Annotated in this window: 47 protein-coding genes (1 of these 47 running past the window's edge); 32 read left to right on the top strand and 15 right to left on the bottom strand. The window is 71.9% G+C overall.

Annotated elements, in window-relative coordinates; all coding sequences use genetic code 11:
- Positions 1–385, bottom strand: partial view of an ABC transporter ATP-binding protein gene (locus tag ABT381_RS06805; protein WP_351588782.1) — the 5' portion only. 1,517 nt of this gene lie to the left of the window's left edge; the window shows 385 of its 1,902 coding nt (coding positions 1–385); the start codon lies at positions 383–385; its stop codon lies beyond the left edge, outside the window.
- Between the two features lie 303 nt (positions 386–688).
- Between ABT381_RS06805 and ABT381_RS06800 the strand changes: the two genes are divergently transcribed.
- Complete coding sequence (locus ABT381_RS06800) at positions 689–1,069, top strand: MarR family winged helix-turn-helix transcriptional regulator (protein ID WP_351588826.1); 381 nt, start codon at positions 689–691, stop codon at positions 1,067–1,069.
- A 28-nt stretch (positions 1,070–1,097) separates the two neighbouring features.
- Entirely contained in the window at positions 1,098–4,040 is a 2,943-nt protein-coding gene (locus ABT381_RS06795) for an FAD-binding and (Fe-S)-binding domain-containing protein (RefSeq protein ID WP_351588779.1), read from the top strand.
- Between the two features lie 31 nt (positions 4,041–4,071).
- Here ABT381_RS06795 and ABT381_RS06790 read toward each other — a convergent pair whose 3' ends face one another.
- Positions 4,072–5,451, bottom strand: a complete 1,380-nt coding sequence (locus tag ABT381_RS06790; RefSeq protein ID WP_351588776.1) for an alpha-amylase — start codon at positions 5,449–5,451, stop codon at positions 4,072–4,074.
- A 277-nt stretch (positions 5,452–5,728) separates the two neighbouring features.
- On the opposite strand from ABT381_RS06790, the gene ABT381_RS06785 reads away from it, so the two are divergent.
- Positions 5,729–7,237 carry a Gfo/Idh/MocA family protein gene (locus ABT381_RS06785; protein ID WP_351588774.1) on the top strand — a complete coding sequence of 503 codons (1,509 nt, stop codon included), beginning with the start codon at positions 5,729–5,731 and terminating at the stop codon, positions 7,235–7,237.
- A 39-nt stretch (positions 7,238–7,276) separates the two neighbouring features.
- Here the strand turns inward: ABT381_RS06785 and ABT381_RS06780 are convergent, their stop codons facing one another.
- Both ABT381_RS06780 and ABT381_RS06775 read right to left on the bottom strand, forming a co-directional pair.
- A complete protein-coding gene (locus tag ABT381_RS06780) occupies positions 7,277–8,674 on the bottom strand; it encodes a cation:dicarboxylate symporter family transporter (RefSeq protein ID WP_351588771.1) in 1,398 nt (465 codons plus the stop codon).
- A gap of 269 nt (positions 8,675–8,943) precedes the next feature.
- Entirely contained in the window at positions 8,944–9,699 is a 756-nt protein-coding gene (locus tag ABT381_RS06775) for a L,D-transpeptidase family protein (RefSeq protein ID WP_351588769.1), read from the bottom strand.
- A gap of 339 nt (positions 9,700–10,038) precedes the next feature.
- Between ABT381_RS06775 and ABT381_RS06770 the strand changes: the two genes are divergently transcribed.
- Positions 10,039–12,126 (top strand): ABC transporter transmembrane domain-containing protein, encoded by a 2,088-nt coding sequence (locus tag ABT381_RS06770; RefSeq protein WP_351588766.1) that lies wholly within the window; start codon positions 10,039–10,041, stop codon positions 12,124–12,126.
- Positions 12,123–13,904, top strand: a complete 1,782-nt coding sequence (locus tag ABT381_RS06765) for an ABC transporter ATP-binding protein (RefSeq protein ID WP_351588763.1) — start codon at positions 12,123–12,125, stop codon at positions 13,902–13,904. Before ABT381_RS06770 ends, ABT381_RS06765 begins: the two co-directional genes overlap by 4 nt.
- 491 nt (positions 13,905–14,395) lie before the next feature.
- On the opposite strand, the gene ABT381_RS06760 is transcribed toward ABT381_RS06765, so the two are convergent.
- Positions 14,396–15,187 (bottom strand): metal-dependent hydrolase, encoded by a 792-nt coding sequence (locus tag ABT381_RS06760; protein WP_351588760.1) that lies wholly within the window; start codon positions 15,185–15,187, stop codon positions 14,396–14,398.
- 154 nt (positions 15,188–15,341) lie between these two features.
- On the opposite strand from ABT381_RS06760, the gene ABT381_RS06755 reads away from it, so the two are divergent.
- A complete protein-coding gene (locus tag ABT381_RS06755; protein WP_351588757.1) occupies positions 15,342–17,855 on the top strand; it encodes a DEAD/DEAH box helicase in 2,514 nt (837 codons plus the stop codon).
- A gap of 142 nt (positions 17,856–17,997) precedes the next feature.
- Positions 17,998–18,867 (top strand): acyl-CoA thioesterase, encoded by an 870-nt coding sequence (locus tag ABT381_RS06750; protein WP_351588754.1) that lies wholly within the window; start codon positions 17,998–18,000, stop codon positions 18,865–18,867.
- On the opposite strand, the gene ABT381_RS06745 is transcribed toward ABT381_RS06750, so the two are convergent.
- Both ABT381_RS06745 and ABT381_RS06740 read right to left on the bottom strand, forming a co-directional pair.
- Positions 18,798–20,168, bottom strand: a complete 1,371-nt coding sequence (locus ABT381_RS06745) for a DUF6397 family protein (protein WP_351588751.1) — start codon at positions 20,166–20,168, stop codon at positions 18,798–18,800. The two genes, ABT381_RS06750 and ABT381_RS06745, sit on opposite strands and share 70 nt — an antisense overlap.
- 79 nt (positions 20,169–20,247) lie before the next feature.
- Positions 20,248–20,655, bottom strand: a complete 408-nt coding sequence (locus ABT381_RS06740; RefSeq protein ID WP_351588748.1) for a roadblock/LC7 domain-containing protein — start codon at positions 20,653–20,655, stop codon at positions 20,248–20,250.
- Positions 20,656–20,818: 163 nt separating this feature from the next.
- Here ABT381_RS06740 and ABT381_RS06735 point away from each other — a divergent pair, with 163 nt between their 5' ends.
- A complete protein-coding gene (locus ABT381_RS06735) occupies positions 20,819–21,247 on the top strand; it encodes a PPOX class F420-dependent oxidoreductase (RefSeq protein ID WP_351588745.1) in 429 nt (142 codons plus the stop codon).
- Positions 21,248–21,276: 29 nt separating this feature from the next.
- Here the strand turns inward: ABT381_RS06735 and ABT381_RS06730 are convergent, their stop codons facing one another.
- The 3 genes from ABT381_RS06730 to ABT381_RS06720 all read right to left on the bottom strand — a co-directional run bounded on the left by ABT381_RS06730 (position 21,277) and on the right by ABT381_RS06720 (position 24,844).
- Positions 21,277–21,894, bottom strand: a complete 618-nt coding sequence (locus ABT381_RS06730; RefSeq protein ID WP_351588742.1) for a GTP-binding protein — start codon at positions 21,892–21,894, stop codon at positions 21,277–21,279.
- Positions 21,895–22,205: 311 nt separating this feature from the next.
- Positions 22,206–22,628: a roadblock/LC7 domain-containing protein gene (locus ABT381_RS06725; RefSeq protein WP_351588740.1), complete on the bottom strand. Its 423-nt coding sequence runs from the start codon at positions 22,626–22,628 to the stop codon at positions 22,206–22,208.
- The gene (locus tag ABT381_RS06720) at positions 22,628–24,844 is read right to left on the bottom strand and encodes a sensor histidine kinase (protein ID WP_351588737.1); all 2,217 of its coding nucleotides are present in this window, start codon (positions 24,842–24,844) and stop codon (positions 22,628–22,630) included. The genes ABT381_RS06725 and ABT381_RS06720 overlap by 1 nt, the downstream gene beginning before the upstream one ends.
- 293 nt (positions 24,845–25,137) lie before the next feature.
- Between ABT381_RS06720 and ABT381_RS06715 the strand changes: the two genes are divergently transcribed.
- Complete coding sequence (locus ABT381_RS06715) at positions 25,138–25,806, top strand: class I SAM-dependent methyltransferase (protein ID WP_351588734.1); 669 nt, start codon at positions 25,138–25,140, stop codon at positions 25,804–25,806.
- Between the two features lie 7 nt (positions 25,807–25,813).
- On the opposite strand, the gene ABT381_RS06710 is transcribed toward ABT381_RS06715, so the two are convergent.
- Positions 25,814–26,722 carry an oxygenase MpaB family protein gene (locus tag ABT381_RS06710; RefSeq protein ID WP_351588731.1) on the bottom strand — a complete coding sequence of 303 codons (909 nt, stop codon included), beginning with the start codon at positions 26,720–26,722 and terminating at the stop codon, positions 25,814–25,816.
- 96 nt (positions 26,723–26,818) lie between these two features.
- On the opposite strand from ABT381_RS06710, the gene ABT381_RS06705 reads away from it, so the two are divergent.
- Entirely contained in the window at positions 26,819–27,130 is a 312-nt protein-coding gene (locus ABT381_RS06705) for a hypothetical protein (RefSeq protein ID WP_351588728.1), read from the top strand.
- Between the two features lie 128 nt (positions 27,131–27,258).
- The gene (locus ABT381_RS06700) at positions 27,259–28,071 is read left to right on the top strand and encodes a hypothetical protein (RefSeq protein ID WP_351588725.1); all 813 of its coding nucleotides are present in this window, start codon (positions 27,259–27,261) and stop codon (positions 28,069–28,071) included.
- 104 nt (positions 28,072–28,175) lie between these two features.
- Here the strand turns inward: ABT381_RS06700 and ABT381_RS06695 are convergent, their stop codons facing one another.
- Positions 28,176–28,358, bottom strand: a complete 183-nt coding sequence (locus ABT381_RS06695) for a tail-anchor membrane protein (RefSeq protein ID WP_030612121.1) — start codon at positions 28,356–28,358, stop codon at positions 28,176–28,178.
- A 147-nt stretch (positions 28,359–28,505) separates the two neighbouring features.
- On the opposite strand from ABT381_RS06695, the gene ABT381_RS06690 reads away from it, so the two are divergent.
- The 3 genes from ABT381_RS06690 to ABT381_RS06680 all read left to right on the top strand — a co-directional run bounded on the left by ABT381_RS06690 (position 28,506) and on the right by ABT381_RS06680 (position 33,907).
- Positions 28,506–31,457: an SCO1167/SCO6262 family helicase gene (locus ABT381_RS06690; RefSeq protein ID WP_351588721.1), complete on the top strand. Its 2,952-nt coding sequence runs from the start codon at positions 28,506–28,508 to the stop codon at positions 31,455–31,457.
- On the top strand, positions 31,454–32,815 hold the full coding sequence (locus ABT381_RS06685; RefSeq protein WP_351588718.1) for an SWIM zinc finger family protein: 1,362 nt from the start codon (positions 31,454–31,456) through the stop codon (positions 32,813–32,815). The genes ABT381_RS06690 and ABT381_RS06685 overlap by 4 nt, the downstream gene beginning before the upstream one ends.
- Positions 32,816–32,938: 123 nt before the next feature.
- On the top strand, positions 32,939–33,907 hold the full coding sequence (locus ABT381_RS06680) for an aminoglycoside phosphotransferase family protein (protein WP_351588715.1): 969 nt from the start codon (positions 32,939–32,941) through the stop codon (positions 33,905–33,907).
- Here ABT381_RS06680 and ABT381_RS06675 read toward each other — a convergent pair.
- Positions 33,897–34,820, bottom strand: coding sequence for a LysR family transcriptional regulator (locus tag ABT381_RS06675; RefSeq protein WP_351588712.1), 924 nt, complete (start codon positions 34,818–34,820; stop codon positions 33,897–33,899). The two genes, ABT381_RS06680 and ABT381_RS06675, sit on opposite strands and share 11 nt — an antisense overlap.
- Between ABT381_RS06675 and ABT381_RS06670 the strand changes: the two genes are divergently transcribed.
- The 18 genes from ABT381_RS06670 (at position 34,795) to ABT381_RS06585 (ending at position 56,912) form a co-directional block, all read left to right on the top strand.
- The gene (locus tag ABT381_RS06670) at positions 34,795–35,178 is read left to right on the top strand and encodes a putative leader peptide (protein ID WP_351588709.1); all 384 of its coding nucleotides are present in this window, start codon (positions 34,795–34,797) and stop codon (positions 35,176–35,178) included. The two genes, ABT381_RS06675 and ABT381_RS06670, sit on opposite strands and share 26 nt — an antisense overlap.
- A 244-nt stretch (positions 35,179–35,422) precedes the next feature.
- Complete coding sequence (sfnG, locus tag ABT381_RS06665; RefSeq protein WP_351588706.1) at positions 35,423–36,562, top strand: dimethylsulfone monooxygenase SfnG; 1,140 nt, start codon at positions 35,423–35,425, stop codon at positions 36,560–36,562.
- Positions 36,559–37,797, top strand: a complete 1,239-nt coding sequence (locus ABT381_RS06660; RefSeq protein ID WP_351588703.1) for an acyl-CoA dehydrogenase family protein — start codon at positions 36,559–36,561, stop codon at positions 37,795–37,797. The genes sfnG and ABT381_RS06660 overlap by 4 nt, the downstream gene beginning before the upstream one ends.
- A gap of 110 nt (positions 37,798–37,907) precedes the next feature.
- The gene (gene ssuE, locus ABT381_RS06655) at positions 37,908–38,459 is read left to right on the top strand and encodes an NADPH-dependent FMN reductase (protein WP_351588700.1); all 552 of its coding nucleotides are present in this window, start codon (positions 37,908–37,910) and stop codon (positions 38,457–38,459) included.
- Positions 38,456–39,649, top strand: a complete 1,194-nt coding sequence (locus ABT381_RS06650; RefSeq protein WP_351588697.1) for an SfnB family sulfur acquisition oxidoreductase — start codon at positions 38,456–38,458, stop codon at positions 39,647–39,649. The genes ssuE and ABT381_RS06650 overlap by 4 nt, the downstream gene beginning before the upstream one ends.
- Before the next feature lie 69 nt (positions 39,650–39,718).
- Positions 39,719–42,661, top strand: a complete 2,943-nt coding sequence (locus tag ABT381_RS06645) for a glycoside hydrolase family 2 TIM barrel-domain containing protein (RefSeq protein WP_467754437.1) — start codon at positions 39,719–39,721, stop codon at positions 42,659–42,661.
- A 13-nt stretch (positions 42,662–42,674) separates the two neighbouring features.
- On the top strand, positions 42,675–43,595 hold the full coding sequence (gene mmuM / locus ABT381_RS06640) for a homocysteine S-methyltransferase (RefSeq protein ID WP_351588694.1): 921 nt from the start codon (positions 42,675–42,677) through the stop codon (positions 43,593–43,595).
- A gap of 186 nt (positions 43,596–43,781) precedes the next feature.
- Positions 43,782–44,579, top strand: coding sequence for a basic amino acid ABC transporter substrate-binding protein (locus tag ABT381_RS06635; RefSeq protein WP_351588691.1), 798 nt, complete (start codon positions 43,782–43,784; stop codon positions 44,577–44,579).
- A 34-nt stretch (positions 44,580–44,613) separates the two neighbouring features.
- Positions 44,614–45,399 (top strand): amino acid ABC transporter permease, encoded by a 786-nt coding sequence (locus tag ABT381_RS06630; RefSeq protein ID WP_351588688.1) that lies wholly within the window; start codon positions 44,614–44,616, stop codon positions 45,397–45,399.
- Positions 45,400–45,404: 5 nt separating this feature from the next.
- The gene (locus ABT381_RS06625) at positions 45,405–46,247 is read left to right on the top strand and encodes an amino acid ABC transporter ATP-binding protein (protein WP_351588685.1); all 843 of its coding nucleotides are present in this window, start codon (positions 45,405–45,407) and stop codon (positions 46,245–46,247) included.
- A 124-nt stretch (positions 46,248–46,371) separates the two neighbouring features.
- Positions 46,372–47,337, top strand: a complete 966-nt coding sequence (locus ABT381_RS06620) for an acetylxylan esterase (RefSeq protein ID WP_351588682.1) — start codon at positions 46,372–46,374, stop codon at positions 47,335–47,337.
- Positions 47,338–47,420: 83 nt separating this feature from the next.
- Positions 47,421–48,851 (top strand): xylulokinase, encoded by a 1,431-nt coding sequence (gene xylB, locus ABT381_RS06615; RefSeq protein WP_351588679.1) that lies wholly within the window; start codon positions 47,421–47,423, stop codon positions 48,849–48,851.
- 300 nt (positions 48,852–49,151) lie between these two features.
- Positions 49,152–50,585, top strand: coding sequence for a family 2B encapsulin nanocompartment shell protein (locus tag ABT381_RS06610; protein WP_351588676.1), 1,434 nt, complete (start codon positions 49,152–49,154; stop codon positions 50,583–50,585).
- A gap of 146 nt (positions 50,586–50,731) precedes the next feature.
- Complete coding sequence (locus ABT381_RS06605) at positions 50,732–52,147, top strand: family 2B encapsulin nanocompartment shell protein (protein ID WP_351588673.1); 1,416 nt, start codon at positions 50,732–50,734, stop codon at positions 52,145–52,147.
- Between the two features lie 101 nt (positions 52,148–52,248).
- Entirely contained in the window at positions 52,249–53,706 is a 1,458-nt protein-coding gene (locus tag ABT381_RS06600; protein WP_351588670.1) for an APC family permease, read from the top strand.
- The gene (locus ABT381_RS06595) at positions 53,703–54,713 is read left to right on the top strand and encodes an acetamidase/formamidase family protein (RefSeq protein WP_351588667.1); all 1,011 of its coding nucleotides are present in this window, start codon (positions 53,703–53,705) and stop codon (positions 54,711–54,713) included. The genes ABT381_RS06600 and ABT381_RS06595 overlap by 4 nt, the downstream gene beginning before the upstream one ends.
- Before the next feature lie 197 nt (positions 54,714–54,910).
- Entirely contained in the window at positions 54,911–55,522 is a 612-nt protein-coding gene (locus ABT381_RS06590; RefSeq protein WP_351588665.1) for an N-acetylmuramoyl-L-alanine amidase, read from the top strand.
- Positions 55,523–55,649: 127 nt separating this feature from the next.
- Entirely contained in the window at positions 55,650–56,912 is a 1,263-nt protein-coding gene (locus ABT381_RS06585) for a phosphodiester glycosidase family protein (RefSeq protein WP_351588662.1), read from the top strand.
- Positions 56,913–56,972: 60 nt separating this feature from the next.
- Here the strand turns inward: ABT381_RS06585 and ABT381_RS06580 are convergent, their stop codons facing one another.
- The gene (locus tag ABT381_RS06580) at positions 56,973–57,167 is read right to left on the bottom strand and encodes a hypothetical protein (RefSeq protein ID WP_351588659.1); all 195 of its coding nucleotides are present in this window, start codon (positions 57,165–57,167) and stop codon (positions 56,973–56,975) included.
- 168 nt (positions 57,168–57,335) lie between these two features.
- Positions 57,336–57,671: ATP-binding cassette domain-containing protein (locus ABT381_RS06575; protein ID WP_351588656.1), on the bottom strand; the 336-nt coding region annotated here is incomplete at its 5' end.

Raw genomic sequence — 57,671 nt, 5'->3', positions numbered from 1 at the left:
TGCGCGTACGGGTGAAGAACGCCAGCGGCATCCGCTGCAGCTTGGCGTAGACGCCGGTCCGCAGGTCGTGCATGACGCGCTGGCCCACGGTGGTGGAGATCAGCGTCTGCAGCACGCCGAAGACGCTGTTCATCACGGCGGTGGCGATCATGCCGAGGGCGAGCAGGCTCAGCAGTCCGGTGCGCCGCTCCGGGATCGCCACGTCGAGGACCGCGCGCAGCAGGAACGGCGAGGCGACGGAGACCAGCGAGGCGGCGGCCACCAGCAGGCCCACCAGGGCCAGCCGGCCGCGGTAGGGGCGGAAGAGGCGGAGGATCCGCCGCAGCTGGACGGGCTGCTGCTCCTCCTTGGGCGGCGGGGTCCAGTCAAGGGTGTCGGGACGCAATGAGCTCCTTCGAAGGGTCGAGGCCGACGGGCGGCTGCCGAGCGGCCGACGGGCAGCTTCAGGGGTTGCGGCGGCCCGTGCCGGGCCCGGCGACAGCCGAGCGTAGTCCATTGTTACCTATACTCACAATGAGCCATGTCCTGATAACCTCCCGGCATGTCCTCGCCCCAAACCGGCCCCGGTCCCGGCTCCCCCACCGGCTCCGGCACCGGCGCCCAAGCCGGCACGAGCACCGGCACGAGCACCGCGCGCTCCGCCCCCGACACCGACCTCGCCGAACAGCTGGTACGGCTGACCCGGCGGATGCACCGCGCGCAGAAGCGGCACCTCGAACCGCTCGCCCTCACCCCCGCGCAGTCCCGGCTGCTGCGCATCGTGGCGCACTGCGACACTCCGCCCCGGATGGCCGACCTGGCGGCGCGCCTGGACGTCGTGCCGCGCGCGATCACCACCCTCGTGGACGCGCTGGAGGCGGCGGACGCCGTACGCCGGGTACCGGACCCGGCCAACCGCCGCGTCGTACGCATCGAGCTGACCGAGACCGGCCGGACGACACTCGGGGCGCTGCGGAGCGCGCGCCGGGCCGCCGCGGAGGACATCCTGGCTCCATTGACCGCCGACCAGCGCGAGCTGCTCGGCGGGCTGCTGTCCACCCTGGTCGACGAGCCGGGGCGGCGCTGCTGAACCGATGGCCCGCTGACGAGGAGACGCCATGCCGTTGCTGGAGCCGGAGCCGACCGCACTGCGGCCCGCCACGACCGAGGGACCGGCCGTCGACCGGGTGGCCGACGCGCAGGCGTCCGGCACGCCCGAGCCACTGCGCGGCGACCTGATCGCCCTGCTCGGCCCGGAGAAGGTGCTGCACGGCCTCTCCGACCTGGTGAAGTACGCCTCGGACGCGAGTCCCTACCGCTTCGTCCCGCAGGTGGTCGTGCTCGCCGAGGACATCGACGACGTCTCGGCGGTCTTCTCCTACGCGCACGGCCACGGCCGCGAGGTCGTCCTGCGCGCCGCCGGCACCTCCCTCAACGGCCAGGCACAGGGCGAGGACATCCTCGTCGACGTGCGCCGCCACTGGGCAGGCATCGAGGTACTGGGCGACGGCGAGCGGGCCCGCATCGGCCCGGGGACGACCGTCGTCCGGGCCAACACCACGCTCGCCCGGCACGGCCGGCTGCTCGGCCCCGACCCGGCCAGCGCCATCGCCTGCACCGTCGGCGGCGTCGTCGCCAACAACGCCTCCGGCATGACGGCCGGCACCACCCGGAACTCCTACCGCACGCTGGCCTCCGCCACGGTCGTGCTGCCGTCAGGCACGGTCGTGGACACCGCCGACCCGGCCGCCGACGAGGAGCTGGCGCACGCGGAGCCGGCGCTCTGCGAAGGACTGCTGGCCCTGAAGGCGGAGATCGAGGCGGACCCCGAGCTGGTCGCCCGCATCCGCGCCAAGTACGAGCTCAAGAACACCAACGGCTACCGGCTCGACGCCTTCCTCGACGGCGCCACCCCCGTCGAGATCCTGCGCGGCCTGATCGTCGGGTCGCAGGGCACGCTCGGCTTCATCGCCGAGACGGTATTCGACACCCTGCCCCTGGACCGCTGCACCTCCACCGCATTGCTCTTCTTCCCCGATCTGCGGGCCGCGGCCGCCGCCGTCCCGCGGTTCAACGAAGCGGGCGCGCTCGCCGTGGAGCTGATGGACGGCAACACGCTGCGCGCCTCGGTCCGCGTCGCCGGAGTACCCGCCGACTGGGCGGCACTCCCCACGGAAACGACCGCGCTGCTCGTGGAGTTCCGCGCCCCGGACGAAGAACGTCGGGCAGCGTACGAAGAGGCCGCCCAACAGGTGCTGAGCGACCTCGAACTGGTCGCGCCGGTCGAATCCGTCACCAACGAATTCACCCGCGACCCCGGCACGATCGCGGGCTACTGGAAGGCCCGCAAGGCGTTCGTCACCGCGGTCGGCGGCTCCCGGCCCTCCGGTACGACGCTGCTCACCGAGGACTTCGCCGTACCGCCCGCACAGCTCGCGGACGCCTGTACGGCGCTGCTGGAGCTGCAGGCCCGGCACGGCTTCGACGCCGCCGTCGCCGGCCACGCCGCCCACGGCAACCTGCACTTCCTCCTCGCGTTCGACGCCGCGAAACCCGCGGACGTGGCGCGCTACGCGGCGTTCATGGACGACTTCTGCCGGATGACCGTGGAGCGCTTCGACGGCTCGCTCAAGGCCGAGCACGCCACCGGACGCAACATCGCGCCCTTCCTGGAGCTGGAGTGGGGACCGCGCGCGACGGACCTGATGTGGCGGATCAAGGACCTGTTCGACCCGCACGGCATCCTCGCCCCGCGCGTCGTCCTGGACCGCGATCCCAAGGCCCATCTCCGCGGTCTGAAGACCATCCCCGAGGTCGAGGCGGTCGCCGACCCCTGCATCGAGTGCGGTTTCTGCGAGCCGGTCTGCCCCAGCCGCGACCTCACCACCACGCCCCGCCAGCGCATCGTGCTGCGCCGCGAGATGATGCGCCAGCACCCCGACTCCCCGGTCACCGGCGCGCTCCTGGACGCGTACGGATACGACGCGGTCGACACCTGCGCGGGCGACTCGACCTGCAAACTGGCGTGCCCGGTCGGCATCGACACCGGCGCGATGATGAAGGACTTCCGGCACCGCCGGCACTCCCCGCGCGAGGAGAAGGCCGCCGCGCTCGCCGCCAAGCGCTTCAAGGCGGTCGAGGCGTCGGCGCGGCTCGCGGTCGCGGCGGCCGAGCGGATCGGCGACCGGCTCGGCGACCGGCTGCTGGAGACCGTGACGGACGCCGCCCGCAAGGCCGTACGGCCGGATCTCGTGCCGCGGTGGCTGCCCGAACTCCCGGGCGCGGCGGCGCGCCGGCTGCCGCCCACCCGTAAGCAGGACGCGGTCGCGGTCTACTACCCGGCGTGCGTCAACCGGATCTTCGGTGAACCGGACGGGTACGAAGGCCCCTCCCTCCCCGAGGCCGTCGTCGCCGTCTCCCGGCGGGCCGGCAAGCCGGTGTGGATCCCCGGGGACGTCGCGGGCACCTGCTGCGCCACGATCTGGCACTCCAAGGGCTACGACGAGGGCAACGCCGTAATGGCGAACCGGATCGTGGAGGCGGCCTGGGGCTGGACCGCCGGCGGCCGCCTGCCCCTGGTTGTCGACGCGTCCTCATGCACCCTCGGCATCGCCCACGAGGTCGTCCCGTACCTCACCGAGGACAACAAGCAGCTGCACGCCGAGCTGACCGTCGTGGACTCCGTCGTCTGGGCGGCCGAGGAGCTGCTGCCGCACCTGGAGGTGGTGCGGACCGTGGACTCCGCGGTGCTGCATCCCACTTGTTCGATGCGCCACCTGGGTGACGAGGCGCAGCTCCGTACGGTCGCCGAGGCGTGCGCCCAGGAGGTCGTGGTACCGGACGACGCGGGCTGCTGCGCCTTCGCCGGCGACCGCGGGATGCTGCACAAGGAGCTGACCGAGGCGGCGACAGCCCGGGAGGCGGCCGAGGTGACGTCCCGTCACTTCGACGCGCACCTGTCGGCGAACCGCATGTGCGAGGTGGGCATGGACCACGCGACGGAGGGCCGCGGCTACTACTCGGTGCTGCTGGAACTGGAACGCGCGACGCGGCCCGCCTGAGGGGCGGACCGCGCGCGGCGTACGGGAGGGGTCAGGCCTCGGCACCTACGTGCAGGGCCACCGCCCCCTTGGCGGGCACGGTCAGCTTGGCCTTGCCATCGTCGCCGACCGTGACGGTGTTGCCGTCACAGGAGTCCGGCGCGGCCTTTGCGACATTGCAGTACGTACCGGTGGGCAGTGACGTCGCGAAGGTCTCGGACAGCTCGCCGTCGCCTGCGTTGAGGGCGACGAAGCCCTTGTCGCCGCGGCCGAAGGCGATCGCGCTGGACCCGTTGTCCCACCAGTCGGTCAACTTGGCGTCGCCGACCGCGTTGCGGAACCCGACCAGGCCGGTGATCTCCCGCTTCGCGTGCATGTCCGTCCAGCCGTCGGCGCCGCTGGGCGGGCCCGCGTCCTTGTCGGACCACTCGTAGCCGGAGAAGACGTTGGGCGAGCCGTAGGGCGAGGCGAGCATGAAGACATTCGCGAGCGTGTACGCCGCGCCGTCCTTGTACGTGAGCGTCGAGCCGTTACGCTCGGTGTCCCAGTTGTCGACAAAGGTACGTGCCGACCCGCTGCTGAGCTTGCCGTCGGCGACGGACTTCAACTGGGCGATGCTGCCCCCTTGGAAGGCGCTCTTGAGGTGGCCCCCGTAACGGAACTCGTCGACGTCGCCGATCCCCGTGTACTCCTCCGGCTTGACCGCCTCGCCGCCCCCGTAGATGACTTCGGAGACCCAGAAACCCGGGTCGCTCATCTTTCCCTTGATCGCGGCCATGTCGTCGGCCGCCATGTGCTTCGCGGCGTCGACGCGGAAGCCGTCGGCGCCGAGCGAGCGCAGGTCGTCGAGGTACTTGGCGATGGTGGTGCGGACGGCGTCGCTGCCGGTGTCCAGGTCCGCCAGGCCCACCAGTTCACAGGTCTGCACGTTGTCGCGGTTGCCGTAGTCGGAGATGTCCTTGCGGCAGGCGTGGAAGTCCTGGTCCTGGAAGTACCCCGGGTAGTTGTACTTCGTGTACTGCGTGCCGCCGGTGCCCGTGCCGGACCCGGAGGACATGTGGTTGATGACGGCGTCGGCGATGACCTTGACGCCGGCCTTGTGGCAGGCGGCGGTCATGGCGGCGAAGGCGTCCCGGTCGCCGAGCCGGCCCGCGATCTTGTAACTCACCGGCTGGTACGACGTCCACCACTGGTCGCCCTTGATGTGCTCCGAGGCGGGCGAGACCTCGACGTAGCCGTAACCGGCCGGGCCGAGCTGGTCGGTGCAGGCCTTGGCGACGTCCGCGTACGGCCGCTCGAACAGCGTGGCGGTGACGGTCTTCTCGCCGGGCGGGGTGGCCTGGGACTGCCAGGGCGCGAGGGTCGCGAGGCCGGCGGCGACGAGCACGCCGGCCAGCGTGCCACCGATTATCCGGGATCGTTGGTGCAACATGCGGCTCCTTCTGCATACCGACGCGGTGGGGGACGCGTCCACGAAGGCAGCCACGCGCCGGGCCGCCGTGGGGGGATTCCGCGAGGGAGCCTGCCTTTACGAAGTGAACACGTCAAGGCGTTACGCAAGAATTTCCAGGAGCTTGCGCAAGAGAAGAGTCCAAGAACTCACCCCAGGAGTCCAAAGAGCCCTCTTGTGGCCCAGTGGTCTCAACCACCAGGGTCCTCTTCGAGCTTGGACGTATTCGCCGCGCACCATCCGCACCCCGGGAGGACCCATGCACGACGCACGACCTGAGCCTCACGACCGGCACAACGAGCACGACCAGCACGACGAGCACGGCGGCGCCGGCACGGCCGGCCACGGCGGCACGGCCGACGGGTCCGGCCCGAGCCGCCGTTCGGTGCTGTGGACCGCGGGCGCCGCGGGCACCGGGCTCGGACTCGCCGGAATGGCCGCGGGCACGGCGTCGGCGGCGACGCCTTCGGCGGCCGGCTCCGCAGTCGGCGCCGCCGACACCGCCGCGGCGCCGAAGCGGCGCGGCAAGACGATGATCGGCGTGCCCTTCGAGGGGCGCAGCACCGTACGCGTCGGCATCGTCGGCCTCGGCAATCGCGGCGGCTCCATGATCGACCTCTTCCTCGCCGTGCCGAACACCCGCGTCGTGGCGGTCTGCGACCCGGTCAAGGAGAAGACCGCCAAGGCCGCGAAGAAGGTCACCGACGCCGGTCAGCCGGCCCCCGCCGTCTACACCAAGGGCGACCACGACTTCGAGAACCTCTGCAAGCGCGGCGACATCGACTTCGTGTACGTCGCCACGCCCTGGGACTGGCACTTCGAGATGGCGAAGACGGCCATGCTCAACGGCAAGCATGTGGGCGTCGAGTGTCCGATAGCGCTCCGGCTGGAGGAGCTGTGGGAGCTCGTCGACCTCTCCGAGCAGACCCGTAAGCACTGTTTGCAGCTGGAGAACTGCTGCTACGGGCGGAACGAAATGCGGGTGCTGCGGATGGCGCACGCGGGCCTCTTCGGCGACCTGCTGCACGGCGCCGGCGCCTACAACCACGACCTGCGCGGCCTGATGTTCGACCCGGACTACTACGAGGGCCCGTGGCGGCGGCTGTGGCACACCCGGCTGCGCGGCGATCTGTACCCCAACCACGGGTTCGGGCCGGTCGCCAACTACATGGACGTCAACCGCGGCGACCGGGCGGTACGGATCTCCAGCTTCGGCACGCCCTCGCTGGGCCTGGCCGCGTACCGCAAGGAGCACATGCCGGCCGGCGACCCGAGCTGGAAGGAGACGTACATCGAGAGCGACCGGACGCTCTCCCTCGTGCAAACGGCCAAGGGCCGCGTGATCCGCCTGGAGCACGACGTCTCCACCCCGCACCCCTACAGCCGCATCAACAGCCTCGGCGGCACGAAGGGCGTCTTCGAGGACTACCCGGAGCGGATCTACATCGAGCCGGACCACAGCAACGACGAGTGGGGCGACTTCGGCGCGTACACCGAGTGGGACCACTGGCTCTGGAAGGAGCACGCCAACCCGCCCGGCGGGCACGGCGGCATGGACTACATGCTGGTCTTCCGGCTGACCCAGTGCCTGCACCTGGGCCTGGTACCGGACTTCGACGTGTACGACGCGGCGACCTGGACCGCGCCCGTACCGCTGAGCGACCTGTCGATCAAGGCGCACGGCATGCCGCTGGAGATCCCGGACTTCACGCGCGGCGACTGGAAGAAGGCACGGCCGGGGATGGATTCGGAGAAGCCCACGGCGTGACGGCCGGCGGGGCCCGGCCTTGCGCCGGGCCCCGGGAGGTCACTTCTCGACGGGCGCGTCGGCGGGGACGGGCTTCGCTGCGGCGGCGGGGGCATCGGGTGCGGCGGGCGACGTGGAGGTGGCGTGTGCTGCGGAGGTGGCGGGCGCGGCGGACGTGGCGGGCGACGTGGAGGTGGCGGGCGCGGCGGGCGCCTCCCCGTTGAGGACCTTCTTCGCCGTCACGCGGTCCAGGGCGCCCTCCCAGCGGGAGACCGCGAAGACCGCGACACAGTTGCCGAGCAGGTTGGTGACGACCCGCATCGAGTCCATGATCCGGTCGACGCCGAGCAGCAGCGCCACCGCCGCCGCGGGGATGACGCCCAGCGCGGACGCGGTCGCCGACAGCGCCAGGAACGCCGAACCGGGTACGCCCGCCATTCCCTTACTGGTCAGCATCAGGATCAGCACAACGGTGATTTGCTGACCTATCGACAGATCGACACCCACGGCCTGCGCGATGAAGAGCGTGCCGATGGAGAGGTAGATCGACGCGCCGTCGAGGTTGAAGGAGTAACCGGTCGGCAGGACCAGCCCGACCGCGTCGTCCCGGCAGCCCGCGGCGCGCAGCTTCTGCATCATGCGCGGCATCACCGTCTCGCTGGAGCCCGTGCCCAGCGCCAGCAGCAGCTCCTCGCGGGTGTAGCGGACGAACTTCCACAGGCTGAGCCCCGTGACGGCCTTGAGCGCGAGCCCCAGCAGCACGAGGAAGGCCAGCGCGACGCCGTAACAGACCGCGATCAGCTTCGCGTACGTCGTCATCGCGCCGAGGCCGTACTCCCCCACGAGGTGCGCGGTCGCCCCGAAGACGGCGAGCGGCGCGAGTCGCATGATGTAGCCGACGATCGTGAAGACGACCTCCTGCGCCTGCTCGATGAACGGCAGGATCTGCGGCACCTTCGTCTGCCCGAGGTGCAGCAGTGCCGCGCCCACCAGGCAGGACAGCACGAGGACCTGGAGCAGCGAGTTCTCCGCGAACGCCCCGACCGCGCTGTCCGGCAGCGACTCCAGGATGAACTGCGCGGTGGACGGCAGGTGCCCGCCCCCGGTCTTGGCGTCCACGGCGCCCTGGTCGAGCGACGCCGGGTCGACGTGCATGCCCGTACCGGGCCCGAAGACGTTGCCGGCGAGCAGGCCGATGACGAGCGCGAGTGTGGTCGCCACCTCGAACCAGATCAGCGCCTTGAGGCCGATCCGCCCGAAGGCCCGCAGGTCACCGGCCTTGGTGATGCCGGCGACGACGACGCAGAAGACGAGCGGGGCGATCATCGCCTTGATGAGGCGGACGAAGCCGTCGCCGAGCGGCTGGACGGCCGAGCCGAACTGCGGCCACAGCCGTCCGACGAGGACTCCGATGAGCAGGGCGACGAGGACCTGCGTGAACAGACTGGTGCGCAGCATGCGGCCTGCTCGGCGAGCGAGCGATCCGGTGGCGTGCGGCACGGGCACTCCCTAGGACGGATTCTGGGATGCGGAAACGGACTTCCGGTTTCCGTGATCCGTCACTATGGCTGAGCCGCATGCCGCACAGAAGGGGTCGGTGTTACATCGAAGAAAATCTTGGAGCTTGCTCCAAGTAACCGACGGTACGACAGCCTGTTACCAAATCTGTCACCCCGCGCGGAGTGCGTTCCGCGCCGCGCGTGATCAGCGTGCTGCGGAGAGCATGATCATGCCTCCAGGTGGGCCTTGTCGCCCATCACCACGACGGGGTGCTGCGCGGGATCGATCGTGCGCAACAGGTACCGCATACCGGACTTGGGCAGGCTCACGCAGCCGGACGTACCACTGCCGTGGTCCATGTGCAGCCAGATGCCGCCCCCCTTGGACTCCCCCTCGGGCCGGGTCGGGTCGAGCGGCGAGACGCCCTTGGCGCGGTTGTAGTCGATGGCGATGACGTAGTCGAAGTCGTGCCGGGTCCGCTTCGCCCAGTACGAGGGCGGCGTGAAGGCAGCAGACGCGGTGTACGGCAGCTTCGCGCCCGGGTCGGGCAGCACGCCGCCCGCGTCCGAGAGCGTGTACACGCCGACCGGGCTGCGCTTGTCCCCCACGTGGTGGTGCAGCGTCCAGCCACGCTTGCCGTTGTGCGCCTCCCAACTACGCTCCCGGCTCCAGGTGCTGCCGGAGCCGCTGCCGGTGCTGGTACCGGAGTTCTCTCCGGCGTCCTTCGTATACAGCACGACGGTTGAGGTGGTGGCGTTCTCGCCGTTGCCGTAGACCGCGATCACCTGCCGGGAATCGGCAGGGATGCGGGACTGCAGCCCCTCACCCACGCCGGGTATGCGCGTCAGCCCCGTCGACGGCGTGGCGCCGGACTTCCCCGCGCGCCCGGCGGCTTCCTTGCCGTCCCCCTGGGCACCGCCACAACCCGCCACCAGGACCAGCCCCGCGGCGACCAGCACGGCCGCCTTACTTGTACTCCGCATGGTTCACATGGTCGCACTGTCCGACCCCGGCCCATCGGGCGAGGCGGCCCACCACGAACGGGCCGACGCCCTCCCGGACCGCACATCGTGGCCCGATTCATGCGTTCCGCCAGAAAAACAATTGAAAATCCCGGCCATTCCACGCCAACCTTCCATGGCTCTGCCCTGCTCCTGTCGCAGGCGCAAGCGGCACAGCCCTGCCCTGTTCCGCCGCGCCTGCCGCGCCCCGCGGGCTCCCGGCCACGCTCCTCCGGCCGGGGCTCCGTGCCCGGCCTCGTGCCCGGACTCCTGTCCGGGCCCCGCACCCGGGCTCCGTACCCGACGAAACTCTTGGACGTCATGCAGATTCGCGATCTACCGCATCCCGACCCGGGTGTCCCCGACGTCCGTTCCGGCGGCCGCTTCCTGGTCTGGCTCTACCGCCGGCAACTGGGCGGCCAGCTCAAGGCCACGGCCTGGGGGCTGGTGCACACCGGTGCTGTGGCCTCCTTCCCTGTGCCGGTGGGCATCGCCGTCCAGGCCGTCGCCGACCGTTCCGGCGCCGGACTGGCCCTGGCGGGCGGCCTGATGGTGGTCCTGGGCGTACTGGTCGCGGTCGGCGACACGATGCTGCACCGCGCTGCCGTCACCAACTGGATCACCGCCGTCGCCCGCATCCAGCAACTGCTCGCCCGCAAGACCGCGGAGTTGGGCTCCGCCCTGACCCGGCGGGTCGCGGCCGGCGAAGTGGTCGCCGTGAGCACCGGCGACCTGGAGAAGATCGGGTGGTTCGTCGAGGCCATCTCCCGCTTCTCGGCCGCCGCGCTCACCACGGTCGGCGTGTGCGTGGCCCTGGTGATCTACCAGCCCACGCTGGGCGTCGTGGTCGCGATCGGCGTACCGGTACTGGCGCTCGCCGTACTGCCGCTGCTGCCGCGCGCGACGCGCCGCGCCGACGAGCAGCGGGAAAAGGCCGGCCGCGCCACGGAACTGGCCTCCGACACCGTCGCGGGACTTCGTGTGCTGCGCGGCATCGGCGGCGAGGAGCTGTTCCTCGGCCGCTACCGCACCGCCTCCCAGGATGTCCGCAAGGCCGCCGTCCGCAGTGCCCGGATGTGGTCGCTGATCTCGGCCGTCCAGGTCGCGCTGCCGGGGCTGCTGCTGATCGTGGTCGTCTGGTACGGCGCGCGGCTGGCCCTGGACGGCCGCGTCGAGGTCGGCGCGCTGGTCACCATGTACAGCGCGGTCACCTTCCTGCTCTTTCCGCTGCGGCACTTCGAGGAGATCGCGCAGGCGTACTCCTTTTCCCGGCCGTCCGCGAAACGGACGGCCCGCGTCCTGGCCCTCAGCCGTCCGACCGACGGTCGCATCACGGACCACGCCCCGCTCCGGGGTGACCTCTACGACCCGGCCACCGGCCTGCTCGCCCCGGCCGGCCGTCTCACGGCGGTGGTCTGTGGCGACCCGGACGCGGCCGGCCGACTGGCGGAACGGCTGGGCGGACATCCGGCGAACGAACCGGAGGAAGGGGATGAGCGGGGCGAGCGCGCCGCGGACGGCGCGGGCAGCGTGGGCGACGCGGGCGACGCGGGCGACGCCAAGCGCGAGGACAGCGAGAAGGGCAGCGGGGAGGCCGCGGCGGACGCGGCCGTTCCCTCGCGCGTCGCTCTCCCTTCCGTGGAACTCGGCGGCACCCCCCTGGACGACGTACCGCGGGACGCCGCCCGCCAGGCGGTCCTGGTACAGGACAAAGACCCGGTACTGCTGTCCGGAACGCTGCACGAGCTGTTCGATGTGCCGTCCTCCGGCGCCGTCACCGCCGAACAGGCCCTGGCCGCCGCCCAGTGCGACGACGTACTGGCCGCGCTCGCCCAGTCCGGCACCGACGACTCGGGCGACCCGATGCACAGCCGCATCACCGAACGCGGCCGCTCCCTCTCCGGCGGTCAACGCCAACGGCTGGCGCTGGCCCGGTCGCTGGTCACCGACCCGGAGGTGCTGGTACTCGACGAGCCGACCAGCGCGGTCGACTCGCACACCGAGGCCCGGATCGCCGACGGTCTGCACGCCCTCCGCGACGGCCGCACCACGGTCGTCCTCACCTCCAGCCCGCTGGTACTGGACCGCGCGGACCAGGTGGTCTTCGTGCCCGACGGCAAGGTCACCGCGGTCGGCCCGCACCGCGACCTGCTCCGTACCTCCCCGGCCTACCACTCGGTCGTCACCCGCGAGACCGAGGAGGAACGTGTGCGGAAGCAGGCCGCCGACGCCTCCGTCCCGCGGGAAGATCCGCAGGAAGGTCCGTACGAGGGCCCGGGCACAGACCCGCGTGAAGGAGCGCAGGGCACCTCGCACGAAGCCCGGACGGACACCCCGCGGGACACGGAGCCCCTCACCCCACCGCACGCCCGCGTAGGCGCGCTCGACTCCATCGAGGAGACGGCATGATCGGCCTGGCGCCGCCGGAGCACGATCCGGAAGCCGCACGTACCACGACCATTCTCCCCGTCGGTTCCCCCGCGACCGTACGCAGCTACGCCGCGGGGCTGATCCGCCGTCACCGAAAAGCATTTGTCCTCCTCGTCACCGTCAATGCCGTCGCCGTCGTCGCTTCGATGGTCGGCCCGTATCTCCTTGGCGGCCTCGTGGAAGACCTCGCCGACGGCGCGCGCGGCCTGCATCTGGAGCGCACCATCGGGCTGTTCGCGCTCGCCCTGGTCATCCAGACGGTGTTCGTGCGGATGGTCCGGCTGCGCGGCGCGATGCTCGGCGAGCGGATGCTCGCGGACCTGCGCGAGGACTTCCTCGTACGGTCCGTCGGGCTGCCGCCCGGCGTGCTGGAGCGGGCCGGCACCGGCGACCTGCTGTCCCGGATCACCACGGACATCGACCGGCTGGCCAACGCGATGCGCGAGGCCGTGCCGCAGCTGTCCATCGGCGTGGTCTGGATCGGGCTGCTGGTCGGGGCGCTCGGCGTGACCGCCCCGGCGCTCGCCCTGTCCGTACTCGTCCCGCTGCCCCTGCTGATCGTGGGCTGCCGCTGGTACTTCAAACGCGCACCGAGCGCCTACCGTTCCGAGGCCGCCGGATACGCGGCGGTCTCCGCCGCGCTCACCGAGACGGTCGACGCGGGGCGCACCATCGAGGCGCACCGGCTCGGCGACCGCCGCATCCGGCTGTCGGAGCGGCGAGTCCGCGAGTGGACCCAGTGGGAGCGGTACACGCTCTACCTCCGCTCGGTCCTCTTCCCGGTGATCAACGCGACCCACACCCTCAACCTCGGTGCCGTCCTGATGCTCGGCGGTGTCTTCGTCCTGCAGGGCTGGATGACGCTCGGCCAACTGACGACGGGCGCGCTGCTCTCGCAGATGATGATCGAGCCGATCGGCATGATCCTGCGCTGGTACGACGAACTGCAGGTCGCCCAGGTGTCGATCGCGCGGCTCGTCGGCGTGCGGGAGATCGAGCCCGAGGCGGCCGACGAACGGATCACCCCCGACGGCCGGCACGTCCATGCCGACGGGGTGCGGTTCGGCTACCGCGCCGGCGTCGACGTCCTGCACGACGTCTCGCTGCGGGTACAGCCCGGCAGCCGCGTGGCACTCGTCGGTCCGTCGGGCGCGGGAAAGTCGACACTCGGCCGGCTCCTCGCGGGCATCTACGCACCGCGCAAGGGTGAGATCACCCTGGGCGGTGCCGAGCTGTCCCGGATGCCGGCGGAGCGAGTACGCGCCCACGTGGCGCTGGTCAACCAGGAGCACCACGTCTTCGTGGGCTCGCTGCGCGACAACCTGCTGCTGGCCCGCACGGGCGCCGACGACGCGGAGCTGTGGGCCGCGCTGGGCGCGGTGGACGCGGACGGCTGGGCACGCGGACTGGACGAAGGGCTGGACACGGAGGTCGGCTCCGGCGGCCACGCCTTGACTCCGGCGCAGGCCCAGCAGATCGCACTGGCGCGGCTCGTCCTGGCGGACCCGCACACGCTGGTCCTGGACGAGGCCACCTCGCTGCTGGATCCGCGGGCCGCTCGTCATCTGGAGCGCTCGCTGGGCAAGGTGCTGGACGGCCGTACCGTCGTCGCCATCGCCCACCGGCTGCACACCGCTCACGACGCGGACGTCATCGCCGTGGTCGAGGAAGGCCGCATCACCGAGCTCGGCAGTCACGACGCGCTGGTGTCCGCCGACGGCGCCTACGCCGCCCTCTGGCGCTCCTGGCACGCCTGATGCGCTCGCCCCGGCCGCGCTCTCCGGGGACCGACGACCTCCGGCGAGCGTGGCCGGGGAGCCCCGCTCGGGGGCGGCGGGACCACGCGTCCGGGCGTCAGACCGCTCGCTCGGGGCCCGTCGCCCTGGTCGGTCGGCCGGGACGGCTGGGCCGCCGGGGCCGGCCGGGTCGCCCGGACCGACCGGGTCGCTCGGGCCGGCTCGACCGGCTGGGCCGGCTCGGCCGGACAGGACGGCCGGGCCGTTCGGGCCTGCGGGGTCGGCCGGGCTGCACAGTACGGCTTGGCCTTTCGGGCCTTCGGGGTCGGCCGCGCCGCCCGGAGCCTCCGGGGCGCGGCGGGCTCCGGGAGTACCGAGGGCGCCAGAGGACCTCGGCGCGCCAGTGGTACTCAGTACTCCAGCGGCACTCAGTACGCCAGCGGTACTCGGTGCGCCCGGGGAGTCCGGGATGTCGCGGGCGACCGGTTCGCCGCGGGTGCCGGGCCCAAGGGCTACAGGAAGCCGAGGGCCGTCAGGCCGCCTATGCCGCCGAGGAGGGTGAAGATCGGCATCAGGACCTTCAGCTCCACCCAGCTGCCCGCACGGAAGCGCATGCCCTTCGGCGGACCGACCGCGTACCAGCGCTTGCGGCCTATCGGGATGGGCCACATGATCGGGCAGCCCGAGACGGTCAGGGCGTCGCCGATGTCGTGCACCAGCGCGCCCAGCACGATCGGCAGGCCCAGCCAGAGGTACTCCTGGCCCGGGTCCGTGAAGAGCCAGTGCGAGCCGTTCCCCGGCTGGTCCAGCACCCCGGCCAGAATCCACGCCGAGGCCGCGCCCAACAGCCACACCAGCACATCGCTGGAGACCCGCGCCGCTCGCCACAGCAGCCCTTCGATGGCGAGGACCATGTGCACGAAGAGAATGGCGAGCACCGCCCAGCGGCCACCCTGTACGGCCAGTACCGACATGCCCGCGCCGACGAGCACCGCCCACAGCCAGGTGTGGGTCAAGGTGCGGTGACCACCGGAACGGCGTGCGTCGCCCTTCATCCGAGTGGCTTTGTAGACGGCGTGGGAGATGTTGTCGACGATCTCGCACAGCCCCCGGGACAGCGGGCCGAAGGCACGCGAGATCGTGGCCGCCTTGTGGTCCAGGTCGGGGGCGAGGGCCGCACCGGCACAGATCAGCGCGCCGACGACGACCACCGGCCAGGGCATCGGGTGCCCCGCGGCGCCGGCCGCCGCGCCCACCCCCAGCCAGGCCGCGGCCCCGGACAGCGAGTGCGCCGGTCCCATCATGGTTGTTCCCCACCCCTTGTCGTCTTTGTTCTCGCCCCGGCGACGGGTGTTCGCGCGCCGGTGACGTGTGGTCGGCGACACAGCGTAGCGCCCGATGATCACCGCCGAACCCGCCGGTTCCCTCTTCCGGGGTGAAGGAAGGCAGTATGGGGGCGTGACCCTCATCGATCATCTGCCGAACGACGCCGACCCCGATGCCCTCTTCGAAGCCTTTTCGACCTGGGCCGAGCAGCAGGGCATCTCGCTCTACCCTGCCCAGGAAGAGGCAATGATCGAGGTGGTCTCGGGGGCGAACGTCATCCTGTCCACCCCCACCGGTTCCGGTAAGAGCCTCGTCGCGGCGGGCGCGCACTTCACCGCCCTGGCCAAGGACCAGGTCACCTTCTACACCGCCCCCATCAAGGCGCTGGTGTCCGAGAAGTTCTTCGACCTGTGCAAGCTCTTCGGCACCGAGAACGTCGGCATGCTCACCGGCGACGCCTCCGTCAACGCCGACGCACCCGTCATCTGCTGCACCGCCGAGGTGCTCGCCTCGATCGCGCTGCGGGACGGCAGGGACGCCGACGTCGGCCAGGTCGTCATGGACGAGTTCCACTTCTACGCCGAGCAGGACCGCGGCTGGGCCTGGCAGATTCCGCTGCTGGAACTGCCGCAGGCGCAGTTCATCCTGATGTCGGCGACGCTCGGCGACGTCTCGATGTTCGAGAAGGACCTGACCCGGCGTACGGGCAGGCCGACCTCGGTCGTCCGGTCCGCGACGCGTCCCGTGCCGCTGTCGTACGAATACCGCACGACACCGATGACGGAGACGCTGACCGAGCTGCTGGAGACGCACCAGGCGCCGGTCTACATCGTGCACTTCACGCAGGCCGCGGCCGTGGAACGGGCGCAGGCGCTGATGAGCATCAACATGTGCACGCGGGCCGAGAAGGACGAGATCGCCAAGCTGATCGGCAATTTCCGCTTCACCACCAAATTCGGGCAGAACCTCTCGCGGTACGTACGGCACGGAATCGGCGTGCACCACGCCGGGATGCTGCCCAAGTACCGGCGCTTGGTGGAGAAGCTGGCCCAGGCGGGTCTGCTGAAGGTGATCTGCGGGACGGACACGCTCGGCGTGGGCGTGAACGTGCCGATCCGCACCGTGCTCTTCACCGCGCTGACGAAGTACGACGGGACCCGGGTGCGCACCCTGCGGGCCCGTGAGTTCCACCAGATCGCGGGACGCGCCGGGCGGGCCGGTTTCGACACCGCGGGCTTTGTCGTCGCGCAGGCCCCCGAGCACGTCGTCGAGAACGAGAAGGCGCTCGCGAAGGCGGGTGACGATCCGAAGAAGCGCCGGAAGGTCGTCCGGAAGAAGGCGCCCGAGGGCTTCATCAACTGGGGTGAGAACACCTTCGAGAAGCTGATCGCCGCCGATCCGGAGCCGCTGACCTCCCGTTTCCGCGTCACCCACGCGATGCTGCTGTCCGTGATCGCCCGGCCCGGCAACGCCTTCGAGGCCATGCGCCGCCTGCTGGAGGACAACCACGAGTCGCGCAAGAACCAGCTGCGGCACATCCGGCGGGCCATCGCCATCTACCGTTCGCTGCTGGACGGCGGGATCGTGGAGCGGCTGGACGAGCCGGACGCCGAGGGCCGGATCGTGCGGCTCACCGTGGACCTGCAGCAGGACTTCGCTCTCAACCAGCCGCTGTCCACGTTCGCGCTGGCCGCATTCGACCTGCTGGACCCCGAGTCGCCGTCCTACGCGCTCGACATGGTCTCGGTCGTGGAGTCCACTTTGGACGACCCGCGGCAGATCCTGGCCGCGCAGCAGAACAAGGCCAAGGGCGAGGCGGTCGCCCAGATGAAGGCCGACGGCGTCGAGTACGAGGACCGCATGGAGCGCCTCATGGACGTCGAGTACCCCAAGCCGCTGGAGGAGCTGCTCTCCCACGCCTACGGCCTCTACCGGCACAGCCACCCCTGGGTCGGCGACCACCCGCTGTCGCCCAAGTCGGTCATCCGCGATATGTACGAGCGGGCCATGACCTTCACGGAGTTCGTCTCGTTCTACGAGCTGGCCCGGACCGAGGGCATCGTGCTGCGCTACCTCGCGAGCGCGTACAAGGCTCTGGACCACACGGTGCCCGACGACCTGAAGTCCGAGGACTTCGAGGACATCATCGCCTGGCTCGGCGAGATGGTCCGCCAGGTCGACTCCAGCCTCCTGGACGAGTGGGAACAGCTCGCCAACCCCGAGGCGGAGACGGCCGAGGAGGCCATGGAGCACGCGGACGAGGTCAAGCCGGTCACGACCAACGTCCGCGCCTTCCGGGTGCTCGTCCGCAACGCGATGTTCCGCCGGGTCGAGCTCGCGGCGCTGGACAAGGTCGAGGAGCTGGGCGAGCTGGACGCCGACTCCGGGTGGGACGAGGACGCCTGGGCGGACGCGATGGACGCCTACTGGGACGAGTACGAAGACCTGGGCACCGGCCCCGACGCGCGCGGCCCCAAGCTTCTGCAGATCGAGGAGGACACCGCGCACGGACTGTGGCGGGTCCGGCAGACGTTCGCCGACCCGAACGGCGACCATGACTGGGGCATCTCTGCCGAGGTGGATCTCGCCGCCTCGGACGAGGAGGGACGCGCGGTCGTGCGCGTCACCTCGGTGGGCCAGCTCTGACGATGGACACCTGCATGATTCCGACGGTGGGCGCCCGTCCGGTTCCGACCGGGGGCGCCTGCTCAGGGACCACCGTGGGTCTCGTGCCGGCCGAGCGCCTCTGCTCCGACTCCTCTCCGACACCGACGAAGGACGCCCGTAGATGACCAATCCGGCGGAAAAGCTGGTCGACCTGCTCGATCTGGAACAGATCGAGGTGAACATCTTCCGCGGCCGCAGCCCCCAGGAATCCCTGCAACGGGTCTTCGGCGGCCAGGTCGCCGGGCAGGCGCTGGTGGCCGCCGGGCGGACCACGGAAGGGCACCGGCCGGTCCACTCGCTGCACGCGTACTTCTTGCGGCCGGGCCGGCCCGGGGTGCCGATCGTGTACCAGGTCGAGCGGGTGCGTGACGGACGTTCCTTCACCACGCGCCGGGTCGTGGCCGTCCAGCAGGGGCGCACGATCTTCAATCTGACCGCCTCCTTTCACAAGCCCGAACCGGGCTTCGAGCATCAACTTCCGATCGGCCGAGTGGTGCCGGCTCCCGAGGACCTGCCGACGGTCACCGAGGAGGTACGCGAGCACCTCGGCGGACTGCCCGAGGCGCTGGAACGGATGGCCCGCCGCCAGCCCTTCGACATCCGCTACGTCGACCGCCTGCGGTGGAAGCCGGAGGAGATCGAGGGTGCGGAGCCGCGCAGCGCCGTGTGGATGCGAGCGGTCGGGCCGCTGGGTGACGACCCGCTCGTCCACACCTGCGCGCTGACGTACGCCAGCGACATGACGCTGCTGGATGCCGTGCGCATCCCGATCGAGCCGCTGTGGGGTCCGCGCGGATTCGACATGGCGTCTCTCGATCACGCGATGTGGTTCCACCGGCCGTTCCGCGCGGACGAGTGGTTCCTCTACGACCAGGAGTCGCCGATCGCCACCGGCGGCCGGGGGCTGGCCCGTGGCCGTATCTACGACCGCGAGGGCAGACTGCTCGTCTCGGTCGTCCAGGAAGGGCTCTTTCGCAAGCTGGGTGACTGAGGGCGAGAGCGGCCGGCGAAGCCGCGGCCGCGGCCGGGCGGGGGCGCACCGGGGCGATCGGTCGACGGTCGGGCCGGGGACGGTCCGGCCGCCTCGCCGACCCTTCCGGCCCGTCGCCGACCGAACAACGAGCCGGGCCTGTCGGCGCCGGACCTAGGCGGGGTGCCGCCGGTAGCTGCCGTCCTCGGCCGAGTGCGGGAGGGAGTCGGAGTCCCTGTCCGTGCGCGGATGAGACGTGCACGGCGCGCGGCTGCCTCGGGGGCGAGTACTCCTCCAGGGCTGTGGTGTGTGGCCACCTCTCCGCTCGGTACCTCGTCGGGGCTGGGGCTGTTGGGCGCGGTTGCCTCGTGGGACGGCGCCTCATCGGGGCCGTGGGGCGCGGCGACCTCGTCGCTCGGTGCCCGATCGGAACCGTTGGCAGAGCCGACTGTCGCAGGGCCCGTTGCCGTATAAGGCTCTGCCCCGTACGGCTCCTGAAGGCGGGATTCGTCGAAGTCCGGGCGCGAAGGGCCGATGCCGGGGCGGGAGAGAGTCGGTGCCGGGTGTTCCTGGCGGGCCGCGTCGAGCTGCCGGGAGAGGCTGATGCGGTACCACATCACCTCATCGAACTCCTCCGCCGTCTCGGCGCGTTCGACCGCCTCACGGGTGCGGGTCGTGTTCGCCCCGGCCGACGACAGGCGTGGCCTCAGCTTGCGCAGCCAGGCCCGCTCCGCCGGGTCACGTACCAGCGATGCCAGCTCCTCCGGCGGCAGTACGGCGGCGATCACGGCCGAGACCGCCCAGGAGCCGTCCGCCTCCTCCACGAGCTGGGCGACCCGTCGACTCCGCCACAGCCGGCCCCGCCAGTCCTGGCCGCGGGTCAGCAGCTCGCGCATCGGCGGCGGTGTGGGCCCGTGGATGAGGCTGCATTCCCTGCCCGCGAAAGCCTGGAGCTCCGCTGCCAGGTACTGCCACACGATCGCGCCGTAGCGGTTCACATAAAAGCGGACAGGGCCGAAGCAGCCCGCCCGGGCCAGACGCAGGAACCTGCCGGGGGCGATGCCCAGCAGTTCGGCGCCCTCCGTCGCGCCGACGACGCGGATCCGCTCACGCAGCGTTTCCGGGAATCCCTCTTCCTCCCGCAGCCGCTCGACCTCGGCCGCCGGCACCCGCCGCCGGCCGGGCGCGCCGCCCGGCCCCGGCAGGACCGTCATCACTTCTTCGAGCTGCGTGGCGAGCTCGAACTCGCCTGTTTTCAGCCCTAGTTCACGAGCCGCCCGCCCCATCGCGAGTGTCTCGGAACCCTCGTACATCGCGGTCATGTCGCACTCCCCCGCTACAGTCCAATCACTGACAGTCACGACTGTAGCCGCGGGGTGTGACAGCGGGTCAACCCCCGCCTCAGACCTGTGGATAACTTTCCGGCTGGCGCACCGCGACGCCGAGATGTTCCCCGACCCGGTTCACCAACAGCGTCATCTCGTACGCGATCTGCCCCAGGTCGGAGTCGGCCTCGGCCAGCACGCACAGGCAACTGCCGTCGCCCGCCGCCGTCACGAACAGCACCCCGTCGTCGAACTCGACCATGGTCTGCCGTACCCGGCCCGCCCGGAACTGCTGCCCGGAACCCTTGGCCAGACTGTGCAGTCCGGAGGCGACCGCGGCCAGGTGCTCGGCGTCCTCCCGCTCCAGCCCCTCGCTCGCTCCGGTGACCAAGCCGTCGTTGGAGAGCACGAGGGCGTGCCGCACCTGATCGACGCGTCGTGTCAGGTCGTCCAGCAGCCAGTCCAGTCCGCTGCTCAGTGCCATGCCCGCTTCCTCCCCGTAACACCGTGCTACCTACCGGTCGGCAGTGCCACGTGTCGCGCACCGCTGTGCCAGCCTCGCTCACCTCGGCGTTCTCGGCAAGCGGCCCGGCACGTCGGCCCGCGCCCTCCGACTCCTGGGACTCCGGATACAGCAGGATGGCTCCATGGCACGAAGGATGACCAAGGACGAGTGGCAGGCGTTCGTCTCCCACGGCACCCGCACGGGCAAGCTGGCGACCGTGCGGGCCGACGGCAGGCCGCATCTCGCGCCCGTGTGGTTCCTGCTGGACGGCGACGACGTGGTGTTCAACACCGGGAAAGAGACGGTGAAGGGCCGGAATCTGCTCCGGGACGGGCGGGTGGCGCTGTGCGTGGACGACGACCGGCCGCCGTTCGACTTCGTCGTGATCGAGGGACGGGCGCAGGTCAGCGAGGAACTGCCGGAGGTACGCGCGTGGGCGACCCGCATCGCCGCGCGGTACATGGGCGAAGAGCTGGCCGAGCAGTTCGGGGCGCGCAATGGCGTGCCCGGGGAGTTGCTCGTACGGGTCCATGTCGACAAGGCGCTGGCCATGGCGGAGATCGCGGCCTGACCTCGAGCGGGGCCGCGGGACCGCTGGACCTAGGGGCGACTCGCGGTGTCCAGTAGGCGGGCCGTGTGCATCCGCCCTGCGTGCTCGACCAGCCGGATCAGTACTTCCTTCCCGGAATCTCGGTCGCGCGCGTCGCACAGCAGCACAGGCGTACCGCCGTCCAGGTCCAGCGCCCGCGACACGTCGTCCGCGCCGTAGGAGCGCGTTCCGGGGAAGCAGTTGACGGCCACGAGGAACGGCACCCGGCGGTTCTCGAAGTAGTCCACCGCGGGGAAGCAGTCCGCCAGTCTGCGGGTGTCCGCGAGGACGACGGCGCCCAGGGCGCCTTCGGAGAGGTCGTCCCACAGGAACCAGAAGCGCTCCTGCCCGGGGGTTCCGAAGAGGTACAGCGACAGGCCCGATCTGATGGTGATCCGGCCGAAGTCCATGGCCACCGTGGTGGTGGTCTTGCCGTCCACACCGCGGGTGTCGTCGACCCCCTCCCCCACCTCGCTGAGGTACTCCTCGGTGCGCAACGGGCGGATCTCGCTGACCGAGCCGACCAGCGTCGTCTTGCCGACTCCGAAGCCGCCCGCTATCAGGATCTTCAAGGCCATCTCGGGCTCGTCCTGCACCGTTCCGGGGTGCACGGAATCCGCGGAAACCATCGGTACTGTCCTCCAGGAGGCGGTGTGCGCACTCGGGGCCAGTGCGCAGGTGAGGTTGACGCGTTCGTGGGTGCCGGGGCCCGGTCACACCGGTGCCGGCCGATGTGACCGGAGCGGTCCGGTGGCCCGATGTGCGGTGCTCGGGACGTACGGTCAGGACCGTAATCCCTCTCGCGTCACAATCGGGGGCGATTCGGTGAACTGGATCACCGCCGTGGCGCACGGCCGTGGACCGGTGCGGGCGGACCTGCGGCCCTGCCGACGTGGTGTACCACCGGCGGTCCTGGGGCATCACGCACCGCCTGCGCCTCTCATGTGGTGAAGCGCGGTGGGGTACGCAGGTGTTCGCCCACGCGCCGGACGAGCCGGGCCATCTCGTAGGCGATCATCCCGATGTCGGCCACCGCCGTACTGAGCACCGCCAGACACGAACCGTCCCCGGCCGCGGAGACGAACAAGACGCCGTTGTCCATCTCCACCACCGTCTGGCGCACTCTGCCCGAGCAGAAGTGGCGCCCGGTGCCCTTGGCCAGGCTGTGGAATCCCGAGGCCACGGCCGCCAGGTGGTCGGCGTCCTCCCGGGGGAGCGAGCCCGAGGCCCCGGTCACCAGGCCGTCGCCGGAGAGCACCACGGCGTGCCGGACCTCCGGCACCCGGGCGGCCAGATCGTCCAGCAGCCAGTCGAGGCCGCTCCGGGGACGCGACGGTGTGCCGCTCGCTCGTTCCTCGTGCATCAGGGTTCTCCCTTCGTGGAGCCGCGGGCCCAGCCGTGGCGGTAGGCGGTCATACGGGTGCGTGCCTGTTCCGGGCTGAGCGTGGGCTCCTCCTCGGGCGGCGTGTCCGCCTCGGCAGGGGGCGAGTCGCGCAGCTGAACGGCGAGGCTGCGCTGCGGTATGCGGCGCGGGAGCCCGTCCAGGCCGTCGGGCTGTGCCCCGCCATCGGGCGAGGCCGTTACGGCTGCGTCTGCCGAGGGCTCCAGTGCGCGGCCGGTCCGGCGTTCGAGGTGCGCGCGTACCCGCTCCAGTGGCACATCCCGGGGCGGGCGGGCCGGCGCGCTCCGTACTGGGGGCGTGGCCTCGTGCACCAGCGCGTTCGGCAGAAGTACCACCGCCGTCGTGCCTCCGTATGCCGAGGCGCGCAGGACGACGCGTACGCCGTGCCGGGCCGCCAGCCGGCTGACCACGAAGAACCCCAGTCGGTCGGCGTCAAACGGGTCGAGCGAGGCGGCCTGCTCGATGCGCCGGTTGGCTTCGTCCCGTGCCGCTTCCTCCATGCCCAGCCCACGGTCCTCGATCTCCAGCACGTGCCCGGTGCCGACCTGTTCTCCCTGGACCCGCACCTTGGTGTGCGGCGGTGAGAACTGTGCGGCGTTCTCGATGAGCTCGGCCAGTAGGTGGGTGAGCTCCGCGACCGCGTCACCCGGGATCACGCCCGCGGGGAGGCGCCGCACCTCGATGCGCGCGTAGTCCTCGATCTCCGAAACCGCCGCGCGCACCACGCCCGTGAGCGGCACCGGTGACCGCCAGGCGCGTCCGGGAGCCGCGTCCGAGAGGATGAGCAGGCTCTCGGCATGGCGCCTCATACGGGTGGTGAGGTGGTCGAGCCGGAACAGGTCGCCGAGTTCGGCCGGGCCCTGGGAGCGGCGTTCCATGCTGTCCAGGAGGGCGAGCTGGCGGTGGAGGAGGACCTGGCTGCGGCGGGCGAGGTTCACGCAGACGCCGCTGATGCCGTCGGCCGGTCCGGCCCGCTCCGCGACCGCGTCCAGCGCTGCCCGGTGCACGCTGTCCAGGGCAGCGCGGACCTGTGTGATCTCGTCAGCGGCGGTCGGTGTCTCGTGGGCGGTGGGCGGTGCTTCATGGGCGGTGGAGGTGTCGGCCTGTCGGCCGGCACGCGCTTCGTGCAGCGCTTCGGGGAGTTCGTGCCGGGCGATGCCGAGCGCACCGTCACGCAGGGCGGTGAGTTCCGTGGCCAGTCGGCGGCCGATCCGTACGGCGACGACCAGGGAGAGCACGAGGGCGACGAACCCGAGGCCGACAGCCGCTGCGGAGAACGGCGAGAACCCGTACACGAGCGGGCCAGGGCGGCGTGCGGTGTCGGCGGCCACGTCCTTCTCGATGCCCCGCAGTCCGCGCCGCAGATCCTCGTACGAGGGCCGCCAGCGGGCTCCTGGGGCCGCCTGTGCCGCGTCGCGGCCGGGGGCGGCGGCGCTCACCGCGCTCTCCATGGCGCGGACGTCCGCGTGAGCGAGGCCAGTGGCGAGTGTGCGCCAGGGTGCGTCCACGGATGTCGGCAGGTTCTCGGTGGCGATGCGTTCCATGAGGCGCCGCGCCGCGACGGTACCGGTGAACGACCGCTGCCGGTCCTTGTCCAGCGTTCCCGTGAGGTCGGCGGCGGTGAGGTCGGCGTCCTCCTGGGCGAGCAGCTCACAGGCGCGGCCCAGTTCCCCGAGGAGCCGTGTGCCGTTCGCCGGGCCGTTCAGCGCTCCGTTGACGGTGAAGGCCGAGGCGATGGCCGCCGTGTAGGGACCGGATGCCTGCTGCCAGGTGAGGGAGCGCTCCATCGTCAGCCGGCGCTGTTTCGGCAGGGCATCGAGTGCGGTGGCGAGATCCGTCAGATGGCCGACCGTGCGGTCCGGGAGCCCCGCGCTCTCGGGCGCCGTGTGCCGGCCGTCCAGCCGCAACCTGGTGGCGGTCTTCGCCGTCTCCCTGGCCCGCGCTCCGAAGGCGTTCTCGCGCGCCTGAGTGGGGTCCGCCAAGTACGCGACGGCGGCTCGGCGTTCCTCCTGGAGGGCCCGCACCACTTTGTGCACGGGCGCGCGGACGTCGTCCTCGATGCGCTGCGCCTGACGCGCTGCCGCGGCGTCCTGCACGGCGGTGACGGTCTCCGAGCCCCAGAGGGCGAGCAGGGCCACGACGGGGACCGCGAGCACGCAGCTGATGCGGGCGCGCACCGTACGGGGGCGGAGGGTACGGCCGCCCCGTACGGCGTGCGCTCCACGGCCCCGTGGGCCCGACGAAATCGGGCTTTCGGGGCCGGGAAGACGATCCGGGTGTCCCATGGCCACGGGACGCTAGCCGCGTCAGGGCCGCCCCCCGGGCGTACAGTCCGGAAGTGCTGGCAATTGGCGGCGCCGTGCCGACGCCCGACCGGCCTACGCCCGAACCTGTGCGCCCTACGGGTGTTCCGGTCGTTGCGGGATCAAAGCCGTACACGGCCCGGCCGATGGGGGATCATGTCGTCACCATGAACGAATTCAGCGACAGCACCCCTGCCGAAAGCTTCTCTGCCGACGGCGCCGGTCGCCGCGACCGGGCCGGCCACCGGCCGCACGACGTGCGGGAGTTCTTCGGGCAGCGGGCACGGCACTGGGACACCCGTTTTCCCGACGACGGGCCGGCGTACGCGGCAGGCGTCGCGGAGCTGGGCCTGCGGGCGGGCGATCGCGTACTGGACGCCGGATGCGGCACCGGACGGGCGCTGCCCGCGCTGCGCGCCGCCGTGGGGCCGTCCGGCACGGTGTTCGGGGCCGATCTCACGCCGGAGATGCTGGAGGAGGCCGTACGGGCCGGGCGGGGCGCCGAGGCGGCCCTGCTGCTCGCGGACGTCTCCGCGCTGCCGGTGCGGGACGGCGCCCTGGACGCGGTCTTCGCGGCCGGGCTGATCTCCCACCTCGCCGACCCACCGCACGACCTCGCCGAACTGGCCAGGGTCGTACGGCCCGGAGGGCGGCTGGCGCTCTTCCACCCGATCGGCCGGGCCGCCCTCGCAGCCCGTAAGGGGCGACCGCTCACCCCGGACGACCTACGGGCGGAGCCGAACCTCCGGCCGATGCTGGCACGCAGCGGCTGGGACCTGGTCCAGTACATGGACGAGGACGCGCGCTATCTGGCGCTGGCCGTGCGCGGAGGGTGACCGTACGTCAACGGCGGCTCGATTTCGCCGCGCCGTCGGCGTGCGGCACCGGACAGCCCGCGCCGCCCTGCCGGCCCTTGGGGAAGGTGCCGAGGTCGGCGATGCGGTAACCGTTCGGGTAGCCCTTGATCTCCGGGTTCTGACGGGCGTAGTGAGGTGTGCGACGCGGCGGCAGCAGGCGGACGGCCTTGGCGCGCAGCCGCAGCGCGCCGCGTACGGCGGCCTGTACTGCCGGGCGCGGCCGGTCGTAGCGGAACGCGTCCAGCAGCGCGTCGTCCAGGAGGGCCTTGCTCCCGGCGCGCACTACGGGGGCCAGCGGTCCGTACCACCCGGCCATCAGGTCGAGCGAGGCGTCCGAGACGCGCCTGCCGCCCTCATCCCAGCCGAAGTGCTCGTGTTCGTAGTCGTCCAGGTAGCGTTCGAATTCCTGGTAGGTCCGGGGCACGTCGGTGATACCCATGTGCTCGCCGAGCGTCCTGTAGTAGGCCGCCATCGCGCGCTTCTCGTGCTCGCTCAACCGCCGCCAGCCGTACTGATCGATCCAGCGCTTCGGTACGACCACGAACGTGCACAGCACATAACGCATGTCGTCGTTGCTGATGTCGTAGCTGCGGTGCATCTGATTGATGCGCCGGATGGCCGTGCGGCCGTCCTCGGTCTCAAAGCCGTGCTCGACGACCGAGTCCAGAAGGAGCGCGGTGTCGTCGTAGCGCTTTTGCGTACGCTCCGTCAGCTCCGCGGTCTCCGCGAGCAGACGGCCGATGCTGGGCACCGCATACGTACGGTAAAGGGCGAGTTCAAGCGCTCTGGTGATGTCCCATGGGAACTCGTGCGTCACCGTGATGCGGAAGATCCGCAGGAAGTCGCGCTCAGGATCCAGCCGCTGAATCTCCTTGAGGAAGTCGTAACGCCCCACGAGAACACCGTCCCTTTCGTCGCCGAAGGTCCAACCCTACGGGGAGAGGGGAGACTTGAAAGGCGCCATACGCTTCTCTACCGGCATGGAGGAATGATGACCGACCTCCTTCGCAGACTCCGGCTCCGTCTCGCCCATGGCCTGTTCGGACCGCGGCCACCACGTCCGGAGCGGGAGCCGGCAAGGAAGGGCGCGCACAACCTCTTCGAGGCCGCGGCCACGCATGTGGCAGCGTGCGCCGAAGGGGACGAGGACCGCGGCGCCGAGGCCGCGGACTGGGTGTCCCCTGAAGCACTCGCCTTCGGCATCAACGAACTGGCGTGCCGGGCGCTGATCGCGCTGGCGCGGGAGCGCCGCCAGTCGCCGCAGGAAGTGGCCAGGGACCTGCTGAGCCTGCCGGCTGCCTGAGCCGCGCCGGATTCACCGGGAGCGGGCACACGGGCCGTGACAATCGCCTGTCCGGCCAATTAAGGTGCGCCGACGACGTGATCTGTGCGGTCGGCACCTGCCCCGGCCGCGAACGAGTGGGAGGCCCAGTGTCCGCGACGGAGGGCGCCGTCGGCGACGGCAGCTACGTCGGCGAGGTCGATGACGACCAGCTGTTCGTACTGACCGCGGTGCTGCTGACGCCGGGGCAGTTCCCGAGCGTGCTCGGTGACGACTATCCAGAGGTCTGCGCCAAGCTGCGCCTGGAGCCGTACGAGGAGGGCTACGGGCTCGTGCTCGGCCAGGACGGCCGGGGCGCGCGCTGGACCGTCGCGACCGAGGACGTCTCGCTGGTCGCCTGCGCGATAGCCGCCTGGGACTGCGGTATGGAGTACGACCTCTCCCCCGACGAGCACAGCATCGTCGCGGCCCTGCCGGGCTGGCCGCTCGCGCTCGCGGTGGCGGCGCCCGGGGTGCCGGCACCGCACGACCCGGCGCCCGAGGAGGGCGATCCGGAGCCGCTGACGCCTCCGGACGCGCTGGAGTGGGGTCCGGCCCAACGGCGCCTCGGAGCGGACGAGATCGCCCTGCAGTGGGCGGTGTGGCGCGAGCAGGTCGAGGGCGAGGTCACGTTCGTCGATCCCGGCGCCAAGCCGCACGCGGGGGTGCGGCGGGTGCTGGACGAGGCGCGTGAGTACGTGCGACAGCCTCCGCCGCCGGGGCGGGTGCGTTCGTCCTTCGCCGCCGGTGAGGCGCGCACCCTGCGCGTGGACGGGCCGGGCTGGAGCCTCGTCGCCCGGACCGACGACATCGCCTTCGTCCTGCTCGACGACGAGCCGGGCGAGGTCCTTCCCGTGGGCCGTGGTCCGGAGCTTCCCGGGCTGCTGGAGTCGCTGGACGCGATGGCGGCCCGGCCGGCCTGAGGCAGCGCACCGCGCGCGGTGGCGTCACGGCCGCGCCGCGGCCGCGGTGGCGCCGCGCACCGGTCACCCGGGCGCCGACCGCACCGGCGCGGCGTCCGGGGTACTCAGCGGCCCAGCTCCTTGCGGGTGACGCGGCGCAGCCGCCGCCGCTGCGAGGGGTCCAGCGTCAGATACGCGATCGCGGGCACCCCGATCATGACCAGCAGCGCCGCCCAGAACGGCAGCAGCCACAGCAGGATCACGCCTGCCGCCACGCCGCCGACGGCGACCTTCGCACGTGTGGACATCCTTCACGCCCTTTCCGCGGCGGATGCCGCGTTCGTTGTCTTCCATTGAACGCCGAATCGGCGCCGGAGGTTCCACGCCGGCACGGATCGTGTTGTACCCTCGGCCGCTCCAAAGGCAAGTAGTCAAACTTGAGGAGCCGTCGGCACGTGCCACTACTTCCCGCGCTCACCCTCGACCGGCTCTCCGGACTCTCCCGGTGCGCCGCCGTGTACGTGCCAGGTGATCCGCCGCGTACGGGACGGATCGCCTTCTGGTGGCCCGATGGCGGGCCGTCGCCCGATGGCGAGCCGCTTCCCGATGGATTCGCCGCGGGCACCGTGTCCGCCGAGAGGCTGACCGTCGCCCTGCCCTCCGAAGAGGGCCAGGTCGTCACCCGTGAGGTGCCCGCGCTCTTCCTGCCGGTCGCCGCCGCGCTCCCCGTACTGACCCGGGCACGCGTCTCCCGTACCGCGCACCCCGCCGCGGCCTTCTGGGGCGCCGCTTCCGTGGTCGCGCTGCACCTCGTGGCACGGGGCAGGCTGCTGCCCGGGCTGAGTGCCGACGAGCACGACGCCTGGCGGTGCGGACCGCTGGAACCGGAGGACATCGCCCGCATACGGGAGCTCGCCGCCGCGATGCCTCCGTACGCGCACGCCACGCCGCTCCCCGGTACCTCCCCGGTACGGCTGCCCGCGCCGGAGCGGCTGCTGCGCTCGTTCCTGGACGCCGTGGCCGACGGGCTGCCGCGCTCCCCCGCAGCTGTGACGGCCGTCGGCGGCCCCGCGTACGCGGCGGAGGCTCCTCAGCACATCCCCGAGCAGCGGGCCTGGGCGGCCGATGTGGCGGCCGGACACGACGCGGGCGTGCGTCTCTCCCTCCGCATCGAGATCGCGGGGCTGGACGGCCAGGACGGCGATCTCGGCTTCCGCGGCGGGCCCACTCCTGCGCGCTTCACCGCCGTGCTCCAGCTGCACAGCCTCACCGACCCCGCCCTGGTCGCCGACGTCTCGGACGTGTGGGCCGGCGACTCGCCGGCGGGGCAAGCCTTCGGGGCGCGCGCCCGCACGGACACGCTGCTGACGCTGCGGCGGGCAGCCGCCGCCTGGGCACCGCTGGAGCCGCTGCTCTCCGCCGCCGTACCGGACGTCCTCGAGCTCGCCGAGGAGGAGATCGGCGAGCTGCTGGGGCCCGGCGCACGGGCACTCGCCACCGCCGGTGTACAGGTCCACTGGCCCAAGCAACTCGCCCGCACCCTCACCACACGTGCCGTCGTGGGCCCACCGGAGGCGACGGCTTCTGCGGAGCCGGCGCCGGACCGCACGGAGTCCGCGCTGCCGTCGCTGCTCTCCGCCGATGCGCTGCTCTCGTTCAGCTGGCGCTTCGCCATCGGGGAGCAGGAGCTGAGCCGGGAGGAGCTGGACCGGATGGCGGAGGCCGGACGGCCACTGGTGCGGCTGCGCGACCAGTGGGTGCTCGTCGCCCCCGAAGCGCTGCGCACCGCACACGAGCGCCGGGACCGGAAGGTCACGCCCATGGACGCGCTCGGGGCAGCGCTCACGGGAGCGGTCGAGACCGGCCGCGGCGAGCATGTGGAAGTACAGGCGTCCGGCCCGCTGCGCCAGTTGCGCGACCGGCTCGCCGACCCGGAACGTCTGGGGGACGACGCGCCTGCGCAGCCGACCGCGCTCGCCGCGACGCTGCGCGACTACCAGTTGCGCGGCCTGGGCTGGCTGCACCGTATGACGTCGCTCGGCCTCGGGTGCTGCCTGGCCGACGACATGGGACTGGGCAAGACGATCACGTTGATCGCGCTCCATCTGCACCGCCAGGCCGCGCCGGAGCGCGCGGGCCCGACTCTCGTGGTCTGCCCGACCTCGCTGATGGGCAACTGGCAGCGGGAGATCGAGAAGTTCGCGCCGGGCACCCCCGTGCGCCGGTTCCACGCGGGGCGGCGCAGCCTCGCGGACCTGGCGGACGGCGAGGTCGTACTGACGACGTACGGCACGATGCGGGTGGACGCCGAAAAGCTGGCCGAAGTGGGCTGGGGCATGGTCGTGGCCGACGAGGCCCAGCACGTGAAGAACCCGTTCTCCGCCACCGCCAGGCAGCTGCGGACGCTGCCGGCCGGTGCCCGGGTGGCGCTGACCGGCACCCCGGTGGAGAACAACCTCTCCGAGCTGTGGGCGATCCTCGACTGGACCACGCCGGGCCTCCTGGGCCCCCTCGGCCGCTTCCGTACGCGCTACGCGCTGGCCGTCGAGGGCGGTGCGGACCCCGCCGCAGCGGAGCGCCTGGCGCGGCTTGTACGGCCGTTCCTGCTGCGCCGCCGCAAGTCCGACCCGGGCATCGCGCCCGAGTTGCCGCCCAAGACGGAGACCGACCGCGCGGTGGCGCTCACCGGGGAGCAGGCCGCGCTGTACGAGGCGGTGGTGCGCGAGGGGCTCGCCGACATCGCGGGCACGGACGGCTTCGCCCGCCGCGGCCTCGTGGTCAAGCTGCTGACCTCGCTCAAGCAGATCTGCAACCACCCCGCGCAGTACCTGAAGGAGGAGGGTGTCGAGCAGATCCCCGGGCGGCGCTTCGCCGAACGCTCGGGGAAGGTGGAACTCCTGGACGAACTGCTGGACACCCTGCTCTCCGAGGGGGCCGGCGTGCTGGTCTTCACCCAGTACGTGCGGATGGCGCGGCTTCTGGAGGCGCACTTGGCGGCGCGCGGCGTGCCGAGCCAACTGCTGCACGGCGGTACGCCCGTCGCGCGCCGGGAGGAACTGGTGCAGCGCTTCCAGGACGGCGACGTGCCCGTGTTCCTGCTGTCTCTGAAGGCGGCGGGCACCGGGCTGAACCTCACCCGGGCCTCGCACGTCGTGCACTTCGACCGGTGGTGGAACCCGGCTGTCGAAGCACAGGCCACCGACCGCGCGTACCGCATCGGCCAGACCCAGCCGGTGCAGGTGCACCGCATGATCACCGAGGGCACGGTGGAGGACCGGATCGCCGACATGCTCGCCCGCAAGCAGCGGCTGGCGGATGCCGTACTGGGCTCGGGAGAAGCCGCGCTCACCGAGCTGACCGACGCGCAACTGGCCGACCTGGTGGAGCTTCGAGGGAGCGAACGATGAGCGATTTCCACGGCGCCGGGAGCGCGTACGACGACGAGACCGACGGCACGTACGGGGACGAGCACGCGGGGCGGTCCGAGCGGACCTTCGCCGCGCTGCCGCCCGCCCATGGGCGCGGCTTCGCGGGCACCTGGTGGGGACAGGCGTGGCTGAAGGCGCTGGAGGACACGGCGCTGGACAACGCGCAGCTGAAGCTGGGGCGCCGGCACGCCCGCGCGGGGGCGGTGGGCGCGGTGTCCGTGAGGCCGGGGCGGATCACCGCCGTCGTACAGGACCGTGACCGCACCCCGCACCGTTCGGACGTGCTGCTCCAGGAGCTGGGCGCGGCGGACTGGGACCGCTTCCTGGACATGGTCGCCGACCGGGCGGGGCACATCGCCGCGCTACTGGACCGTGACATGCCGCCGCAGCTCGTCGAGGACGCGGCGGCGGCCGGCGTCGAACTGCTCCCCGGGATCGGCGACCTGGAGCCGTCCTGCGACTGCGAGGCATGGGACCACTGCGCCCATACGGCCGCGCTCTGCTATCAGATGGCGCGGCTGCTGGACCAGGATCCGTTCGTGCTGCTCCTGTTGCGCGGGCGCGGCGAGGAGGGGCTGCTGGGCGAGCTCCAGGCGCGCAGTGCGGCGCGCGCACAGACGTACGCGCCGGAGCCGGGCGAGGAGACCGGCACGACGGAGGCCGAGGACGGTGTGCCAGCGGCCGAGGCGTTCGCGGCCCAGGAGGTCCTGCCGCCGCTGCCGCCGCCTCCGCCCCCGGTGAGCGAGCCGGGCACCGCGCCCGCGCTGGGCGGCGGCACCGCGCCGGCGCCCGGCATCGATGTACCGGCCCTGGAGTTCCTCATCGGGGACACCGCGGAGCGGGCCGGGAGGCTGCTCGCCGAGGCGCTGTCCACCTGGCACGCGGACACCCCGCCGGCGAGCGGACCGACGCCCGCTGAGGACCTCGTACGGCTCGCTGCGGCCGGCCCGCCCGCGCCGGTCGCCGAACGGCTCGCGGCGGCCTCCGGGCGGGACGCCAGGGGCCTGGCGGCGGCCGTACGGGCATGGCGACAGGGCGGCCCGGCCGGGCTCGCGGTACTGGAGGAGGAGTGGGCCCCGGGACCCGAAGCGCTGGACCGCGCCACCACGGGGCTGGCCGCCGCGTGGGCGGACGAGGCGGACCGGCCCCGGTTCCGGGTCACCCGCAACCGGTGGACGGTGGTCGGCACCGCCGCGCAGCTGCGGCTGGGCAGGGACGGCCGCTGGTGGCCGTACCGGAAGGAGCAGGGCCGCTGGCTGCCCTCGGGGCCGCCGGACGAGGACCCCGCAGCGGCGCTCGCGTCCCTTCTGGCGGAGGAAGGGGCGTACACAGGGTAGGCAGTACGCGGGCCCTGAGGGGAGTGACTCTTCAAGCACCCTAAGTACCCCAAGTGCCCCAAAGGCCCGCTCCACGCCGGAAATTGCGTCGACACCGCACACACCGGTCGTCATGATCGGGCCATGGCGAATCCGAACCCGGAGCCCTCCGGCAGTCCCGTCAGAGAACGTGCCGAGCGCGCCGTCCGTATCGCGGTCAGAGCCGCGCGCCGGCTGGGGCTGCGGGCGGGCGAACCACGGGTGCTGCACGACGTGTTCAACGTACTGGTGCACCTCGCGCCGGACCCGGTGGTCGCCCGCGTACCGTCGCTCGCCCTGGTGTCCGCCGAGGAGCAGGCGGTCAAGCAGCGGCGCGAACTGGACGTGGCGGGCTGGCTGGCCGACGCGGGAGCGCCGGTCGTACGGCCCAGCCCGCTGGTGCCGCGGGAACCCGTCGCGTGCGACGGCAGGTCGCTGACCTTCTGGGAGTACGTCGACGAGAAGGACCCGTTGCGCGAGGCCGTCGCGGCCGGTCCGGAGGCGCTGGAGGACCGCTTCGTCGAGCAGACGGGCTGGACGGCGCAACTGCACGGCTTCCTGGCCCGGTATCCGGGCGAGCTGCCCGTGCTGTCCCCCGTGGTGCCCACCCTCGCGCCGCTGCTGGCCGCGCTGCGGAAGGAGCCGCAGGGGCTGACGACCGCCGAGCTGGACCGGGCGGAGCAGGAGTACGCGGTCCTCGAAGCGCTCGCTGCCGACCTGCCCGGCCACTTCCCCGGGGTCCGCATACAGCCACTGCACGGGGACGGGCCGTCGTACAACCTCCTGCGGACCGCCGAGGGGCATCTCTTCAGCGACTTCGAGGACGTCACCCGCGGCCCAGTGGAGTGGGACCTGGCCATGGTGACGCCGCGGGCGACAGCGGAGTACGAGCGCGCGAGCGGCCACCGCCTGGACCGCCCGCTGCTGGACGTCATGGAGCGGGCGCGGCTGCTGCAGGTGGTGGGGGCGCTGGCCGTCGTGCCCTCGATGCCGGAACTGGGTTCGATGCTGGCCCTCATGGTCGACCAGTGGCGCGAACGTCCTCCGCTCGGCCCGGACCTCCTCACCCGATAGCGGAGACCTGTGCCGTCCGGTGCTCCGCCGCCCGCTGCACCAGCAGTTCGTGCAGGTCGCGGGCGGCCCTGGGGACGGCGCCGGCGCGGCGGCGCTGTACGGCCATGTGGACCTCCGTGCCGTCGCCGAGCAGCGGGCGGCACGTGAGGGCGCCGGAGCGCTGCAGCGGGTCGCCCAGGACGCTGTAGTCGGGCAGCACGGTGGCACCCAGCCCCTCCGCGACCATCAGCTTGCCCATCTCGGCGCCGTCGGTGGAGTACGAGAAGGACGGCGTGCGGCCCGCCAGCAGCCGGTGGACGTAGCGGTGCATCACATAGCCGGCGCGCATCACGATCAGCGGCTCGGCGAGCAGGTCCGCCACGCTCACGGCGCTCAGGGCGGCCAGCGGGCTGTCCGGGCGGACGCAGACGACGGGGCGGCCGCGGAGCAGTTCGGTGGTGTGCAGGTCGGGCGGCAGGTCGTCGCCCTGGAGGTAGTTGACCAGACCGAGGTCGAATCCGCCGTCCATCAGACCGTGGTGGATGCCGTTCTGCTGCTCCATGACCACCTCGACCTGTGTGGCCGGGTGGCTGCGGCGGAAGGCCTGGACGGCCGGTACCAGCAGCGGCACGGTGGCGGCGTTGACGGTACCCAGGCGCACCGTGCGGCTGATGTGGTGCTGCTGGTCGGCGGCGCTGCGGAGTTTGTCGACCGCGTCGAGCACACCGATGATGTGCGGCAGCAGCTCCCGCCCCTCGTCGCTGATTTTCGCGCCGGAACGTTTGCGGTCGAGCAGGTCGACGCCGAGTTCGCGCTCCAGATTCCGGACCGTTTCGCTCAGCGCGGGCTGTGACAGATGCAGCGCGTCGGCTGCGCGGCGCAGCGAACCGAGCCGGGTCACGGCCTCTATGTACTCCAGTTGTTCCGTCCGCACGGCTGCTTTCCTTTCGGTGGGCCGGGATCGATTCCCGCATGTCCGACTGCCGGTGTCGATCTGCCGCTGCATATTGACGGAGCGCCGCTTCAAGGGGGAACCTATCACCACCTCAAGGATGCCGAATCGACCGATGCGGCATCCTGACGGTAAACTCACCGACAGCGCCGCCGGGAATTACCCGGAAGGCCCGGCCGGAGGCCGTTCACGGCCTGTTTCGGAAGAAATGTTGCAGGGAGGTGACGTGTTGATGAAGCCGCGACCGAGTCTGCCGCAGCGCTTGACGGAGCGCCTGACGGAGCGGCGTCACGTCGACCTCGTCCGGGTCTCCAGCGCCCTGTGTCGCCCCTCGGCCTGAGCGCCGCCTTCTCTTTCCACGGACACTCACCGGTCCGGTAATTCCGCATACGCGCGCCGCGCGCTCCCCACAATTCACGCCTGTTCGCGCGCGCTGCGGTCTCTTTTTCACGGATTCCCACGGCTTTCCGTGGCCTTTCCGTTCATTATCTCCGCCGGTGAATCCGCCTGCCCTGACGGGTATTTTCTCCGCACCCCGACACCTCGATTCCCCCTGCCCTTTTTCAGCGATCCGGAGTTCTTCCATGTCCGCATCCGCTCATGTTCCACAGCCCGCCGGCGGCCCGGCGCGGTTCGCCTACTGGGTGCCCAATGTCAGCGGTGGCCTGGTCACCAGCACCATCGAGCAGCGCACCGACTGGGGCTACGAGTACAACCGCAAGCTCGCCCGGCTCGCCGAGGACAACGGCTTCGAATACGCGCTGAGCCAGGTCCGCTACATGGCCAGTTACGGCGCCGAGAACCAGCACGAGTCCACCTCGTTCAGCCTGGCGCTGCTGCTCGCCACCGAGCGCCTGAAGGTCATCGCCGCCGTCCACCCGGGGCTGTGGCACCCGGGCGTGCTCGCCAAGTTCGGGGCCACCGCCGACCACCTCTCCGGCGGCCGGTTCGCCGTCAACGTGGTCAGCGGCTGGTTCAAGCAGGAGTTCACCGCGCTCGGCGAACCGTGGCTGGAGCACGACGAACGCTACCGACGCGCCGAGGAGTTCATCCGCGCCCTGCGGGCGGTGTGGACCGAGGACCACGCCGAACTGGCCGGCGACTTCTACCGGATCCGGGACTTCTCGCTGAAGCCGAAGCCGCTGAACACCGCGGAGCGCCCGCACCCGGAGATCTTCCAGGGCGGCAACTCCACCGCGGCCCGCGCGATGGCCGGCCGGGTCTCCGACTGGTACTTCAGCAACGGCAAGGACTTCGACGGAGTCACCGAGCAGCTCACCGACGTCCGTGCGGCCGCCGCGGCCGCCGGCCGCACGGCGCCGAAATTCGGCCTCAACGGCTTCCTGATCGCCCGGGACACCGAGAAGGAGGCCCGGGAGGTACTGCGCGAGATCGTCGCTCAGGCGGACACACAGGCGGTCCGCGGCTTCGGCCAGGCGGTCCAGCAGGCGGGCAGCTCCACCGCGGACGGCAAGGGCATGTGGCAGGACTCCTCGTTCGAGGACCTGGTGCAGTACAACGACGGGTTCCGTACCGGGCTGATCGGGACACCGGAACAGATCGCCGAGCGCATCGTGGCCTACAAGCGGCTCGGCGTCGACCTCTTCCTGCTCGGCTTCCTGCACTACCTGGAAGAGGTCGAGTACTTCGGCGAGCGGGTGCTGCCGCTCGTACGCGAACTGGAAGCCCAGGACAAGAACCTCACCGAAGGAGCACTGGTATGAGCACCGCCGCACACACCGACTGGCAGCACCGCCCCGCGCCCGCCACTTCCGCTGCCTGGGTCGACCGCGCCGCAGAGGTCGCCGCCGTCCTCGCGACCGACGCCGCCGCCCGGGACCGGTCCGGCGCCACCCCGTACGACGAGGTCCAGCTGCTCAAGGACTCCGGCCTGGTCACCCTGCTGGGGCCGGTGGAGCACGGCGGGGGCGGCCAGGACTGGCCGACCGCGTACCGGGTGGTGCGCGAGGTCGCCAAGGCCGACGGGTCGATCGGTCAGCTGCTCGGCTATCACTACCTGTGGAACTGGGCGGCCCGGCTGGTCGGCACCCGGGAGCAGTGGGAGCACGTGGAGGCCGAGGCCGCCCGCAACCGCTGGTTCTTCGGGGGCGCCGTCAACCCGCGCGACAACGACGTCGTCGTACGGGACGAGGGCGACACCCTGACGTTCACCGGGCGGAAGTCCTTCTCGACCGGCAGCAGGGTCTCCGACGTCACCGTGCTGGAGGGCGTCCTGGAGGGCAGCGTGGGGCCCGACAACCCCGAGGGCGACCATGTCTTCGCCATCGTGCCGTCCGACAGTGCGGGCCTGGCCTTCCACGACGACTGGGACAACATCGGGCAGCGGCTCACGGAGAGCGGCAGTGTGACGATCGACGGGGTACGCGTCCCGTGGAGCGCGGCGGCGGGCTACGTCGACAAGTCGTTCCAGCGACGTGTCTACAACACCCTCAACGTGCCCACCATCCAGCTGGTGTTCGCGCACTTCTACCTGGGGATCGCGGCCGGCGCGCTGGAGACGGCGGGGACCTACACCCGTACCAAGGCCCGCTCCTGGCTGCACGGCGGCCACGAGCGGGCCGTCGACGAGCCGTACGTCATCGACACGTACGGGGACCTGACGGCGAAGCTGTGGGCCGTCGAGGCGCTGGCCGACCAGGTGGCCGAGGAGGGCTGGGCGCTGCACTCCGACCCCGATGCGGTGACCGAGCGGGACCGCGGTGAGCACGAGGTGCGGGTGGCGGCCGTGAAGGCGCGTGCCACGGACGTCGCCCTGGAGGTGGCGAACCGGATCTTCGAGGTGACCGGCGCGCGGTCGACGGCGACCGCCGAGGGCCTGGACCGCTTCTGGCGCAACATCCGTACGCACACCCTGCACGACCCCGTCGCCTACAAGCGCCGCGAGGTCGGCCGCTTCGTGCTCACGGGCGAACTGCCGGAGCCGACCTGGTACTCGTAAGCCCCCCGCCACCCGGTACTCGTAGGCACACCGCGGCGGGCCCGAACCGGGCGGGCCCGCCGCTCCTCTCATACGTGTTCGCACCACCACACACCCCGAGGTGAACCTCCATGGCCACCGTGCTGTCCCTCTCCGGAAGCCCCTCCCCCACGTCTCGTACGGCGCGACTGCTGCGCCACCTGGACACCGCCCTTGTTGAACAAGGACACGAAGTGATCCCGCTGGATGTCCGGACGCTGCCCGCGGAGGCTCTGCTGGGCGCGGACTTCGGGCACCCGGCGATCGTCCGGGCCACCCGGCTCGTCGAACAGGCCGACGGCATCGTCATCGGCACGCCCGTCTACAAGGCGGCCTACTCCGGCCTGCTCAAGTCCCTGCTCGACCTGTTGCCGCAGTACGCGCTGGCCGGCAAGACCGTGCTGCCGCTGGCCACCGGCGGGTCCACGGCGCACGTCCTCGCCATCGACTACGCGCTGCGGCCCGTGCTCTCCTCGATGGGCGCCTCGCACATCGTGCAGGGCTGGTTCGTCCTGGACCGCGACATCACCGTCCAGGAGGGCGGCGGCGTCCACGTGACACCGGGGACGCGCGAGGCGCTGGACGGTGTGCTCGGGCAATTCGCGGCGGCGCTGGACCGCGCGCCCCTGCGGGTCGCGGCGTGACCGGCCCCGTCGCCCATGTGATCGCCGACGACGCGGAGGCGCTGGCGGTCGCGGCCGAACTGGCGGCGGAGTTCCGTACCGGCGCGGCGCACCGGGACGCCGAGCGCCGGCTGCCGCGGGTCGAGCTGGACCGGCTCTCCGACAGCGGCCTGCTCGGCATCACGGTGCCGCGCGCGCACGGTGGCGCGGACGTGACGGCCGAGACGCTCGCCGGGGTCTTCCGGCTGCTGGCGAGCGCCGACGCGAGCCTGGCGCAGATTCCGCAGAGCCACTTCGTGTACGTGGCGGTGCTGCGCCGACAGGGGACCGCGGAGCAGCAGAAGTTCTTCTTCGAGGAGGTGCTGGCCGGGCGGCGGCTGGGCAACGCCCAGTCGGAGGCGGGCACCAAGCACGTCCAGGACATCCGCACCCGGCTCGTCCCGCAGCCGGACGGCTCGTACGTCCTGGAGGGCGTCAAGCACTATTCCACGGGCGCCCTGTTCGCCGACTGGATCCCGGTGCTGGCCCGCGGCGCCGACGAAGAGCTGCACGTCGCTTACGTACCGCGTCACGCGCCCGGTGTGACCGTCGTGGACGACTGGGACGGCATGGGCCAGCGCACCACCGCCAGCGGAACGGTGCGGCTGGAATCCGTCCTGGTCCCGCGCGACCGTGTGGTGCCGCACCACCTCACCTTCCGGGGCCCGCAGCTGCACGGCGCGCTCGCTCAGTTGCTGCACGCGGCCATCGACACCGGGATCGCCGAGGGCGCGCTCAATGAGGCGGCGGAGTTCGTCCGGGTCAAGAGCCGGCCGTGGTTCGAGAGCGGGCTGGAGACCGCCGCTGAGGACCCGCTGCTGATCCAGCAGTTCGGCGAGCTGGCCCTGAAGGCGCGAGCCGCGGGCGCGCTGCTGGCGGAGGCGGCCCGCGGCGTCGACGCGGCGACCGGTGACCTCACGGACGACAGCGCGGCGGAGGCATCCATCGCGGTGGCCGCCGCCAAGGTGCAGGCCGCACGGGCGGCGGTGGAGACCGGCAGCGCGCTGTTCGAGGGGGCCGGCACCCGCGCGGCGCTGAACGGCCTGAACCTGAACCGGCACTGGCGCGACGCACGCACCCACACGCTGCACGACCCCGTGCGCTGGAAGGTGCAGCACATCGGGCGGTACGTCCTGAACGGCACCAAGCCGCCCCGGCACGGCCTCCTGTGAATCGCCGGCGCACCCGGTAATCGGCGGAATGTGGTCGCCATGGTGAGGCACGCATGTTTCGCTGACGGAATGGTGACGTACGAGGAAGATGTGCCGCATTCCGAAGAAGACGTGCCGTACTACGAAGACGTGATGCCGGGCAGCGGCTGTCTGCCGCCCGGTGCCCGGCTGCCCGGGTCGGACGCCGCCCGGCTGTCGCTCGGCGGGACCTGGCGGTTCCGGCTGTCGCCGACCGCGGCCACCGAGGACGCGAGCTTCGCCCGCCCCGAGTACGACGACTCGGCATGGGAGGAGCTGCGGGTGCCGGGCCACTGGGTCCTCCAGGGGCACGGTGCTCCGGTGTACACGAACACCGGGTATCCGTTCCCTGTGGACCCGCCCCGGGTGCCGGAGGAGAATCCCACCGGCGACCACCGGTACGCGTTCGACCTCCCGGCCGACTGGCCGGCGGGCTCCGCCGTGCTCCACTTCGGGGGCGTCGAGTCCTGTGCCCGGGTGTGGCTGAACGGCAGCGAGCTGGGTCACTTCAAGGGCAGCAGGCTGCCGCACGAGTTCGAGGCGGGCTCCTTGCTGCGGCCCGGGCGCAACGTCCTGGCCGTCCGCGTCCACCAGTGGTCGTCCGGCAGCTACCTTGAGGACCAGGACCAGTGGTGGTTGCCGGGCGTCTTCCGCGAAGTGGAGCTGCGGCACCGCCCTGAGGGCGCGGTGCGGGACGCCTTCGTGCACGCCGGGTACGACCACCGCACCGGGCAGGGCACGCTGCGGGTGGACAGCGACCCGGCGGGGCGGGTGACCGTACCGGAGCTGGGCCTGGACCTGGCGACCGGGGAGAGCGCGACGGTGCCGGTCGAGCCGTGGACGGCGGAGACGCCCCGGCTGTACGACGCGGAGCTGGCCACCTCCGGGGAGCGCGTGCCGCTGCGCATCGGGTTCCGCACGGTCGTCGTCGAGGACGGGCTGCTGAAGGTCAACGGGCGGCCGATTCTGCTGCGCGGCGTCAACCGGCACGAGTTCGATCCGGTCCACGGGCGCGCGGTGGGAGCGGACGTCATGCGGCGCGATCTGCTGCTGATGAAGCAGCACAACATCAACGCCGTGCGCACCAGCCACTATCCGCCCGACCCGGCCTTCCTGGCGCTCTGCGACGAGCTGGGGCTGTGGGTGGTCGACGAGTGCGATCTGGAGACGCACGGCTTCGCACAGCAGGACTGGCGGGGCAATCCCGTCGACGACGAGCGCTGGACGCCGGCGCTGCTGGACCGGGCCCGCCGGATGGTCGAGCGCGACAAGAACCACCCGTCCGTGATCCTGTGGTCGCTCGGCAACGAGTGCGGCACCGGACGCGGGCTGTCCGCGATGGCCGCGTGGATGCGGGAGCGCGATCCGTCCCGGCCGCTGCACTACGAGGGCGACCCGAGTTGCGCCGACACCGACGTCTACTCCCGGATGTACGCGGATCACGCCGAGGTCGAACGGATCGGGCGGCGTACGGAGGAGCCGCTCCCGGACGCCACTCTGGATGCCCGGCGCCGCGGCCTGCCCTTCGTGTTGTGCGAGTACGCGCACGCCATGGGGAACGGGCCCGGCGGGCTGAGCGAGTACCAGCGGCTGTTCGAGACCTACGAGCGCTGCCAGGGCGGCTTCGTGTGGGAGTGGATCGACCACGGGCTGCGGCAGTACACCGCGGACGGCGTCCGGTACCACGCGTACGGCGGGGACTTCGGCGAGGAGCTGCACGACGGCAACTTCGTGTGCGACGGGCTGGTCTTCCCAGAGCGCGCGCCCTCCCCCGGGCTGATCGAGTACAAGAAGGTCATCGAGCCGGTCCGCTTCGAGGCGGCCGGTCCGGACGGCGCCCCCGGGGCGGTGCGCGTCACCAATCTGCACGACTTCGCCGACCTCTCCGCGCTCGCCTTCCCGTGGAGTTACGAGGTCGAGGGCCGGCCGATCGCGGAGGGAACCCTCACGGTGCCGCCGCTGCTGCCCGGCGAGAGCGCCGAGGTGAAGCTTCCCGCGCCGCCCGAGGACGCCCCGAGGGACGGCGAGGCGCTGTGGACCGTACGGGCGGTGCTGGCCGAGGACGCCGCCTGGGCCGAGGCCGGGCACGAGGTCGCGTGGGGACAGCTGCCGGCCGCGCCGCTTCCGGTGCCGCGGCCGTGGACGCCGAGCGCGGCCCCGCGCCGGGGCACGGACCGGCCCCTCACGCTCGGTCCGGGCGTCTTCGACGCCACGACCGGGGCCCTCGGCCGCCTCGGCGGCTTCCCCGTGACCGGCCCGCGGCTGGACGTCTGGCGGGCGCCCACGGACAACGACGAGGGCGCGCCCTGGCAGCCGGGGCAGCGCTGCGGGCCCGAGTGGCGGCGGATCGGCCTGCACCGGATGCGGCACCGTACGGACATGGTGGCGGCGGAGGGGGACGCGCTGGTCGTCCGTACCAGGGTGGCGCCGGCCGCCACGAGTCTGGGCTTCGCCGTGGTGCACCGCTGGACCTCGGACGGGGCGGCGCTGCGACTGGAGGTGGCGGTGACGCCCGAGGGCGACTGGCCGGTGCCGCTGCCGCGGCTGGGGGTACGGATGGGCCTGGACGGCGATCTGGGCGCCGTTCGGTGGTTCGGCGGCGGTCCGGGCGAGGCGTATCCGGACACGTCCGCAGCGGCCCGCGTGGGCCACTGGTCGCTGCCCGTCGACGCGCTCCAGACCCCGTACGTACGGCCGCAGGAGAACGGCGCGCGGATCGGTGTGCGGTGGGCCGAGCTGACGCGTCCGGACGGGACGGGGCTGCGTATCGAAGGAGAGCCGGACTACTTCTTCACCGCGCGGCGCTGGACCTCCGAGGAGCTGGACGCCGCCCGGCACACGCCGGATCTGGTGGCCGGTGACCGGGTGTGGCTGAACCTGGATCATGCGCAGCACGGGATCGGCAGCGGGTCGTGCGGCCCGGGCGTGCTCCCGCAGTACCGCCTCGAAGCCGCTCCCGCCGCGTTCGCCTTCACCTTCCGGCTGCTGGAATGACAGGCTTCAGGGCATGAGCACTTCCTCCCCCTCGTTCGCGGAAGCCCTGGTCCGCGGCCCCGTCGTCCTCGACGGCGGGCTGTCCAATCAGCTGGAGTCGGCCGGGCACGACCTCAGCGACGAGCTGTGGTCGGCCCGGCTGCTCGCCGAGCAGCCGGAGGCGATCACCGCCGCGCACCGGGCGTACTACGAAGCAGGCGCCCAGGTCGCCATCACGTCCAGCTACCAGGCCACCTTCGAGGGCTTCGCGCACCGCGGCATCGGCCGTGAGGAGGCGGCCGGGCTGCTGCGCCGCAGCGTGGAGCTGGCCCGGGAGGCCGCCGGGCTCGCCATGAAGGACGGCGTGCCGGGGCCGCTCTACGTGGCGGCCTCCGCCGGCCCGTACGGCGCGATGCTCGCGGACGGCTCCGAGTACCGCGGCCGCTACGGCCTGAGCGTCGCCGAGCTGGAGCGGTTCCACCGACCGCGGCTTGAGGTGCTGGCGGCGGCGGAACCCGATGTGTTCGCGCTGGAGACGGTGCCGGACGCCGAGGAGGGGCAGGCCCTGGTGCGCGCGGTGCGCGGCCTCGGAGTGCCGGCGTGGCTGTCGTACAGCATCGAGGGCGACCGGACGCGGGCCGGGCAGCCGCTCGCGGAGGCGTTCGCGCTCGCCTCCGAGGCGGAGGAGATCGTGGCCGTCGGGGTCAACTGCTGCGTACCGGAGGACGCGGACGCGGCGGTGGAGCTGGCGGCGCGGGTGACCGGCAAGCCGGTCGTGGTCTATCCGAACAGCGGTGAGGAGTGGGACGCGCAGGCACGCGCCTGGCGCGGGCGGGCGACGTTCACTCCGGAGCGGGTGACGGCGTGGACGGCGGGTGGCGCGCGCCTCATCGGTGGCTGCTGCCGCGTGGGCCCCGACTCCGTCTCCGCCCTCGCCGGTCTCGTCTCGCCCTGACTCCCCTCTGATGTGCTGCGGCCCCGCCCCGTAAGTGGCGGGGCCGTTTCGTGCGTGTGACGGATCAAGGTCGTTATGCAGACGCAACCCCCACGGCGGAGACAGCGGACACGGCCGGTGGCAGGATCCATCCCAACTCGCCGTCGGCAGGTCACTGTTGATTTTCAACGCTTCCCTGGAGGACCGGTGTCAGCTCGCTCGTCGCTGCCTGTCATAGCCGTCGTCGCGGCCGTCGCCCTGGCGGCCGGCTGCACCAGCACGAAGTCCGAGGGGAACCAGGGTTCCGGGTTGCAGCTGGTGTCCAAGGGGTTGCTCAAGACCTGCACGCACCTGCCGTACCCGCCCTTCCAGGTGAAGAAGGGCAACAAGATCGTCGGATTCGACGTGGACCTCATGGACCTGGTGGCCAAGGACCTGAAGGTCCAGCAGGAGATCGTCAACACGCCCTTCGAAGGCATCGAGACCGGCCAGGACTTCAATATTCGCAAGTGCGACCTGGCCGCGGCGGGCATGACGATCACGCCGGAGCGCAAGAAGGTCATGGACTTCTCCGATCCGTACTTCAACGCCACCCAGGCGCTGATCACGAAGAAGGGCAAGCCCTACAAGAAGGTCGAGGACCTCAAGGGCCGCAAGCTCGGCTACCAGAAGGCCACCACCGGCGGCATCTACGCCAAGAAGCACGCGGGCAAGGACGTGGACCTCGTGGAGTACGAGGACCTCGGTCTGCTGCTGACCGCCGTGAAGACCGGCAAGGTGGACGCCGGCATCAACGACAACGGTGCGCTGTTCGACTACGTCAAGTCCAACCCCGACACCGAGGTGACCGCGGAGTTCGACACGGGTGAGCACTACGGCATCGGCATGGGCAAGGGCAACGACGCGCTGCGCAAGCAGATCAACGCCGCTCTGAAGAAGGCCAAGGCCGACGGCAGCTACGACAGGATCTACAAGAAGTGGTTCGGCACCACGCCGCAGAGCTGACCCGCGCCGTCCACCCCTGAGGAGCTCTGCACGCATGTCGCTGTCCAAACGGCAACGGACCCGGGTGATCCGTGGGTCGCAGTACGCCCTGCTGGCCGCCATCGTGGTGGTCGTCGCGCTGGTCGCCGACTGGGGACAGCTGCGGCGGGCGTTCTTCGACGTCGGCATCGCGCGTCAGCTGTTCCCCGACATCCTCACCACCGCGCTGGTCAACACGGTCCTCTACACGCTGCTCGGCTTCGGTTTCGGGCTGCTGCTCGGGCTGCTCCTGGCGCTGATGCGGCTGTCGTCGGTGCCCCCGTACCGCTGGATCGCCGTCACGTACATCGAGTTCTTCCGTGGCGTGCCCGCCCTTCTGGTCTTCATCGCGCTCGGCTTCGGTGTGCCGCTCGCCTTCGAAGTGGCGCTGGACCAGTACGTCACCGTGATGCTCTCCCTGGGGCTCGTCGGCGCCGCCTACATGGCGGAGACCATCAGGGCGGGCATCCTGGCCGTGCCCAAGGGGCAGTCGGAGGCGGCCCGTTCGCTCGGCATGTCGCACGGCCGGGCGATGGTCTCCATCGTCATCCCGCAGGCGTTCCGCATCGTCCTGCCGCCGCTGACCAATGAGCTGATCCTGCTGACCAAGGACTCCTCGCTGGTGTACCTCCTGGGGCTCTCGCTCGGCCAGTACGAGCTGGCCAACTTCGGCCGGGACGCGCTCAACGAGTACAAGAGCCTGACGCCGATCCTGGTCGCGGGCCTGCTCTATCTCGTGATCACCCTCCCGCTCGGGCATCTCGTCCGGCGGCTCGAGGCCCGAACGGCGAAGGCCAGGTGACCGGCATGACGACCGACAGAACGACGACGGGCGGGGCGCCGGTGGCCGGGGACGCGACCGCGATCCAGGTCACCGGGCTGCACAAGTCCTTCGGCGACCTCGAAGTGCTCAAGGGCATCGACTTCACGGTGCGGAGCGGCGAGGTGGTGTGCGTCATCGGGCCGTCCGGCTCGGGCAAGTCGACGTTGCTGCGCTGCGTGAACCTCCTGGAGGAGCCGACCTCGGGGACGGTCACGGTGGCCGGTACCGAGGTCACCGGCCCGGACGTGGACATCGACCGGGTGCGGCGCCGGATCGGGATGGTCTTCCAGTCCTTCAACCTCTTCCCGCACCTGACCGCCCTGGAGAACCTGACGATCGCCCAGCGGCGGGTGCTGCGCCGGGACAAGGCCGGGGCGGAGCGGACCGCGCGGGCGAACCTGGCGCGCGTCGGGCTGAGCGACAAGGAGCGCTCCTACCCGGCGCAGCTCTCCGGGGGCCAGCAGCAGCGGGTGGCGATCGCCCGCGCCCTGTCCATGGACCCCGAGCTGATGCTCTTCGATGAGCCGACCTCGGCGCTGGACCCGGAGCTGGTGGGCGACGTGCTCGCCGTCATGCGGTCGCTGGCCGACGAGGGCATGACGATGCTGGTCGTCACGCACGAGATGAGCTTCGCCCGGGAGGTCGCCGACCGGGTGGTCTTCATGGACGGCGGAGTGATCGTCGAGGAGGGCCCGCCGGACCGGGTGGTGGGCGCCCCGCAGCACGAGCGCACCCGCACCTTCCTGGCGCGCGTACTGGACCCGGCGGCGGCGGAGGTCGGCGAGGTGGCCGACACGGGCCCCGGGGGCAAGCGCGTGGACCGGTAAGCCGTACGGAGCACACAGAGGGGCGGGGCGGCGTGGAGATGCGCGCCGTCCGCCGGGGGTCGACCACCCGCTCTCGGGGCATGGTGAGCGGTGATCGGTCTTCCCCCAGGCTCAGGAGCCGCCGGTGTTCGTCGACATGCCCCTCGAAGACCTGCGCACCTACCGTCCCGAAAGGCCAGAGCCGGCCGGCTTCGACGTCTTCTGGCAGCGCACTCTCCAAGAGACGCGCGCCTGCCCGCTCGACGCCCGCTTCGCCCCGGTCGACGTGGGCCTGGACCTGCTGGACACCTACGACGTGGAGTTCTCCGGCTTCGGCGGGCACCGCATCCGCGGCTGGTTCCTGCTGCCGCGCGGCGCGGGGCGGCCGCTGCCGTGCGTCGTGCGGTACCTCGGCTACGGGGGCGGGCGCAGCCTGCCGCACGACTGGCTGCTCTGGCCGGCCGCCGGGTACGCCACCCTCGTGATGGACCCGCGCGGCCAGACCGGGCCCAACCGGCCCGGCGACACCCCCGACCCGGTCGGATCCGCCAACCCGTCCGTCGGCGGGATGATGACGCGTGGGGTGCTCGACCCCGACGCGTACTACTTCCGCCGGCTCTACACGGACGCCGTACGGGCCGTGGAGGCCGCCCGCGAGCACGCCGGGGTGGACCCGGACCGCATCGTCGTGGAGGGCAACAGCCAGGGCGGCGCGCAGGCGCTGGCGGTGGCGGGGCTGGTGCCAGGGCTCGCGGCGGCGCTGGTCCGGGTGCCGTTCATGGCGCACATCCGGCGCGCCGTCGAGGTGGCCGAGGCCGGCCCGTACACCGAACTGGCCGCGTACTTCGCCGGGGAGCGGCTGCACATCGATGCCGCGCTGGACACCCTGGACCACTTCGACGGGCTGAACTTCGCCGCCCGCGCCGAGGCTCCCGCCCTCTTCGGTACGGGCCTGACGGACACCATCACGCCGGCCTCCACCGGCTTCGCCGCGTATCACCACTACGCGGGACCGAAGGACCTTCGGGTGTGGCGGTTCAACGGCCACGAGGGCGGCGGGGTGCACCATCAGGCGGACGAGATCCTGTTCGTACGGGAGCTGCTCGCGTGACGGGGTGTCAGCGGGCCGCGTATCTGAGGGCGGGAACCGGGCACGTGGAGGGCAGGAACCGGGCACATGAGTGAGGAGTGGTGATGGGCGCGTGGGGAGCGGGGCCGCTCGTGGCCGGCGTGGACAGTTCCACGCAGTCCACGAAGGTGTTGATCGTGGACGCGGCGACGGGAGAGGTGGCGGCACGCGGCCAGGCGCCGCACACCGTCTCCGCCGGGCCCGGCAAGGAGAGCGACCCCGAGGAGTGGTGGGAGGCGCTGGGACGGGCGCTGGCGGCCTGTGGTGACCCCGCCAGGCAGGCGTCCGCGGTCTCCGTGGCGGGCCAGCAGCACGGGCTGGTCACCCTGGACGCGGCCGGCCGCCCGGTGCGCCCCGCGCTGCTGTGGAACGACGTGCGGCCGGCGCCGCAGAGCCGCCGCCTCATCGAGGAGCTGGGCGGCCCCGAGGCGTGGGCCGCGCGGGCGGGCAGCCTGCCCGGGCCGTCGTTCACGGTGGCCAAGTGGGCGTGGCTGCGGGCGCAGGAGCCGGCGGCGGCTCAGGCGGCCGCAGCGGTGCGGCTGCCGCACGACTACGTGACCGAGCGGCTGACGGGCGAGGCCGTCACCGACCGCGGCGACGCCTCGGGGACGGGCTGGTGGTCCTCGGCCACCGAGTCCTACGACGCGGAGGTCCTCGAGCACGTGGGGCTGCGTACGGAGATGCTGCCGCGAGTGGCGCGCCCCGGAGAGGCGGCCGGGACCGTGCGCCCCGAAGGGCTGCCGCTGCCCCATGGGGCGCTGGTCGCGGCCGGTACGGGGGACAACATGGCGGCGGCGCTGGGACTCGGGCTGCGCCCGGGGCGCCCGGTCATCAGCCTCGGCACCTCGGGGACGGTGTACGCGGTGACCACCCGGCGCCCGGCCGACCCGACGGGCACGGTCGCGGGCTTCGCGGACGCGCGCGGCGACTGGCTGCCGCTGGCCTGCACCCTGAACTGCACGCTCGCGGTGGACCGGGTGGCGGCGCTGCTCGGCCTGGACCGGGAGACCGTGGAGCCGGGCGGCTCGGCGGTGGTGCTGCCGTTCCTGGACGGCGAGCGCACGCCGAACCTCCCTCAGGCCACGGGCCTGCTCCACGGGCTGCGGCACGACACCACGGGCGGGCAGGTGCTGCAGGCCGCCTATGACGGCGCGGTGTTCGCGCTGCTGCGGGCGCTGGACCTGGTGGCGGGGCCGGAGACCGCGGCGGACGAGCCGCTGCTGCTCATCGGCGGCGGGGCACGCGGGCGGGCCTGGCGGGACACCGTACGGCGGCTGTCCGGGCGGGCCGTCATCGTGCCGCGGGAAGGGGAACTGGTGGCGCTGGGCGCTGCGGCGCAGGCGGCGGGGCTGCTGCTGGGCGAGGATCCGGCGGCGGTGGCGCGGCGCTGGGGGACGGACCGGGGCGAGCGCTACGAGGCGGTGGAGCGGGACGCGGCAGCGTGGGAGCGGCTGACGGGGACCCTCACGGCGGCGGGCCCGCTCTTCGGGGCGTGAGGCCCGCCGTTCGGGTCGTGAGGTCCGCCCTTCGGGGTCTCCGCGGCGGTCCGCCTCTGGGCGGCGTCCCGCGGCGCCCTTCAGGGTGAGCACCCGGGCGGGCCCCGTAAGCGCCGTCGTGCGCCCCGCGCGGCATTCCCCCGGGCTCGCGCGTTCCGTGCGCCCGAAGAGCTAGCTGTTCCGCTGAGCCTATCCACTCAATTCCCTTTCTACGCCACTCATTTGAGGGATTGTGCGGATAAAATCAGTGCGACTACCTTCTCTGTTCGGCGGATAGGCCGATTTCAACTTCTTCCAGAGATGGGTGGGGCAGCTGTGACGGTTCCGGAAGAAACTCTCTCCGACACCGGAGGCGAAAGCCAAAATACGAACCTGACCAGTCTGGCCACGACCGCGGCGCGCAATCTTGCGACCACCACCAAGACGCAGCCGCAGATGCAGAACATCACCTCCCGGTGGCTGCTGCGCCTGCTGCCCTGGGTGCAGGTGTCCGGCGGCACGTACCGGGTGAACCGCCGCCTGACGTACACCGTCGGCGACGGCCATATCGACTTCGCCGCGGACGGCGGCGAACTGCGCGTCATCCCCGACGAGCTGCGCGAGCTGCCCGCACTGCGGGATTTCACCGACACGGAGGTCCTCAGCGCGCTCGCCGAGCGCTTCGAGAGCCAGGAGTACGCGGCGGGCGAGGTGATCGCCGAGGCGGGCGCGCGGGCCGACCGGGTCGTGCTGATCGCGCACGGCAGGGTGGACCGGATCGGCACGGGCAAGTACGGCGACGAGGCCACGCTCGGCGCGCTGGCCGGCGGCGACCATCTCGGTGACAAGGCGCTCACCACACCGGAGCCGACCTGGGAGTTCACCTACCGTGCCGTGACGCGGGTGACCGTACTGACGCTCGCCGCGAGCGCGCTCGGCGAGGTCACGGGCCGCTCGGAGGCGCTGCGGACGCATCTTGAGGCGGTGCGGGACGAGGCCCCGGCCCCGCACAACGAGAGCGGCGAGGCGGCGCTGGAGATCGCCTCAGGGCACCACGGCGAGCCGGTCCTCGGCAGTACGTTCGTGGACTACGAGCTGGCGCCGCGGGAGTACGAACTGAGCGTCGCGCAGACCGTGCTGCGCACCCACACCCGCGTCGGCGACCTGTACAACGACCCGATGAACCAGGTCGAGGAGCAGCTGCGGCTGACCATCGAGGCGCTGCGCGAGCGGCAAGAGCACGAGATGATCAACAACCGCGAGTTCGGCCTGCTGCACAACGCCGACCCGCGCCAGCGCATCCCCACTCGCAGCGGCCCGCCCACCCCCGACGACCTGGACGAACTGCTCGCGCGGGTATGGAAGGAGCCGTCCTTCCTGCTGGCACACCCCAAGGCCATCACGGCCATCGGTCGCGAGTGCAGCAAGCGTGGCCTGTATCCGACGGCCGTGGACTTCATGGGCCACTCGCTGCCGTCCTGGCGCGGCGTGCCGCTGTTCCCCTGCAGCAAGATCCCGATCAGCGAGGACGGCACCAGCTCCGTCCTCGTGATGCGCACCGGCGAGGAGCGCCAGGGTGTCGTCGGGCTGCACCAGACCGGAATTCCCGATGAATACCAGCCAAGCCTGTCGGTCCGTTTTATGGGCGTCGACGACAAGGCCGTTCTGAACTACCTCGTGAGCGCCTACTACTCCGCGGCCGTCCTGGTCCCGGACGCACTCGGAATTCTCGACGATGTGGCGATCGGCTACTGAACCGCGAATTCCAGCCACGACCGCGGCAATTCAAGCCGCAGCGTGACGCACATCACCGGGGGACCTCTGCCGAATGGCGCCCGGCCCCGCAGGCCGGGCCTTCGGCCGCACGTTTCACACTGGCACAGGAATAGGTGAGCATCTCCATGACCACTTCGCTCGACCCGACGTCCGGCCTCGGCGACTCCGCGAACGACCAGGCCCGGTCGAGCCTCGCCACGGCGGCGGCACGGAATCTGGCGACCACCACGAAGACCGTGCCGCAGATGCAGGGGATCTCCTCCCGCTGGCTGCTGCGCATCCTGCCCTGGGCGGAGGTCTCCGGCGGCACGTACCGGGTGAACCGCCGGCTCACCCACACCCTCGGCGACGGCCGGGTGGAGTTCACCAGCACCGGCAGCGAGGTTCGCGTCATCCCCGTCGAGCTGCGCGAACTGGCGCCGCTGCGCGGGCTGACCGACCAGGCGGCGCTGGAGGCGCTGGCCGGTCGCTTCGAGCAGCAGGACTTCGCACCGGGCGACGTGCTCGCCGAGCGCGGCGGCTCCACCGACCGGGTGCTGCTGATCGCCCACGGCAAGCTGGAGCGGGTGGGGCAGGGCAAGTACGGCGACGACACCGTGCTCGGTGTGCTCGCCGACGGCGACCACGTGGGCGCCACGGCCCTGCTGTCCGGGGACGGCACCTGGGAGCACACCGTCCGCGCCGTCACCCGGGGCACGGCGCTGGTACTGCCCCGCTCCGCCTACGAAGAGGTGGCCGGCCGGTCCGAGGCGCTGCGCAGCCACATCGAGCAGTTCCGCGCCGCACTGATCCCCGCGCAGAACAAGCACGGCGAGGCGGCCATCGATGTGGCGTCCGGCCACGTCGGCGAGCCGCAGCTGCCGGGCACGTACGTGGACTACGAGCTGGCGCCGCGGGAGTACGAACTGAGCGTCGCGCAGACCGTGCTGAAGATCCACAGCCGGGTCGCCGATCTGTACAACGACCCGATGAACCAGCTGGACCAGCAGCTGCGGCTGACGGTCGAGGCGCTGCGCGAGCGGCAAGAGCACGAGATGATCAACAACAAGGAGTTCGGCCTGCTGCACAACGCCGATCTCAAGCAGCGCATCCACACCCGCTCCGGCCCGCCCACCCCGGACGACCTGGACGAGCTGATCGCGCGTCGCCGCAAGACCCAGTTCCTGCTGGCGCACCCGCGCACCATCGCGGCCATCGGCCGGGAGTGGAACGCCCGCGGCATCTACCCGACGGGCGTCGAGTTCGGCGGCCAGGAGGTCCGGGCCTGGCGCGGCATCCCGCTGCTGCCCTGCAACAAGATCCCGATCAACCCGGACCAGACCAGCTCGATCCTGGCCATGCGTGTCGGCCAGGAGAACCAGGGCGTGGTGGGTCTGCACCAGACGGGCATTCCGGACGAGTACCAGCCCGGCCTGTCGGTGCGCTTCATGGGCATCAATGAGCAGGCGATCATCAAGTACCTGGTCAGCGCGTACTTCTCGGCCGCCGTGCTGGTGCCGGACGCGCTGGGCATCCTGGAGGACGTCGAGATCGGGCACTGAGGGGCCCGCCGGTCCCTGCGGAGCGTGCAGCGCCGCGGGGACCGGTCCCCGCTCCGTAGGCGCTCTTCCGCCTCCCCCGTCCCGTGCCTACTCTCAGGGGAATGGGGGACACGGGGAGACATGAGACGCGGCTGCGCCGCGATGCGGTGGGGCTGCGGGAGATCCTCTTCCAGAGCGTGACGGCGATGGCCCCTGCGGCGGCCATCGCCGCGTCCATTCCGGCGGGCGCCGCCTTCGCGGGCGGCAGCCTGCCGCTGTCCGTGCTGATCGCGCTGGTGGCCTGCCTGTTCACGGCCTCCTCGGTGGCGGAGCTGGCCCACCGGATGCCGGCCGCGGGATCGGTGGCCACGTACAGCGCGCAGGGCCTGCACCCGGCGATCGGCTTCCTGGTGGCCTGGGGCTATGTCTTCGTCGAGGCGCTGGTGCCGGCCCTGCTCCTGCTCCAGCTGGGCTTCACGGTCGCGGGCACGCTGCACCAGGAGTGGGCCGCGTATCCGGCGGACCTGTGGTGGCCGTGGGTGCTGGCGGGCGCGGTGATCATCGCGTTGGCGGGCTACCGCGGCATTCGCGCCTCCGCCCGCCTCGGCACCGTCCTCGGCCTCTTCGAGGTCCTGGTCTTCCTGGTGTTCGCGGCGCTGCTGATCATCGGGGCCGGTGACGCCAACACCCTGAGCGTCTTCGGTACGTCGCACACGCCGGACGCGTACGGCGGCGTCGGCGGGGTGATCGCGGGCTCGGTCTACACGGTACTGGCGTTCGCCGGGTTCGAGGCGGCGGCGCCGCTGGCCGAGGAGGCCAAAGACCCGCGCCGCAACATGCGTCGCGCGGTCCTGGGCGCCGCGCTCTCCATCGGCCTCGTCTACCTGATCACCACGTACGCCATGGCGGTGTTCTACGGGCCCGACGCCTTCGCGAAGTTCTCCGCCTCCGGGCCGGGCTCCTGGGACGGCGTGGCGCGCGCCTCCTTCGGGGCGTTCTGGATCCTGGTCTTCCTGGCGGTGGCCAACTCCACCGTGGCCAACGCCAACGCCTGCGCGAACGTCTCGACGCGTACGGCCTTCGCGCTGGGCCGCATCGGCAGCTTCCCGCGCGCCTTCGCCCGGCTGCACCCGGTCCGCCGCTCCCCCGTGTACGGCGTGCTCGCGCAGTTCGTCATCGCGCTGGCGGCGGCGCTGGGGCTGGGCTTCGCGTACGACCCGGTGACCGCGTTCGTACTGCTGGCCACGGTCATCGTGACGGTCGTGATCTCCGTCTACATCGTCACCAACCTGGCCTGCGTGGGGTATTTCCTGCGGCGCCGGCGCGCGGAGTTCAGGTGGCTGCGCCATCTGCTCTTCCCACTGCTCGGCATCGCCGCGTTCGTGCCTGCGCTGCTCACCGCCGCCGGGCTGCCGGTGTTCTTCTTCGTCAGCGAGCTCACCGCGCCGGTCTCGTACGCGGGGCCCATCGTCGGCGGCTGGATGGCGCTGGGGGCCGTGGCCCTCGCCGTCCTGTGGCGCCGGCATCCGGACCGGATCGCGGCGACCGGACATGTCCACCTCGATGAGGAGCCCGTATGACCGACCCGCGGATCTGCACCGTCCGGCCCGGACCCGAGGACTACGCCTGGACCTTCGGGGGCGCCGCGCCGGTGGCCAGGGTGGCGCCCGGCACCGTTCTGGACGTCTTCACCGAGGACTGCTTCGGCGGCCGGGTGCGCTCGGACAAGGACCTGGTGTCCGAGGTCTGCGAGTTCCCCTTCCTCAACCCGCAGACCGGGCCGTTCTACGTGGAGGGGGCGGAGCCGGGCGACACGCTGGCGGTGCACTTCGTGTCGATCACGCCGCGCCGGGACTGGGCCGCGTCCTCGACGGTGCCGCTGTTCGGCGCGCTGACCTCGACGCACGCGACGGCCTCGCTGCAGCCTCCGCTGCCCGAGGCGGTGTGGATCTGGGAGCTGGACCGGGAGCGCGGGCTGTGCCGGTTCAGCGCGCGGGACAGCGACCTGACGCTGGACCTGCCGATGGACCCGATGCACGGCACGGTGGGCGTGGCGCCCGCGAACCTGGAGGTGCGCTCGGCGCTCGTACCGGACGCGCACGGCGGCAACATGGACACGCCCGAGATGCGCGCGGGCGTCACCTGCTACCTCGGCGTCAACGTCGAGGGCGCGCTGCTCAGTCTGGGTGACGGGCACGCGCGTCAGGGCGAGGGCGAGACGTGCGGCGTGGCCGTGGAGACGGCGATGCACACCGTGGCGGTCGTGGAGCTGCTCAAGGGAGTGGCGACGCCCTGGCCGCGGCTGGAGTCCGACACGCACCTCATCTCCACCGGTTCGGCCCGCCCCTTGGAGGACGCCTTCCGCATCTCGCAGCTGGACCTGGTGCAGTGGCTGGCGCGCGACTTCGGGCTGAGCGAACTGGACGCCTACCAGGTCGTCACGCAGGCCGTGGAGGCGCCGCTCGCCAACGTCTGCGACAGCAACTACACCTGCGTGGCCAAGCTGCGGAAGGAGTGGCTGCCGGCGGCGACGGTGTACGGCGGGCTGCATGCGGAGTTGCGGGAGCGGGCCGCGCAACTGCGCTGAGCGGGGCGGGAGTACCGTCCAGAAGATTTTCCGCCGTTCTTGGTCGAGCCATGAGCGGACCGGGCAGAACGTTGGCAGAGGCCGTGCGGTTCCGGACGATGGCGGGACCGCATGCGCCTTTCGTCACGCCGCGGCCCGCAGGCCGTGGCAGGTTCGCGAGCATCCCCCTCCCCCCATGAACACCGGCAGGAGATCGCATGCAGCACGACATCCCCCGGCCGTCCCGCCGCCGCCTGCTCACCGGAGCAGCGGCGGCGGCCGCCGCCCTCGTCCCCCTCGGCACCGGCCTGGCGCAGGCCGCCCCCCACCGCTCCCGCGCCGCCGCCTACCCGGACATCCACTGGACCCCCGCCGCTGCCGCCAACTACACCGCGGCGAACCGCCCGGCGCAGTACGGCATCGACATGGTGATCATCCATGTCACGCAGGAGACGTACGCCGACACGGTCAAGATCTTCCAGAACCCCGACGCCCAGGTCTCCGCGCACTACTGCGTGCGCTCGGCAGACGGGTACATCGGCCAGTTCGTCCGCGAGGACGACGTCGCCTGGCACGCGGGCAACTGGAGCTACAACACCCGCAGCGTCGGCATCGAGCACGAGGGCTGGGTGGACCAGCCGAAGTGGTTCACGGACGCCATGTACGAGCAGTCCGCGCAGCTCACGGCCGCGGTCTGCGCACGGTACGGCATACCGAGAGACCGCAAGCACATCATCGGCCACGTCGAGGTGCCCGGGACCGACCACACGGACCCGGGCCCTTACTGGGACTGGGCGCGCTACATGAGCCTGGTGAAGGCCGCCTCCTGAGGGGCGGGCGGCCGCCGTTCCCCCGGGGCGGCGGCCGCCAGCAGAGCGGCGCGCACCGGTACCACGGCGCTTCTGCGTGTGCTCGGCCCGCCAGTGGTGTACTTCGTTGGCCCAAGGAACAGTCGGCGTGACAACTGGGGTGATCGTGAAGCAGCGATTCGGTCGTGTCCGCGCGGTACTGACGGTTCTGCTGGCGGCCGGTGCACTGGCCGGCGGAGGGGTGGCGGGCGGCGGGAGCGCCGCCGTCTCGGCGGACGTGCTCCGTAAGGGCCGGGCGGCCCCGGCGGCGTCCGGGGTGACGTACACACAGTTCTCGATGGCGGTGCCGCGCGGCACCGTACGCGGTCACCTGCTGACCGTGGACCTGGCGAGACCGGACGTCTCGGTCGATCTGCTGTACGCGGGCGCGGTCGGCGCCCGCAAGGCGGTGTCCGCGATGGCCGACGCGCAGGGCGCGGTGGCCGGGGTCAACGGGGACTTCTTCAACATAACGGAGGGTCAGCACCCGGGTGTCGAGCCGACGGGCGCGTCCGACGGGCCCGCGATCGCGTCCGGGCGGTGGCTGAAGTCGGCGGTGCCGGACGGGCAGCGGTTCGGGCCCGCGTTACCGCCCGGCACGACGGCCGAGGACGTCATCGCGGTGGGGCCGGACCGGCGGGCCCGGCTGGACCGGCTGTCGCTGCGCGGCTCGGTGGCCACGCCGGACGGCCGGCTGCCGCTGCGCGGGCTGAACCTGTACGCGCTGCCGGTCGACGGCATCGGCGCGTACACCCCGGAGTGGGGCACCACCTCACGGGTGCGCGCCACGTGCGGCACGGACACCGACCGGGCGGCGCCGTGCAGTGCGGACACCACCGAGGTCACGGTGCGCGGCGGCCGGGTCGAGAAGGTCGCGGACGCGCCGGGGCGCGGCGGCGTGCCCGAGGGCTCGACGGTACTGGTCGGGCGCGAGGAGGGCGCGCGGCAGCTGCGGAAGCTGTCGGTGGGCGAGCGGGTGCGCGTCACCGACCGGCTGGTGGGGCAGCGGCCGGGTCCCGCGCGGTTCGCGGTGGGCGGCTTCCCGGTCCTGCGGGACGGTGCGCCGCTGCCGGGCCTGGACACGGTCGCGTCGGCGGTCCGTACCGCGGCGGGCGTCGGCGGGAACGGGCGGGTGCTGTATCTGCTGGCGCTGGACGGCACGAAGGGGAACGCCGGGCTGACGATCGACGAACTCGCCGGGCTGATGACGCGGATCGGCGCCCGGGACGCGGTGAACCTGGACGGCGGCGGGTCCTCGACGCTGGTCCTGCGCGATCCGGGGAGCGGCGCGGCGACCGTACGCAACCATCCTTCGGGCGGCGCGGAGCGACCGGTGCCGAACGGGATCGGGGTCTTCGCGCGGCAGCCGTGAGGGGCCCTGGGAGGGCCGTATCGGGCCCTGGGGGCCCTGGCGGGCCCTGGGGCGCTCCTCTCAGGGTCGTACGCTGCTGACGAGGTCCGCGGCGCCGGAGAGGCCGTTGCTGATGTCGGGCGCGAGACTGCTGCCGGCGAGGAAGAAGCCGAGGAGCACGCACACGAGGGCGTGCGAGAGCTTCAGCTGTCCGCTGCGCAGAAAGACGACGGCCAGCACGACGAGCAGCAGGACGACTGAGATCGAAATAGCCATGGCGAACCTCCCTCGATGGCCCGAACGGGCCGTCACCGGCGCCAGTTTGGCGTATTTCGCGGCCTTGACCCGCCTATCAGGCGTCCGCCGAACGGGTGATCACTGCGGGTCACCGGACGGCTGCCGGGGTCGCCGCGTACCACTGCCGCGCCGACCGCCGCGTACCGCTCAGGACGCCTGCTGCGCCAGCGTCTCCCACCCCACCGTGCGGTCGCACCACCGTTCGAGCAGTACCCGGTCGTGGCCGACGGCCAGGAGGCCGGCCCCGGACTCCGCGCGGTACTCCTCCACCACCGCGACCAGCGCGGCCGTCGTGGAGGCGTCCAGCATCGCGGTCATCTCGTCGCAGATCAGCCAGCGTGGCCGCAGGATCAGCGCGCGGGCGAGGCAGGCACGCTGCAGCTGGCCGTCGCTGACCTCGTGCGGGCGGCGGCCGAGCAGTTCGGCGCCGAGGCCGACGCGCGGTACCAGCTCCGCGAGCCGCTCGGCCGCCTCGCCGCGGCG

This window comes from Streptomyces sp. NPDC000151 (genome assembly GCF_040301705.1).
In the GTDB taxonomy this organism is placed as follows: Bacteria; Actinomycetota; Actinomycetes; order Streptomycetales; family Streptomycetaceae; genus Streptomyces.
Note: the sequence above shows the minus strand (reverse complement) of the source record. Positions and strands in the feature narration are given on the sequence as shown.

Coding starts and splice junctions, on each gene's coding strand:
- ABT381_RS06800 (WP_351588826.1), top strand. CDS start 689: ATGCACCGCGCGCAGAAGCGGCACCTCGAACCGCTCGCCCTCACCCCC.
- ABT381_RS06795 (WP_351588779.1), top strand. CDS start 1,098: ATGCCGTTGCTGGAGCCGGAGCCGACCGCACTGCGGCCCGCCACGACC.
- ABT381_RS06790 (WP_351588776.1), bottom strand. CDS start 5,451: ATGTTGCACCAACGATCCCGGATAATCGGTGGCACGCTGGCCGGCGTG.
- ABT381_RS06785 (WP_351588774.1), top strand. CDS start 5,729: ATGCACGACGCACGACCTGAGCCTCACGACCGGCACAACGAGCACGAC.
- ABT381_RS06780 (WP_351588771.1), bottom strand. CDS start 8,674: ATGCTGCGCACCAGTCTGTTCACGCAGGTCCTCGTCGCCCTGCTCATC.
- ABT381_RS06775 (WP_351588769.1), bottom strand. CDS start 9,699: ATGCGGAGTACAAGTAAGGCGGCCGTGCTGGTCGCCGCGGGGCTGGTC.
- ABT381_RS06770 (WP_351588766.1), top strand. CDS start 10,039: ATGCAGATTCGCGATCTACCGCATCCCGACCCGGGTGTCCCCGACGTC.
- ABT381_RS06765 (WP_351588763.1), top strand. CDS start 12,123: ATGATCGGCCTGGCGCCGCCGGAGCACGATCCGGAAGCCGCACGTACC.
- ABT381_RS06760 (WP_351588760.1), bottom strand. CDS start 15,187: ATGATGGGACCGGCGCACTCGCTGTCCGGGGCCGCGGCCTGGCTGGGG.
- ABT381_RS06750 (WP_351588754.1), top strand. CDS start 17,998: ATGACCAATCCGGCGGAAAAGCTGGTCGACCTGCTCGATCTGGAACAG.
- ABT381_RS06745 (WP_351588751.1), bottom strand. CDS start 20,168: ATGACCGCGATGTACGAGGGTTCCGAGACACTCGCGATGGGGCGGGCG.
- ABT381_RS06740 (WP_351588748.1), bottom strand. CDS start 20,655: ATGGCACTGAGCAGCGGACTGGACTGGCTGCTGGACGACCTGACACGA.
- ABT381_RS06735 (WP_351588745.1), top strand. CDS start 20,819: ATGGCACGAAGGATGACCAAGGACGAGTGGCAGGCGTTCGTCTCCCAC.
- ABT381_RS06730 (WP_351588742.1), bottom strand. CDS start 21,894: ATGGTTTCCGCGGATTCCGTGCACCCCGGAACGGTGCAGGACGAGCCC.
- ABT381_RS06725 (WP_351588740.1), bottom strand. CDS start 22,628: ATGCACGAGGAACGAGCGAGCGGCACACCGTCGCGTCCCCGGAGCGGC.
- ABT381_RS06715 (WP_351588734.1), top strand. CDS start 25,138: ATGAACGAATTCAGCGACAGCACCCCTGCCGAAAGCTTCTCTGCCGAC.
- ABT381_RS06705 (WP_351588728.1), top strand. CDS start 26,819: ATGACCGACCTCCTTCGCAGACTCCGGCTCCGTCTCGCCCATGGCCTG.
- ABT381_RS06695 (WP_030612121.1), bottom strand. CDS start 28,358: ATGTCCACACGTGCGAAGGTCGCCGTCGGCGGCGTGGCGGCAGGCGTG.
- ABT381_RS06685 (WP_351588718.1), top strand. CDS start 31,454: ATGAGCGATTTCCACGGCGCCGGGAGCGCGTACGACGACGAGACCGAC.
- ABT381_RS06680 (WP_351588715.1), top strand. CDS start 32,939: ATGGCGAATCCGAACCCGGAGCCCTCCGGCAGTCCCGTCAGAGAACGT.
- ABT381_RS06670 (WP_351588709.1), top strand. CDS start 34,795: ATGTACTCCAGTTGTTCCGTCCGCACGGCTGCTTTCCTTTCGGTGGGC.
- sfnG (WP_351588706.1), top strand. CDS start 35,423: ATGTCCGCATCCGCTCATGTTCCACAGCCCGCCGGCGGCCCGGCGCGG.
- ABT381_RS06660 (WP_351588703.1), top strand. CDS start 36,559: ATGAGCACCGCCGCACACACCGACTGGCAGCACCGCCCCGCGCCCGCC.
- ssuE (WP_351588700.1), top strand. CDS start 37,908: ATGGCCACCGTGCTGTCCCTCTCCGGAAGCCCCTCCCCCACGTCTCGT.
- ABT381_RS06645 (WP_467754437.1), top strand. CDS start 39,719: ATGGTGACGTACGAGGAAGATGTGCCGCATTCCGAAGAAGACGTGCCG.
- mmuM (WP_351588694.1), top strand. CDS start 42,675: ATGAGCACTTCCTCCCCCTCGTTCGCGGAAGCCCTGGTCCGCGGCCCC.
- ABT381_RS06630 (WP_351588688.1), top strand. CDS start 44,614: ATGTCGCTGTCCAAACGGCAACGGACCCGGGTGATCCGTGGGTCGCAG.
- ABT381_RS06625 (WP_351588685.1), top strand. CDS start 45,405: ATGACGACCGACAGAACGACGACGGGCGGGGCGCCGGTGGCCGGGGAC.
- xylB (WP_351588679.1), top strand. CDS start 47,421: ATGGGCGCGTGGGGAGCGGGGCCGCTCGTGGCCGGCGTGGACAGTTCC.
- ABT381_RS06610 (WP_351588676.1), top strand. CDS start 49,152: ATGGGTGGGGCAGCTGTGACGGTTCCGGAAGAAACTCTCTCCGACACC.
- ABT381_RS06605 (WP_351588673.1), top strand. CDS start 50,732: ATGACCACTTCGCTCGACCCGACGTCCGGCCTCGGCGACTCCGCGAAC.
- ABT381_RS06600 (WP_351588670.1), top strand. CDS start 52,249: ATGGGGGACACGGGGAGACATGAGACGCGGCTGCGCCGCGATGCGGTG.
- ABT381_RS06595 (WP_351588667.1), top strand. CDS start 53,703: ATGACCGACCCGCGGATCTGCACCGTCCGGCCCGGACCCGAGGACTAC.
- ABT381_RS06590 (WP_351588665.1), top strand. CDS start 54,911: ATGCAGCACGACATCCCCCGGCCGTCCCGCCGCCGCCTGCTCACCGGA.
- ABT381_RS06580 (WP_351588659.1), bottom strand. CDS start 57,167: ATGGCTATTTCGATCTCAGTCGTCCTGCTGCTCGTCGTGCTGGCCGTC.